Source organism: Rossellomorea sp. ABR4_012 (assembly GCF_056159545.1).
Genome location: NZ_JBSWVK010000005.1, coordinates 286,883 through 332,872 on the forward strand (window position 1 = coordinate 286,883; position 45,990 = coordinate 332,872).

Consider the following 45,990-nt stretch of genomic DNA (forward strand, 5'->3'; position numbering starts at 1 on the left):
ACCGGGTAAAGATGTTAATAATTGCACTCATCGGGTAAACACTAATCTAAGTAATAGGTATCAAGATAATGAACATTTAATCTAACTACTTAAAAGGAGTGTTTTAGATTGTCACAGCAGCAAAATGGAAAACAAACCTTCCCCCCTCAACACCAAGATCATCAGCCAGGTACAATAGATGAGATGAATCCTCAGCCGATTCATACCGATCAAAATTACAAAGGAAGCGGTAAACTGGATGGAAAAGTTGCCCTCATTACAGGTGGTGACAGCGGAATCGGCCGTTCTGTAGCATGGTATTTCGCTCGCGAGGGTGCTCATGTGGCAATTTCTTATCTGGATGAGCATGAGGATGCAAACAAAACAAAAGAACTTGTGGAAGCAGAAGGAGTTCAGTGCATGCTGCTCTCAGGGGATATTGGCAGCGCAACCTTCTGTGAAGACATCATGAAGAAAGTGATTTCACAGTTTGGGAAATTGGACATTCTCGTCAATAATGCAGCCGAACAGCACCCGCAGGAAGGCCTTGAAGACATCAGCAACGAACAGCTGGAACGCACATTCAGAACCAATGTATTTTCAATGTTCTATCTGACCAAAGCAGCGCTTCCTCACCTGAAAAAAGGAGCTTCAATAATTAATACCGCTTCGATTACAGCTTACAAAGGTAATAAAGATCTTATCGATTACTCATCCACTAAAGGAGCAATCGTCAGCTTTACACGGTCGCTGGCAGAAAACATCGCCTCAAAAGGGATGCGCGTCAACGGCGTAGCGCCGGGTCCAATATGGACACCGCTCATTCCATCGACCTTCAGTGCAGAAAAAGTATCCCAATTTGGCGCCAATACACCGATGGGAAGAGCGGGTCAGCCCTTCGAATTAGCTCCTGCTTATGTATACCTTGCAAGCGATGATTCAACCTATGTGTCCGGTCAGATGATTCATGTGAACGGCGGTGCGGTAGTGAACGGATAAACCACCGGCTGATAATCAAATGTGGCGTGTGCGGTGGGGCTATTGAGTCATCTTACATTAGGCATATTAAAAACCGGGTTCTTCGACCCGGTTTTAATATGCCTTGATTATGTCTTTAAGATGCGGGTCCGGGGAATCGATATCAATATGGGCTGCCCAGTACACAATATAGCATATAGCAAAATTCAGCCTTTTCCGCTCGTTATTAATTAGAATCATTCTTATAAGATCATATATTTCAGAATAGGATCATAAACACTGGATTAGGATCATAAATCCGGAAAATGGAACGTATTTTTTGTCGAATGGATCATAAATCTGAAAAATGGATCATAAATGCCGTTTAGAGATGATTAACCTAGAGAATTCTCATGATTTACTGCTCCCAAACTCAATGAATGCCAACATTCTTAAGAAAATTGATTTTTTATGCATCCTATACAAACATATTCCTTATAATCGGTGACAACGGTGCGCAATATCTGTAATATCGGCCATATGCACAGTTCTACATAAAAAAAAATGACCGGGCATAAACCTCAAGCCCAGGTCACTTTTTTTATCCGTGAATCTCTCTCGCGCTGCACGAAGCCCGCTTCACGATCTCATGAGGAATGATGATCCGCTTGATCGGGTCCTTTGGATTTTCCACCTTTTGAATCAGGCTTTTAGCCGCTTCATTGCCAAGGTTGAATATATTAATATCAACCGAAGTCAATGGAGGACGGGACATTTCTGCTAGCAGTACGTTATTGAAGCTGATGATGGAAATATCGTCAGGTACAGATATATTCATTTCATCCAGAGTATTCAGTACTCCTAAAGCCATCAAATCATCCGCTACGACAAGCGCAGTCGGGGGGTGTTCAAGCTGCATCAATTCATTGATCGCTTCCCTTCCACCTTCCCGTAGAAACTCTTCGTGAATGATATATTCGTCTTTCAAGTCAAGACCTGCATCCCTGAGTGATTTCTCGTAGCCCAATAAACGCTCGACTGTAACAACAAGATTCAGGTCCCCTCCGATAAAACCGATACATTCATGCCCGAGGCCGAGCAGGTAATCCGTTACTTCCCTGGCAGCCCTGAAATTATCATTATCAACATGAGTGATTTCTTCACAGTATTTATAAGGTTTCCCTATCATGACAAAAGGGAAGTTACGATCTTTTAAATAGTTCATTACTTTATCTTCGACTTTTGAATAAAGCAGGATGATTCCATCCACTCGTCCGCCTTGAACCATTTGAACGACACCTTCATAGATTTCCTCTTCCGACTGTCCTGTCGTCATTTGAAGGGCATATTGCTTCTCATGTGCCCCCTCACTCAATCCTCTTAGGACTGTAGGGAAGAAAGGGTTTTGTGAGAAGGTGCTTGCAGAGCCTGGCAATACAAGCCCTAATACTCTTGTCGACTGATTGGCAAGGCTTCTTGCGATGAAGTTAGGATGATACCCTAATTGATCCATCGCTTCCCTGACTTTTTGTTTTGTTTTTTCACTGATTCTAGGGTTATTTGCGATTACGCGTGAAACGGTAGATGGTGCGACATTTGCGAGTTTCGCAACATCTTTTATCGTAACAGCCATCGTTCCTCCCCCCTTCTGTTTAAAAGTGATTGGATGGTTTCTTAGAGATTATTGCTTTTGGTAAGTTAAGAAAAATACTAAATAAGTGCGAACAGAGAGTAAATATAAAAGCGCTTCCAACATTACTGAGAGAATCTTATAAAAGGCTCGTAAAGGAGCCTTTTATCTTATGATTTGCGGTTTTTCCTTCCACGTTTCCACACCAGGTAAATAAATAATAAAAATAATACATAAACCGCAGCAAGTGCCGCCAGATATGGAATGTTCAGTCCACTTTTGGCTTTAAGAAGATAGATTTCCGCTTCTTCGCGATCCAACGCGACCTTATACGTGCCGTTTTCATCACTTCTTACCAGGTCATTTGAAAGTAACCCTTTGAGTTCATTGTTATCAGCAAGGACTTCTTCATCAAGTTCAACAGTTTGGGTTTCACTGGAATTATTGATGGCTACAACTACCGTCTGATCGTTGTAAGTTCGTTTATAAATACCCATTCCATCTTTTTCATACAACGGCTCTATCGTTCCCCTTGTCAAAGCCGGATAATCCTGACGAACTTTACCGAGTGTTGAAATGTAGTCAACCAGTTCTTTATCGGCCCTGAAATTCATCAACCGGCGATTATCCGGATCTTCCCCGCCGTCAATGGCAATTTCAGACCCATAATACACAATCGGTATTCCCGGAGTTGTGTACATATACGTTAAGGCAAGCTTCCAACGGGTGCCCGGGAAAACATTTTCCTGTACCAATAAACGGGTAAAACGCTCCATATCATGATTGTCAATAAACGTCCCCATTAAGTAGGGATCCTCATAGAACGTTTCATTGTACTTCCAGAAATTGAACAATCGGTCCATTGATGTATCGGTTTTTTTGAACACTGAACGTAATTCTTCAGCTTGGGGAAAATTAACGAATCCATCGATCCCAACATCATTATATTCCGCTATCTTCTGAGGATCTCGATCAAAAACTTCACCAAGTAGATAGAAATCGTCTTTCACTGATTTAACTTCTTTACTGAATTCACTCCAAAAATCTTGAGGTACATGGCGTACTGTGTCCAAACGATAACCGTCGACATCCGTCTCTTTAATCCACCATTTGGCAGCATCGAAAAGATATTCCCTTACTTCTGGATTCTCTGTGTTTAAATCAGGAAGATCATACAGCCATGCATTCTGGACACTTTCCTTGTCAGAAAAGTTCATTGGCTGTTTCTCATGGAACCAGTCCTCTTTTGCAGGGTCATCAACCCAGGGATGCTCCGGCCCCACATGATTCACGACAAAATCAAGTACGACTTTCATATCTCGTTTATGTGCTTCGTCTACCAGCTTTTTAAACGTTTCCATCGTACCGAAATGCTCGTCGGTCTTATAAAAGTCCGTGATCCAATATCCGTGATATCCTTTTGGCTGGTTGTCAAAGACAGGGGTCAGCCATATGGAAGTGAAACCCATTTCCTTGATATAATCCAAACGATTGATAACCCCCTGGAAATCACCGCCCTGGTAAGCCTTGGGATCCTTCGTGTCCACATCTTTATCGTTTGTTGGATCACCATTGTTAAAGCGATCTACCATTAGGAAATAAATTGTTTCATCCTGCCACTTTCGTTCTTCTTTTTCAACTGCACCTACCGGAAGGGCGTAAAAAAGAAGAAACGGGACTAAAATGAGAGATAGTACTCTTCTTTTCATCTCCGCTCCTCCTCAATAGTTAGTAACGCCTATAAGATTATCCTTTTGTACCCCCTGCCGTCAATCCTGAAACGAAGTATTTCTGGAAGAACAAGAATAAAAATGCGATTGGAACAGCAATCAACACAGAACCTGCTGCAAACGTTGTAAATTCGGCACCGAATTGCTTTGCAACCATATCATAGAGAGCAACCGGCAGCGTGTACATTTTTTCAGAACGCAGCAGGATACTTGCCAAGATAAAGTCTGCAAATGGTGCAATGAATGAGAACAAAGCGACAACCGCAATGATAGGCTTGGCAAGTGGCATGACGATTTGGAAAAAGATCCTGAGATGTCCTGCACCATCCATTTTTGCTGATTCATCCAGCTCTTTTGGAATTGTATCCAAATATCCTTTCATCAGCCATGTGTTCATCGGTATCTGACCTCCGACGTATACAAGGATCAACCCGATATGAGTATCCAATAGATCCGTTAACAACGCGAGAACGAAAATGGCAATCAATGCAGCGAAGTTAGGAATCATTTGCAGGATCAAGAATGTCATTAACCCATTTTTCCGTCCCGCAAAACGATAACGGGAGAAGGAATAAGCCGTCAAGCTTACCAGAAGAACCGTAAGTGCCATCGTTGACAAACTTACTTTTAATGAATTCCAGTACCAGATCAGATAGTTGCTTCGTTCAAGGTCAAATAATTCCTTATAATGAGCAAGCGTAGCGTTTTTAGGAATGATTGATGATCCTGATAAACTCTGCCCCGGATTAAAGGAAGAACCGATGATCCAGGCTACAGGGTAAAGGATGATCGCAAACATAATACCAATGGCCAAATAAGAAAATGTTAAACGTATAAGTTTCTGTCTTTTCATATTCATCTTTACATCATATCCTCTTCTTGGAATGATTTCGTGCGTTTAAACTGCCAGATCGCTACAGTGATAACGATGATCGATAGCAGCAATGTGATGGCGGCTGCTTTGGAGTATTGAGCGGACGTCATCGTCAGGCTGTAAATCCATGAAATCAGGATGTCTGTACCACCTGCGTTCTGTCCTGTTAAAGCCGGTCCCCCGCCATTGAATAAATAAATTACGTTAAAGTTGTTAAAGTTGAACGTATATTGTGTGATGATGATCGGCGCTGTTGCAAATAACACAAGCGGCAGTGTGATATTCTTGAACTTTTGGAATATCGAAGCTCCGTCAACCGTCGCAGCTTCATACAATTCATCAGGAATGGATTGAAGTACGCCTGTTGTCATGGCAAAAATGAACGGGAACCCTAACCACGTCTGAATGAAGATCAAGGCCAGTCGTGTATACATCGGCTCTGTCATCCACGGGATTTCTCCAATTCCCAGAAATGCGAGAATGTCCCGGTTGATTGTTCCGAACGATTCATTGAACATACCAGCAAAAACAAGGATGGAAACGAATGCAGGAATCGCCCATGGTAAAATGAATACTGTACGGATAATCGCTTTCCCTTTCAAATCCTTTTGATTCACAAGGATAGCAAGGAAAATACCAAGTGACACCTGAAGTGTCGTAGCTCCAAATGTCCACACAAGCGTCCATGCTAGAACGGTGATGAATGTTTCTCTCCAAATATCAATCTTGAATATATCAACAAAGTTCTGAATCCCTACCCAATCAACCAGCTTTGCAGGCGGAGAATGATAAAGATCATAGTTTGTGAATGCCAGAAGGACCACGAAGATGATTGGGAAGATGACTACGAACACCAGAAGCAGGAATCCTGGTGACATGATCAGATAAGGAAATCCGTTATCCACTAGATTTCTGTATTGCTCCCTGATCGTGCTAAGTTGTTCCCCTCTATCTCTTTTCTCTCCATTTACATATGCGTCACGAAGATTAAATAGATAAAAACCGATTCCGAATAATAAAACTATGATTGCAAGAATTCCGTACACCATCAAAAAGATGGAATGATCTCCGTAAGATACGTCCGTTCCAAGTGTTGTGATCCCCCACAGACCGTAACTGATCAAATCTCTGAATACCAGGATAAAAGCGGCTGTCATGATCAGGAAAAATCCGCCTTTTACATACTGTTTATGATACAACTGACCGAGTCCCGGGATGATGGAAAGGGCCAGCGCTGTTTTTCTATGTTTTGATTGATAGGATTGTTGCTCCATCCTGTAGTCCCCTTTCTATACTTCAACTTATTTACTAAGCTTCAAGAGCTTTAGGAGGCAGAAACGTATTTCTTCCTCTTAAAGCCCTTGAATAGGTCTTTAAAAGGATAGCAGTACCTCTCCATTCGGAGAAGGTACCGCTATGGTCTTGATTAATTTGAATGATTCGCTTCGATGTTTTGCTGGATTTGCTTCACTGCTGCGTCAAGAGCCGCTTTAGGTTCTTGCTTACCAGTTACAACCGTTTGAAGTGAATCAGCCATTGGTCCCCAAACCTCTCCCATTTCTGGAATGTTAGGCATTGGAACTGCATATTGTGACTGTTCAGCAACCGCTTTGGCACCTGGGTTTTCAGCAATCGCAGGATCGTCGATCAACCCTTGGTTTGTTGGAACTTCTTGTGTTTGTTCGAAACGTAGTTTAGCATACTCGTCTTGAGTGATGAACTCGATGAATTTTTGAGCCCATTCTTTATTTTCAGAGTATCCAGATACATGCCATCCTTTAACACCCATGAATGTTTTCATTGGCTCTCCGTTTGGAAGTTTAGGCATAGCAGCAATACCGATGTCGATTCCAGCATCTTTGTAGCCTTGGAAAGACCATGGTCCATTCATAACGGAAGCAACTTTCCCTTCACCGAATAAACCATCCATTGCAGAACCGCCATTTTCTCCAATGATACCTTTAGGGAATAAACCTTCTGAGTACCATTTTTGAATGTATTCAGTACCTTCTACAGCACCTTCATTGTTCAAGCCAAGGTCTTTTGAATCTAATGCTCCATCATTTTCAGCAAATACATATCCGCCGAATCCGCCGATTGGCGCATGAGCGAAGTAGAAGTTATCCCATAGCGCTAAGAAACCGTAGTTTCCATCTTTCGTGAAATCTTTAGCGAATGTATATACTTCATCCATTGTTTTTGGAGCTTCTTCCATCAATTCTTTGTTATAAACAAATACTGGAGTTTCAGAAGATTTTGGAAGACCATACAGTTTTCCATCATAGCTTTGAGCTGTCATTGAAGATTCAGTGAAGCGGTCTTCAATTTCTCCTTCAACCTCTAATGGTGCTATGTGACCTGCAAGAGCAAGTTCACCAATTTGATCGTGTGGTAATGTCAATACGTCAGGACCTGTTCCTGCTGGACCATCGAGACGTAATTGTTCTTTCATTTTAGTAGCCATTTCTACTTCTTTCACTTCTATTTCGATACCAGTTTCTTCTGTAAACTTGGCACCTACTTCATCCAGCCATCCAGTTTTCTCTTGATCTTCCCAGATAACCAGCTTTTCAGGCTTGTTAGCAACGTCAGCTTTTTTCTCGCTGTCTTTGTTTCCTGAAGACTGTTCTTCACGGTTAGGACCACAAGCAGCCAACGCCCCTAAAACAAGCATAACTACCATTAATAATGATAATGCTTTCTTCATCTTGACCCCTCCTAAGTATAGGTAAAATAATATTTCCCCGATTGTACAACCGTTTGCACACATAACTAGATTCCGGTGCAATAGACACCGCTTACAATTATGTGTGAAAGCGATTGCACAACCTATTTCCTATTATACAAATTAAATATGAATTAGCAATAGTTTTTTAAATATTTTTGAGTTTTATAGGAAAATACTAAAACGCTTCCACATTGAAGATTTGTTTTATTGACAACACTATGAGAGTAGACTACTCTTTAAATGAAAATGCAAAAAGGAGGATTCACGGATGTTACTAGAAGCGATTTATCATCGACCAAAAGATAATTATGCATACGCTTGCACTAATGAAGAGCTCCATATCAGAATAAAAACGAAAAAAAATGATATAAAAACCGCAGTTGTCCTCCACGGCGACCCTTATCATTGGGAAAACGGGGAGTGGATTTATGATAAAAAAGAAATGATCTTGTCAGGCAGCGATCAACTATTTGATTACTGGTTCGCTTCATTGAAACCTCCTTTCAGGCGTCTCCGTTACGGTTTTGTCCTGAATGATGGGGATAAGGAAATCTTCTATGGAGAAAAAGGTTTTTCCGGTCATCCTTCATCGGACATCGGTGATTATTTTTGTTTTCCTTTCTTAAATTCAATTGATGTTTTTCAGGCTCCTTCGTGGGTAAAAGACACGGTCTGGTATCAAATCTTCCCTGAACGATTTGCAAATGGCAACAGAAAGAACGATCCGGAGGGAACACTTGAATGGAACAGCGCAGAACCTTCAAGAATCAATTTCTTCGGTGGTGATCTGGAAGGGGTCATCGAAAACATCCCTTACCTCAAAGAATTAGGCATCTCAGGGATTTATTTCACTCCAATCTTCAAGGCTCATTCCAATCACAAATATGATACAATCGACTATTTCGAAATCGATCCGCAATTCGGCACAAAAAAAACTTTGAAGGAATTAGTCTCTACATGTCATGAAAACGGAATAAAAGTCATGCTGGATGCCGTTTTCAATCACAGCGGCTTTTATTTCTCACACTTTCAGGATGTTCTCGAAAATGGTGAAAAATCGCCTTACCGCGACTGGTTTCATGTAAAGGAATTCCCATTGAATACTGAGAGCACACCGCCGAATTATGACACGTTCGCTTTTGAAGCTTCGATGCCAAAATTAAACACCGAAAACAAAGAAGTACGCGATTATTTACTTGAAGTCGGGCGCTACTGGGTGAAGGAATTCGATATCGACGGCTGGCGCCTTGATGTCGCAAACGAGGTGGATCACGAGTTCTGGAGGGACTTCAGAAGAGAAGTGAAATCAATTAAACCTGACTTGTATATCCTGGGAGAAATCTGGCACGATTCCATGCCTTGGCTTCGGGGGGATCAATTTGATGCCGTCATGAATTATCCGTTTACGACGAACATGATTAACCTGTTCGCTAAACAATCCATCTCTCCGTCCCAATTTGTTGAAAATTTAACAAGTGTCATCCACATGTATCCAAAGAACGTAAATGAAGTCAATTTTAATTTAGTGGGGAGTCATGATACCCCGAGGATATTGACAGAGTGTGGAGAGGATATTCGCAGGCTGAAACAAATATACAGCTTCATGCTGTCATTTACCGGAACACCTTGTATCTATTATGGAGATGAAATCGGCATGACCGGCGAACAAGACCCAGGCTGTCGAAAATGCTTCCCCTGGGAACGGGAAAAACATAACGAAGAGCTCTTTCGTCATGTTCAAAAGCACATCGAGCTCCGCCGCACCCATCCTTTATTAGCTAATGAAGGGAATCTCTCTTTCTTACCGGCCGAACTCCATGAAGGCTGCATCGCTTTCACTAAATCGAATGGGGATGATACAATCTTCATCCTTCTGAATTGCAAGGATGAGGCTACAACTTACTCCCTGCCATTCGATTTAAAAGGCAAGAAGATCGTTAACCTTTGGAATGATGAAGAATTCGCTGCCGAAGCCGAAACCATTGAAGTTGAACTTGAAGAGTACGGTTTTGCCATCCTTCACATTTAACTCTTGATTCCTTGCAAATAGCGGGACTAACTTAGCATGATGAGTTAGTCCCCTTCTCTCTTTTATTTCGAACTTTTCATAACAAGGAGTAACGATATGACCAAAAATACAACGAAAAAGATGACCTTGTTTGCCCTCACATGGCCTATCTTCATCGAAATCTTTCTTCATATGCTCATGGGGAATGCCGATACACTGATGCTCAGCCAATACTCGGATGATTCCGTGGCTGCAGTAGGAGTATCCAATCAAATCCTGTCACTCATCATTGTGATGTTCGGCTTTGTCGCTACCGGTACAGCGATACTTGTGGCACAGCATATAGGAGCCAAGGAGGAAACACTTGCGGGAGAGATTTCACTCGTTTCACTTGCCGTGAACCTTCTATTCGGCCTTTTGCTCAGTTTTTCGTTGATCCTTTTCACTAAACCGATACTCTCTTCCATGGATCTGCCTGATTCCTTGATGAATGAAGCGTCATCCTATTTAAAAATCGTAGGTGGGTTCGCATTTATACAGGCGCTTATTATGACTGCAGGTTCAATTATGAGGAGTTACGGCTACACGAAAGATGCCATGTACATCACGATCGGAATGAATATCATTAACGTGATCGGCAATTACTTGTTTATTTTCGGACCTTTCGGCATTCCTGTTTTAGGGGTTGAAGGTGTGGCCATTTCAACAATCACTTCCAGGCTGCTTGGACTTATTGTCGGAATCATCGTGATCATGAAAAGAATACCTTCTGCTTTACCGATTAAGAGGCTGTTTACTCTTCCTATTTCCCATATTAAGAATTTACTGCGCATCGGGATACCATCAGCAGGGGAACACTTATCTTATAATGGTTCGCAAATGGTCATTACGTACTTCATCGCAAGCATGGGCACCCATGCGCTAACAACAAAAGTGTATGCACAGAACTTAATGATGTTCATCTTTTTGTTCAGTGTAGCCATCAGTCAGGGAACACAAATATTGATCGGCCACCTGGTAGGTGCAAAAGAATACGAAAATGCGTACGACCGGTGCTTAAAAAGTTTGAAAATCGCCATTATTATTTCACTTGCCATGGCGGGGATCTTTTCACTATTCGCAGATCCTCTTTTACGTATTTTCACCGATAACGAACAAATCATTACACTCGGAAAAATATTAATCTATTTAACCATCATCCTTGAACCCGGCAGAAGCTTCAACCTTGTCGTCATCAATTCATTAAGGGCGACAGGCGATGTCCGCTTCCCCGTCTACATGGGCATCCTCTCGATGTGGGGTGTCAGTGTCACATTGTCCTATATACTCGGTATCTGGTTCGGTCTCGGACTTATCGGCATTTGGATATCCTTCATTGCAGATGAATGGCTGAGAGGATTGATCATGCTTAAGCGCTGGCGCTCCAGAGTATGGATGAAAAAAGGTTTTGTCAGCCATAAAGAAGGCATAAAAGAATCAAGCATACAAGAATCGTAAGCGAGCTATTCACTCTGAATGGCTCGTTTTTTTATCATTTACCTGTTTCACAAAAATTAATGTAAGGTTTTTTAACATTAAAACGCTTACACTCAAAATTAGCACTTGATATTTTATTATTTTCTGAATATGATAAATAATATAACAAATTGATGTTATAAAAACTAACATCAAAAACCAAACAGTCTTTAAGGAGGAAAATCCATGAAAAAAGTGGAAGCAATCGTTCGGGCAGAGGCTTTTATTTCATTACGTGAAGCGCTAACTCATCGAGGATTTAGTGGATTAACGGTATCTGAAGCAGCCGGATGTGGAAAGCAAAAAGGAAAACAAGGGATCTTTCGCGGAAATAAGTTTGAAATCAATCTGGTTCCGCGCGTAAAAGTAGAAATGGTTGTTGACGATGATCAGGTTGAAGGAATTATTGATTTGATAGTGGAACAGTGCAGTACCGAAACCGTCGGGGACGGAAAGATTTTCATCTATCCAGTTGAAGAGGTTATCCGAATCCGCACAGGAGAACGCGGAAAACAAGCCGTTTTATAAATTACTCTCTAAATCACAACGTACAAAAAGCTACAATCGTTTTTAAACACCTATTATTTATTAATCGGAGGGATATCATTGATTAAAAAAATTTCTGTATTGCTGCTTCTGTCACTTGGTATTAGTACTTCCGCTCTGGCCGCTGCCCCATCAGCAGAAACCGTTCAAGCTTCTGTGGACTCTATGTGGGTCATGATTGCCGCCTTTCTAGTATTCTTCATGCACGCCGGATTTGCAATGGTCGAAACGGGATTCACCCGTGCAAAAAACGCGCTAAATATCTTGATGAAAAACTTCCTCACCGTTTCAATTGCATCTGTACTCTTTTTTATCATTGGTTTTGGATTGATGTTTGGCAGCAGTGCCGGTGGAGTCGTCGGAATTGACAGCTTCTTTCTGGCAGGCCGTGAAGATATCGGCTTTTTCCTATTCCAATCCGTATTTGCGGCTACCTGTGCCACGATCATCTCTGGAGCTGTTGCCGAGCGCATGAAGCTGAAGAGTTATATTTTATTGACGATTGTCATGACAGGCGCTATTTACCCTGTTGTCGGCCACTGGGTCTGGGGCGGAGGATGGATCTCGGAGATGGGGTTTGTTGACTTTGCCGGATCTACAGTCGTTCATTTAACAGGAGCTGTCGGGGCACTTATCACGGTATTGTTCTTAGGTGCCCGCATTGGAAAATATTCCAAAGGCAAAGCAAATGTCATTCCAGGTCACAATATCCCCTTAGGAGCTCTAGGTGTCTTCATCCTATGGTTTGGCTGGTTCGGATTTAACGGAGGCAGCAGCTTGGCAGCAGACCCTGAACTGGTACCTCACGTCATCACAACAACATTATTTTCAGCATCCGCAGCCATCCTCTCTTCAGCCTTATATACGTTAATCAGATTCAAAAGGGTGGATCCTTCCTTAACCTTGAATGGAGCATTGGGAGGATTAGTAGGGATCACAGCGGGGTGTGCGAACGTATCATTGGCAGGTTCTCTCATCATCGGGCTCATTGCCGGCGTCATACTGGTGGAGGCTGTTACAATACTTGATTCGAAATTCAAGATTGATGACCCTGTAGGTGCCATTGCAGTTCATGGCATATGCGGAATCTGGGGTACTGCAGCTGTCGGGTTATTCGATATCCAAAACGGATTACTTTACGGTGGCGGTGCTTCGTTACTCGCGGCACAATCGCTGGGGATTGCCGCTGTAATCACGTGGACATCAGTCACAGTGGGCGGATTCCTGTTCATCGTCACCAGATTCTCCAGCATACGGGTATCAAGAGAAGAAGAATTATCAGGACTTGATTTCACAGAACACGGGTCGAATGCATATGAACTTAAAGATACGGTGCTCGAATCAAATGCAACTCCTTCCCCGTTTGGAACTGAGCTTGTGGAACGTCTAAACTCGATCGATACCGGTAAGATGAGCAAGGTGGATCAGCGGAATACGGTTTGATCCATCACCAAACTATGACCCGTCCGTTAATGCGGATGGGTCTTTTTCGTATAAGAAGTTCGCTGTATCCTTTAGGATTGAAAAGAATCGTTTTGTCCACATCGCTATCTCCCCTATTTCTCACATCACAAAAGCCCGAAACGGTGGAATCCCGTTTCGGGCTTCGTTCAAAATAACAGAATACAAAACTCACTTTCTACTCCACTATTTGTATACCATAATCTTCAAACCACACATGAATCTGCCCAAGATGAGCCAGAAGCTGTGGACCTGTCATCAATTGTCCGTACCACGGGACCTGGAATGCCGCTCCACCCGTTTTGACGATTTCCTTTAACTTTTGTTCGTTAAACAATTCGTACAGTACACTGGATTTATTTTCTAAAATTTCATTCAACCAGTCACTCACCAATTTTGTATAGACAGGGTGATGTGTTTTCGGATATGGGCTCTTCTTTCGGTAAAGGACTTCATTAGGCAAAATCCCTTCCAATGCTTTCCTGAGGATGCCCTTTTCCCTATTTTGATGCATTTTCATTTCCCATGGGATATTCCATACGTACTCTACCAATCTGTGATCGGCGAATGGAACCCTGACTTCAAGGCTCGCCCCCATACTCATCCGGTCTTTACGGTCCAATAGCGTCGTCATGAACCAGATTAAATTCAAGTAGAATAATTGCCTTCTCTTCGTTTCCACTTCATTTTCGCCGTCCAATAATGGCGTTTCAGCCACCGTTTTATCATATTGATAAAGTACATACTCCTGAAGGTTCAACTTTTTGTTCCAGTCATCCTTTAACAGCCCCTGCCTTTCGGCAACCGACCGCATCCACGGGAAGCCTCTGCGGTTAAAGTCATCCTCACGATGGAACCACGGATAGCCCCCGAATATCTCATCTGCACACTCACCTGAAAGTCCTACGGTAAAATCTTTTTTGATTTCCTTACAGAACCATAACAGTGATGAGTCGACGTCTGCCATTCCTGGCAGGTCCCTTACATGAACCGCTTCAATCAGATAGTTTTTCAGTACCTCCTGGCTGATGACACAGCGATGGTGAATGGTATTGAATTCATTGGACATTTTTTCAATCCACGGGGCATCGGAATTTGGCTGGAAATCACTCTTGGTAAAATACTGATCATTTTCTTCGTAATCGATTGAGTAGGTATGAAGATTCCCCTTTCCTTCGTCGCGGTAAGTATTGGCGGCGATCGCAGTAATTGCGCTGGAGTCCACTCCACCTGATAGGAATGTACAGAGGGGAACGTCTGAAACAAGCTGACGTTTGATGGCATCGGATAACAGGAATCGCACATTGGCGACGGTTTCCACAAACGACTCTTTATGCTGCTCACTCTTCACATTCCAGTATCTCCATATTTTCAACCCATCTTTCGAGAAAGTCAGTGCATGGGCAGGCCGCAGTTCCTTCATATCCTTGAATACCCCTTCACCCGGTGTCCTGGAAGGTCCAAGGCCCAATACTTCCGCCAATCCCTGATGTGTCACTTGAGCTTTACTATCAGGATGAGCAAGCAAAGCCTTGATTTCAGATCCAAACACGAGGCCCCCATCTTTTTCAAAATAAAATAAAGGTTTGACACCCATACGGTCCCTTCCGATGAACACTTGCTCCTTTTGACTATCCCAAACGGCAAAGGCAAAAATTCCATTTAAATGATTAACACATTCTTCACGCCATTCAATATAGGATGTCAATAGAACTTCCGTATCTGAATGCCCTTTGAATGTGTACCCTTTCCCTTTTAACACGGCACGTAAATCTTCAGTATTATATAACTCGCCATTATAACAGATCGTATACGTCTGCTCCTGATGAGTGATGCTCATCGGCTGTCTTCCACCTTCTGGATCCACTACAATCAGACGTTTATGACCAAATACCGCATGTTGATCAACCCATGTATTCGTTTCATCCGGACCCCTTTTAGACAGAGTCCCTGCCATTTTCTCCACTAATTTTTCCTGGTTTGAAAGATTTCGTTTATAATGTATCCAACCTGTAATTCCGCACATTGTGATCATCCTCACTTTCTGGTCAATCAAACTGGGCTCTCTGACACATAGATTATCTTATGCTATTCAAGATAAATGGTTAATTGCCTCACTCATTCTTTACATGAATGAAATATGATAATTATGATAAGAAATGTAGTTAAGGAGGGATATTCATTTGAGTAACATTTACCGATCAAACATCCTAAAATCCCAAAAGAGAGCATTTTCAGAAGGAACCGTCCTTTTTGATGAAGACTTATGGCTTTTTTTTGAAATAGATGCAGAAGAAGAATCAGAACTGGAATTTTATATCAATCACGAAATCAGGCTTTTCAGGGAAGATACGTGGATCACAGGTGTACTTCTGGAAAACGGGGTTATCGCCACTCCATATGAACGAATAAGAATGCATGATGGAGACAGGATCCAAATAAAGAAGAACATTCTCTTTTCATTGGAAAACCTGATCGATGACATTTCCGATGATGCATTCCTTCAATTCATATCTACCTTAAACAATTTAAACTATTCGATATATGATTGTATATTCTGTCACAATCATCTTGTTTTCCTGGGCGGCCAGAAAATGAAGCAGGGCGTAAATTTTATCAATTTTGATAATGGCGAGGAAGTATGTGCAGTCCAGCATCACTTTACTTATTACAAAAAGAAGCGGGACCGCTTTGAGTTTACACTCAGTACGGGAAAACGGATTGTAATTGAAAATTTCAACCTTTGACCTGAGGAAAACAGAGGTTAAATAAAAAAACGTGCTTCACCGTCCGTCATCGGCAAAGCACGTTATTTTATTTATCTATATAACTCTGTCATTGACCTTGTGCAACTAAATTATACTTCACTAAAAAATCATCCATTCTGCATGAATCCATCGGTTTTTCAATGAGGAAACCTTGTGCATAATCACACCCTAATTGTTTGAGCAGATTCAGCTGCTCCGATGTTTCGACTCCCTCAGCCACCACTTTCAAGTTCAAACCCTGCCCCATCATTGATACGGATTGGACAATTGCGATATCTGGGGAATGATCGTTCATATTGCGCACAAATGACCTGTCTATTTTCAAGATATCGATCGGTAAAAGTTTTAGGTAGCTTAGCGATGAATAACCGGTTCCAAAGTCATCAATCGCTAGTCTTACTCCTAAATCCGAGAGCGCCTTCATGACCTGAACCGAATAGGATGCATCGTGAAGCATGATGGTTTCTGTCAGTTCCAGACAGAGATACTCCGGAGGCAGCCCCGAAATCCTCAACGCTTCTTTCACATCACTCAGAAATGAGGGGTGCTGGAATTGAATGGCTGATACATTTACGGAAACATAGAAATCACCAAGCTGTTTATCCATCCAGGTTTTCAGCTGTTCACATGCCCCTATCAACACCCATTTCCCCACTTCCTGAATCAATCCGGTTTCTTCCGCCAACGGGATGAACTCCGCAGGAGAAATAAGTCCCATTTCATCATGCTGCCATCTGAGGAGTGCTTCACACCCGACCAGCGTCTCCTTTGGAACATCAATGATCGGCTGATAAGCGATGTATAATTCATTCTTTGCAATGGCTTTACGCAATTGAGCTTCCATTTCCACTTTTCGAAGAGTTTCCTTATTCATATCCCTTGAGAAATAGACCGTATTGTTCCCCCCTCTGGATTTTGCGTAATTTAATGCGGCATCCGCATTACGCAGCACTTCGGAGGATTTTTCACCATCCCTCGGATAAATTCCGACCCCGATACTTACCGTCATGTAGAATTCCTTCCCCTCATATGAAAACGGTTCTCTGATCACTTTTAAAATAGCGTCAGTCAATGAGGAGATGCTTTCTTCATTCACATTTTTTGATAAAAGAACAGTGAATTTATCCCCGCTAAACCTCCCAAGGTATGCGCCCTTGGGAAGAGTTTCGCCAAGACGCTGGGCAAGTTCCTTAATGATGAGATCGCCTGCTCTGTGCCCCAACGTATCATTGATGATTTTAAAGCGGTCGATATCCATGAAAAGCACGGCTAACTCACGTTTTTTCTTTTTTGCCCGATGAATATGTTCATCGATAATATCTCTGAACTTTTGTTTGTTCGGTAAATCGGTGTCTCCATCATAATACGCCAGTTGAGTGATTTTCTTTTCTGACTGCCTTTGCTGGGTGACATCTTTACCTATTCCGAATATGCCGACACACTGACTATTTACCGTAATCGGAATATTTTTTATTTGGAAATAGTTGATTTTTCCGTCCTTAGTGGCAATGGGAAGATCATAATACTGTACCCTGCCGTCCATTGCACGATAGAAGTGTCTCCTTACTCTTTGCTGATCCTGCTGCATGATATAATTCAATGCGTTTTTACCGATGAGCTCTTCTTCATTGTAACCGAATGTTTTCATAAAAGAAGGGTTCAGTGATGTGAAACGGCCCTTCAAGTCGGTGCTATAAACAAAATCGGTATTGTTGTCAAAAAGCGACCGGTAATACTCTTCAGAGATCTCAATATTTTGGGTGAGTTCTTTGATATCAGTGGAAGCGGTATTGATCAAGTTTGTTAATGACATCATCGCATTCGCTTCAGGAGCCAGCTGAAAATCCGTCTTAAAATCTCTTAAAGGCTCCCTGACCCCTTCTGATATCCCTAAGTAGGTCAAGGAATGAGCCAGGAGTTTGGGTTTCTTGTTCGAATCATAACCAAATTCACCATAGGAGAAAAAGCCGTTGACCCTTGCAATGGCATTCAATTTGGAAAGCTCCTGATTGGTAAAATCACGTATATACCGTTTTCTTGCGACACAATTATAGACAAAATGAGACTCCACCGGCCGGCGCTTGAGCTTGCTCAATTGCTTGGTAGTGGATTGCAGCAAATCCTGGACATTCACAAACCCAAAGCTCACCATGTCCCCCTCGTTCAGCTCCCTGCTTACTTCAATCGCACCGTGCGCCAAAATGTTAATGACATAGACGGCTGTTTTTTCCTTTCCATTTTGAATTAGAAATGGAAATTCAATGGAAGAGTCAGGAAGTTCTTTGACGAAAGCTTTTCCTAAATACCTTTCTAGCAGTTGAAGAGGCTTTTTATGATTGATTTCATAAATAATGTTCCCGTCCGCTTTCGTGATTTCAAATGAAGGGCCGACCTCCTGCCAATGTTCAAGTGCATAGGTATGAACGTGTAAATCAAAATTATTCAAAGATACGGCTGCCAATCCGTCTCGGGTGATTCTGTCGTTGATGAATACAAATGAAGGCCTCGCTTCCGGATCATCTGCACATACTCCCCCAACGATTTTGAATTCATCATTGCGCTGGGTCACCCCATCAAGGATATCCGATATATTCAATTTAAGGTGACTGACAAAAAGCATCACAGCTTTTGTATCAAACCGGATCAGTTCATTATGTAATTGTTCGCCATCACTGCGATTGAGATCTGTTCCATCAAGTAGAAAAGCATTTACTTCTGTCTTTTCAAAAGCTGTAAATGAAAGAACGATGTCAGAAGTAAGCCGCCCCTCAAATATTTGACTATTCGAACTGCAGCCGATAAGTGTTGCCTGGGGTAATAATTCACTTACTTCATTTTGAAGCGAAGTTATAGACTTAATGGATGAATGACCGACGAAGGCTTGAATGAGGAGAGAAGGAAATAAATCTAAATCATTCTCTTTTATAAATTGCTTAAAGGAATTTTCGTCTTTGTATATGCACTGAAAGGACGTAATCATATTCCACACCTACTCTAAAAAGACATGATACTACAAAAATACCACAATTCGACAGTTTTGGATATTTATTTTTTATACTTTGATATTGCCGCTATTGATTTCCGTGGAAGACTTCGCTTTCCGCGGGTAGCCCGCAAAACTTTATGACAGCAAAAAAGAGCCTGCTATAAGCAGACCCTTTTTTAAGCAGTATTAAAATCCAAGCGGCAGTTGAAATCCTAGGATGAGTACGATGATAAGGGCAATGATCAATTGAATCCAGAATATTTTCGTGCTTTTGCCTTTGTTCATGCGTACGAGGATCATTTCAAACATACCGATCACCCAGATCCCGACCAATGCCTTTATTCCATACAGGGCAGGATTGATGCCTTGGTGTTTCCAGAATATTAATGCCCCTGTCAGGATAATAAGCAGATAAAACAGGCGAAGAATCATCTGGACTACTTTCATACCTTTCGCTTTGCCGGCATTATGTAATCTTACGGCTACAAAGAAAAGGATAAGCGCTATTACCCATGTAGTAATATGGGCATGTGTGTTATCAAACATAGTGAACCTCCCACAGCAAGAATGTTTACGCTCATAATATATTACCACATACGAATCAGCAACAGAAATGTAACCTCTCACTGTAACTGATTTGTCAAAATTCCGATACCCTCGACTTCAATATCGATTTTGTCCCCTGCCTTCAAGAAGCGGGGCGGATTAAATCCCTTTCCAACGCCGGCCGGAGTACCCGTCGCAATGATATCCCCCGGTTCAAGGGTCATCCCTTTCGATAGAATGGAGATGATCTCAGGAATCCTGAATATCATCAGCCCCGTGCTCGAAGACTGGCGGACCTCCCCATTGACACTTGTTCTGATCGTAAGTTGATGAGGTTCCTCGATATCGTCTTTTGTCACGATATATGGACCGATCGGGCAAGTGGAATCCAAGCTTTTACCAATAAAGAATTGACCATGTTTTTTCTGCAGATCCCTTGCAGTAAGATCATTTACAATCGTGTAACCAAAGACATGATTCATCGCATCATCAGGTTCGATGGCTTTACCTTTTTTGCCGATAACCACCGCAAGTTCCCCTTCGTAATCCAGCTCATCCGTTACATCATCATGCACAGAAACCATTTGTTTATGTCCAATTACGGTGTTGGTCGCTTTGGTGAAAATCATGATATTTTCTGGGATATCTTTTTCACTCCCCATCTCAATGGCATGATCACGGTAGTTCTTACCAACACACATGACATTCCTTTTTATAGCCGGAATAGGCGGAAGCCAGTCTATTTCGTCCAAAGTGTACATATGATCTCCGAAAGCACCATCACGCCGGGCGAGCCTTAGAAGCTCTTTTGCTTTCTGAAGAAACTCTTCTCCGCTTTCAATGCCTTCCTGCACACTCTGCGGAAATGCTGCACCACAGACCTTCGATAAACTTAAAAGGTCATAAACGTTTTCTCCATCCACTACACCGTATGTTTCTTTTCCATCCACTTTAAAGCTAGTCAGTTTCATCCGCCTTCCATCCCCTTTACTCCAGCAATTAGCTTAATGCATTATGATTCTCCCTTTTTCATCATAGAATTTCTCCCATAACTAAGGAGACGCCACAGCTTCTCCACAGGACCATACTTGTATTTAGATAGCCAGATTTCAGAAAGAAGCATCTGGATGACGAAGATGCCAATGGCTAGATATGTTCCTGTGGTCAATGTCACTTCCCCATAAAGGCCTGCTCCGTATGAATAAAATATCAATGTCCCTATTATGGATTGCAAAAGATAATTGGTTAACGACATCCTTCCTGCAGACGCAAGGGGCTTGGTCCACTTTTTCATTTTTTTATTCTCTAATAATAAAGCCAGGATTACTGCATAAGATACTGATAAGAAAGGACCTCCCAAATAATCCTGTATGTAAGAATAAGCCGCATTCGTTTCTATCAATATAGGAAGCAGCTTGATACCTATACTAGTGATCAGCAGCCCTGTGCCAAGCAGCAGCCAGCTTCTTTTAAATGCACCGGCTTTTTCAAGCAGTTTCAATTTCCCGGCTCCTGCACCGATCATCATGACAGGCAGAATGGAAAGGATCAGGAATAGAAGATTGCCTGGTGAATTCACCGTATACCAATCACTGAAACGCTGCTGCATAATGTCAGTGAAGCTGCCGGAAGCGTACGCTGCAACAGAATCCTGGACTGCAGCGATATTCGTATAATGAGCAATACCTGCAGGATCTGAATATGTCATTAACACTAATAAAATACTATAAAACAATTGCGGCAGAAGAAGCAGCAAGCTCCCCAGCATCAATAAACTCTTCCCTGACATTCTTATAAATAATAACAGAAGTAGACCGAATACTGCATAATTCATCAGTATATCTCCTGACCAAATCAAGAAAGCATGTACAGAGCCGATACAAAGCAATATCAACAATCTTCTTATTCCAAAGGTATAAAAAGGAATTCCCTTCTTGTCAGCCCGCTCTTGTTGAATCGAGAGCCCATAACCGAACATCATCGCAAACAGCGGATAAAAGCTTGCTTGTACCAAAACATCGATCCATGGATAAAGCGCTGTATCACTCGGTGTTTTCCACCAGGAATATGGATCCATATAAAGAAATGGCGAATGAAAAGAAATCATATTTATGATGAATATTCCTAAGAGTGATATTCCCCTTATAACATCCAAGCTTTCGATCCGTTCTGATTGTTCAATCGGTAATAATGTATTCATTCACTTTTCCTCCAGCATTTAATACTCTTTCATTGTACATGACAACTGCGATTTAGGCGATTATCACTCATTTCATCCTTTCACATAGAATAACAATAATTAACTTAGTCTTAAAGGTGTGAGTTATAATGCCCGCAATCGTAGGAATAGCTCAAGTTGTCAGCGTCGGTTCCAGCGGCGTCTTTCATATTGGAGATGTGTTCACAATCAATCCGATCTCAACAGCAAAAACCTTTGCTGGTGCAGGCTCTTTCATAACAGGTAAAGGGATTTCCGTCTATAACGAAAGTTCACTTACCTACACAGTGGATGATGATGTCATGGACCAAGGTATAAACTTTAATTTATGAGGGTGATGCCAAATGAATTATTACCTTCAACAAACCATTCAAATCCGATCAATTAAAATCGGGGGAATGACGAATTCTTCCGTTCTTCAGATTGGTACATGCGGACAAATCAACAGCAACAGCTACCTTTATAATACCGGGGGCTTTACAGAGCCCGCCCCGGAAGCTAAGAAAAATGGCTTGGAAGAAATTCCTGCTCCATCGACAGTGCCTTTAGTCCCTTTACAGACACCCTGATAAAACACGCGGCGAAAGAAAGAGGTGTAAAATATGAATCAGTACTATTTAACCCCGCAGCAACTCTACCAGTATATCGAATCTCTGAATTCGAAAATTGTCGCGCTGGAACAAAAAGTGAATAACCTTTCCCAGGAGCTGGCCGCAGTAAAAGATACACCGAAAATAAATGTAGAAAAAATTGAATATAAATTCGATCAATTAAAGGTCGAATCGCTGGACGGCACCTTGAATATCGGTTTGAATCCCGGCGGTCTCAATGAAGAGATTGAGGACTTCGCCGCTGGTCCGGGCGGTAAGAAAAAGGCGGTAAAGGATATAACTCCTTACCGCAAAAAGATTACAGAAGAAGTGACCGCATACATCAAAAATGAACTGCCTGTATTGATATCGGATAACGAGGTTCAGCTTCAGCGGTCGATTGACGCCTCTTATCACGAAATGATCCAGCAGGATCTGCTTAATCAAATGCCACAGCGAATTGATTTTTACGTAAATAACATTCCGTTTGTGGAAGGAAAGCACTCGGATGAAGAGTGGACCGGAAAAATCATTTCTAAAATAAAACAGGATATACAAACGGCACTCTTTTCATTCATGTCACAAATGCCCGATAATATGGAAGGAATGAAAAAGGATGAACCTACAAGTGATTAATCGTGAGTTATCCGTGGGCAATATCGAAATTGCAGGGGTCGCCAGTTCCTCTCTGGTGCTTGTCGGTGATGCTGACGTCATACAGCTTGCCTCGGCTTTCGACACCCCTCCCGAAGCACTGTTAATCGGTCCATTTGTTCCACTGACGCCAAAGGGTTAAACATGTTTAAGAGATATTCAATCGTAAATGAACTTACAGGAATCACGCTCTCCTTTTCATCCGTCTACCAGCTTGGTGATTCACAAAATATTTTCTCAACATCCAAAGCCTATGCGGTGCAGCGCGAGAAAGAATTTTTCCTGACCAGTGAAGGGAGCTTTGACTCAAGAGTTTTCCAGGCTCCCATTGAACTTCCCCCGGTAAACCCTGGTGTGCATGTTAATCGAATGAACCTTGCTCCAATCAAAGTGAATTGCATGGAGGTCCGGGCTACTTCCTTCTCGTCGATCATCCATATCGGTAACACTTGTAACGTGTATATGGATGCAAGGGTGAAAAATATTCGCCAACTGGAAAGTGACGCTGAATATAGCGAAGAGCAGCTGGAAAAATTGGAAGAGGCAGAATTGACAGAGCCACAGGAGTTGAATGATGAAGAATTAATCGAATTTGTGGAGTACCGTAAGCCTCCAGACAATGACTCGAAAAATAAATCAATTTAAGTGAACGATATCTTCTATCTCACATAGGTTAAAAGTGTAGACTACAAAAGAAGGATGTTTTATATGCCTGCGATTATTGGTCCGGTTTCCATTCTTAGTGTCGGCGGCGGAAATGTTCAATTTGGAGATACTGCCATCATCTCCCCGAAGTCCGCCTCAAAAACGTTTGGCGGTTCAGGTGGGTTCAATACAGGTCCATTCCAATTGAGTTACAATGTCTTCAGTATCACAAACACATTTGACTGTAATGTTGTAGATCAGCCGATAACGGGAAATAATTAAAAAGCAAAAAGTCAAACTTAGGGGCTTTTTGCTTTTTGTTTTGTCTGTTTTTAATGTCTTTGCTGCTGTTTAACGCTTTAGATGAAGCACTTCTTTTATAGGTCAGTGCCTCCTTTTTTTTCGTTCGTTGCTCTTTTTTGTTTTGACTAATTTTGAGGACGGTTGTTTGCGGATCCATTTAATGAATTTGCTTATCTTTTCATCTTTCCTTAAGTCTTCAATGGTATTGAGACTCGCACCCAGTTCTTCATTTCTGTATAGAGAATGAATCTGTTTATGACATGGAATACACAGTTCAGCAGTCGGCATGAAGGAACCGCCGACTTCTTTTGGAGTCAGATGATGGACCGTTGTGACAACCTGCTGCCGAGCACAAAGTTCACACGTTCCCATTGCATTATTCTTCATTTTTTATCAGTTCCCTGTTTTATTTTTTATTCTATCATTCCCTCTTATACCTCAATTAAAAAGCCGCTTCTAAGATAATTACATCCTGAAGCGGCTCGTTTGTTTCTTATAATTCCAGCAAATTGCCTCCGTCAAAGAAATAGAGGTATTTTTCAGATACTGTTTCCTTCCATATTGATTCCAGGGCTCTTGCATAAAGTTCAATTTGGACTTTATAGCGATTTTCGAGGATTTCTTTCGCCTCATCAAACCCATTTTTATACCGGTCATGTATGCCATCTGTTTTATAATCTAAAAGCACCAGGCCTTTATCATCCCTGAATACACAATCGATGACCCCTTGAACAAGAATCGTTTCTTCAACCGACTCGTCACCTGTATCAGATATTTCTCTTAAAGGAACACTCATGCTGAATGGAATTTCCCTTTGTATGTTGGTTGTATTTACCATTCGTTCACCTAGTTCACTTTCAAAGAAACGAAGGATATTCAGCACTGAAATGGACTTTTTTTGTTCCTCTGTCAAAATCTCTTTTCTGACCAGGTCTTCCAAGAGGGCAGAGACTGTCTGTTCATCAGGCTTGCCTTCTGCAAAAGAAATATGCTGCATGACGGTATGCATCGCTGTCCCCTTCTCAGCCGGGGACAGTTCTTTCGTCTGCATAAATGCAGGCCGGTTATATACAGGCTTCTGCTGGCGTCTTAGCAATTCTACACTTGAAGATTCATCCCTTATTTCATACATTCTCTTCAATTCTGACACCGATTGCTTTGAACGCAGGCTGGCAGCCTTCATATTTGGATACTTCCATAAAAGACGTTCAAACACTTCTTTTTTATAGGGTGACTCAGAGTTGACCTCTTCTCCGTCTTTCACATAGTTTCTCCAATCATCCGCATTATCATCGGCAGTATCTTCTTCCTCGATCAATTCGGACTTATGGATCTTCGTTACATTCCAGCAGGAAGGATGACGATAAATTTCATCGTTTCGTCCGATTCCTCCAAGTTCACCTTCATGCAGCTCTTCACAGTGGGGATGACGGATGAGGGAAGGACCGATCCAATCAAGGTAGGAAACAGCTCCTGCACGGTCAAAATCAGGCAGCAGCCATTCATTCTCATTCATCGTCCCTTTCCATTTTTTCACTGATTTCTCGAAGCTCTTCACAGTACCGACTAGAAAAAGCTTCTCTTTAGCACGTGTAAGCGCAACGTATAATACTCTCATTTCTTCCGAGATGGCTTCCATCCGCTTCTTTCGTTTGAACGCAAGCTGCGGAAGGGAAGGGTAGCTTATCCTCTTGTCCGGATCCGTGTACTTGCTTGCAAGCCCCAAGTCTTTATCCAATAAATATGAAGCGTTCAAGTCCATCAAATTGAACTGTTTTGACGTGCCGGCTACAAACACAACCGGAAATTCCAAACCTTTACTTGAATGGATCGTCATTAAACGGACAACATCCTCCTGTTCACTCAGCGCCCTTGCTACACCTAAGTCATCTCCCCGTTCTCTCATGCGGTCAATGAACCTGAGGAAACGGAATAATCCCCTGAAGGTAGTCGATTCATATTGGCGGGCCCTGTCATAAAGTGCGCGGAGATTTGCCTGCCGCTGCTTGCCCCCTGCCATTCCGCCTACGTAGTCATAGAACCGTGTATCACGGTATAGCTGCCAGATAAGTTCTGTGACTGACCCTTGCCGCGCACTCGTTCTCCAGCGATCAAGCTGATACAGAAAGAGTTTTACCTTTTCAAAGGCTTCTTCCTCGTTTGGACTTGAAGGCTTCTGTTCAGCAAACTTCTTCAACGCTTCATAATAGTTGCCTGCCTTAGAATGAATACGGATACTTGCTAACCCCTCTTCATCCAGACCTGCAATAGGGGACCTCAGGACCGAGGCTAGCGGGATATCCTGATACGGGTTGTCGATTACTTTAAGCAGAGACAACATAATGGAGATTTCCGTTGCATCGAAATAGCCTGTAGATAAGTTCGCATATATCGGGATACCATGGCGTTTGAACTCTTCCATGATTTCTGCTGCCCATGGCATGGAGCGAAGAAGAATGACAATGTCCTTGTATTGAATCGGCCGCTCTGTTTTTGTTTTCGGATCAAAAACAGTGGTCCTTTCTTCAATCATCGCTTTTACTTTCTGTGCCATATATCTTGCTTCGAGAACAGACTTCTCAATATCTTCTTCATCAAAAACGGAAAGTGATTCATCTTCCGACCGGGAGGGATCTTTTTCAACTGCTTCCTGATCTATAAGGCCTACCTCGATCGGATATTCCTTATCTTCAGGATAAGGTGCACCCTTCACCAATTCCGCTTCTTTGTTATACTCCATTTCTCCGACTGATGTGCCCATGATTTGTTTGAATAGAAAATTTGTACCCTCCAGCACCTCTTTACGGCTTCGGAAGTTTTGGGACAAGTCAATCTTCAAACCCGCTTCCCCTGGTTCAGGAAGAAAGCGGTTATACTTTGTTAAGAATAAATTAGGTTCCGCCAAACGGAAACGGTAGATGGACTGTTTTACATCCCCAACCATAAACCGATTGCCTGTCCCCTCCTCTTCACCTGTAATAAGGAGTAGAATCGATTCCTGCACCATATTCGTATCCTGGTACTCGTCCACCAGCACCTCTTTGAATTTATGTTTGTATTGCAGAGCGGCTTCGGAAGGAATAAGCTCATCATCTTCAGCAGGTTCCCTGAGAATATCAAGACAGAAGTGCTCCAGGTCGGCAAAATCAACCAGACCCTTTTCTTCCTTGACAGATTTGAAACGGCGCCCAAATTCAATGACGAGCTCTGAGAGAGTATGAATGGCATCTCTCATATTTGTCATATCCGCCAAGAATGATTCCGGCTTTCTCAAAAAGAATTCTTCCTTTAGCTTCTCAAGCATCTTCTTTCCCTGGTCCCTGAATTTTTTGGCCTCATCTGCAAGTTCTTTATCGAACTCGTCGCCCCGGCACGGCTTCAATTTGGTGAAATGAAGGCTCTGCATTTTTTCGTACAAGTCATTCCATGATAACTTTTCAGCCTGAAGCAGCCCATCGGCAACCGAAAGATCGTCCATGAAGTTTTCCGCTCTTGGTGAAGGCCCCCCGGGAATCTTCGTCAAATCAAGCGCCTTCTGGAACAGGGTTCTCGCACCTTGCAGCTGCAGTTTAATATCGACCTTTAGAGGTTCCATAAACGGAAGGGCATCAATCTCTGATTCCTCACTTACGTCATACATCCCCGCTAACTCCCTTAGCCATTTTTCAGGGTTCGGGTGTGAACGGGAGAAATCATACAGTTTGCGTATCATCTCTTGAAGGGCACCGTCACTGCGGTCGTTTGTATAGGTGTCGACAAGCCTGAAGAACGCAGTGTTATCTTCTTTTCCGTACTCGTCTTCAAATAATTCATCAAGCACTTCGTCTCGGATCAGATCCCCCTCTGTTTCATCTGCGATTCTGAATCCGGGGTCGATATCGATAAGATAGTAATATTTCCGAATCACTTCGAGACAGAAAGAGTGCAATGTCGATATCGAGGCACGGTTCAGTAAGCTCAGCTGTTTCCTAAGATGTGTTGAATGAGGATCTTCATCGATCGCTTTTTCAATCGCCTGGCCAATACGGTGCCTCATTTCAGCAGCAGATGCATTTGTGAAAGTAACAACCAGGAGTTCATCGACATCCAGCCTGTCTGCCTCTGAAAGGATACGCTGAATGATTCGCTCGACAAGCACTGCCGTTTTCCCGGATCCGGCAGCTGCTGCAACAAGGATATCCCGGCCTTTTGCCCAGATTGCTTTCCACTGATCATCCGTCCATGTGACATCTTCAGGTTTTGCGGGAACGGTATTATTACTCATTTTCATTAACCTCCTCTCTTACTTTTGCGAGCAGATCATCTGCTTTCGCCGCCCGCAGGACTCTGTAATCATTTTCTTCGAGCGACTGATCGAATTGACATACAGGACGGTAGGAACAGAATTGGCAGGGAGTCCTGTCTTTCAGTTTATAAGGTGTGATATCAACGGCACCCGAAACAATTTGATTACCGGCATTTTCATAAAGCCTTCTGACATGTTTACGCATAAAATAGAAATCTTCCTGCGAAGCTGCCTTGGACCTTGATGAAAGTGTACCGTCTTTTTTAATCCCCGCAGAAATGATATCCGAACTCCCGGTATCAAGTGTCCGGTCCATCAAGCGGATGATGTCAGCGTCCCCGAGGACGAGTCCCTTCATCTTGAAGCTCTTGAATATTTCATTTTCAATTTGATCCAGCGTCAATATCTTTTTACTGTTGATCATCGGGTTATGTACATGGAAATACAATACCCCTGCAGGCTGTGCCTCTTTTCCTACGAATTGCTTCGAGTGGGATAAGACGATATCCAAATAGGTCAGCATTTGAAGGGCAAGTCCATAATAAACCTCTGTCACATCAAGGTCCCTTGCGCTGGATTTATAATCGACAATGCGCAGATATACCCCATTTTCATCTTCAGCCTTGTCTACCCTGTCTATCCGTCCTTGAAGTTCCATCTTTGCGCCGTTACGCAATTGAAATTGGAAAGGCGGCAGTTCTGCATTTGGTCCGAAACCGAGCTCCACCCCTACTGGTACAAATCCACTTGCTTTCGCATGCTCACTCAGAATGAGACTTGCACGGCCAATGATATGTTCAAGCTTCTTTGCTAAATAATGAAGACGGTTAGAGCTGAGGAGGATCTGATGCTGCAGCTTCGGAGCCAGCATCGCCACCGCATCCTTGGCCAATTGCAGGCATTGGGCCTTTGTCAGCGCGGCCCATGTCAGACCATGCTTCTCCACTTCATCCGATATCCATTTCAGTGCAGAGTGGAACATCTCCCCTATATCAGGGGCCTCAAGCTTGAAGAACTCTCTTTCCCTAAGCTTCAAGCCGTGACTGGCGAAGTGAGAGAACGGACAGCTATTGAACAATTCCATCCTGGAAACACTCGCAAGTATATTCTCACCATAAAGATCCCTGCTTGTCTCTTCTGTCAGCCTTCCCGCTTTATTTTCATAGAAAAGACTTGATAAGATATGCTGAGCCTGCCATTTCCATTGGGGTGACGATGCATAGAAGTTATAAACATCCCACCAGAAGTCATAAATCGGATACTCCCGTTTCTTCAGCTGCAGCTGGGATGTCAAGTGAGAGATCGTGACATTCGGATGGCATACATAATGCAGCTGCTCTTCTTCTGGCAGTTCAGAAGGTTCATTGATCAACAGTTTTGTATCCGCCTCCGGGTACATCTCCTTCAGCCTTTTTATATAAGATGATGGAAGCAGTGCTTTTCCTTCTTCATTTGCAATCGGATAGCTGATATACAATTTTTCACTTGGCGTTGTAAATGCTTTATAAGCTACGAATTCTTCATCCAGAAGCTTTGTCCGGTTTGTCGGTGCAATCTTAAAGCCTTTTTGAAGCATTGCCTCCCTGTCTTCGTCTGAGAGAACGCCCTCTTCACTCATTTTTGCCGGAAGGACTCCGTCATTGACTCCGATCATAAAGGCTGCCTTGATATCTGCCAATCTTGACTTCTCAAGATCAGCAATGATCACTTGATCGATTGCAGGCGGGACGAGCGAAAACTTCATCGATTCCATACCTGCATCCAGAATCGACGTGAATTTCTTGATGGTCGTTTCCTCATCCCCGAGCATTTCCACATACTGATCCAATAATTCAATGACCGCACTCCATGCTTGATCATGCTCCCTGGCAGCCACCAGGTCGCCACGCTCTTCAGCTTGTATTCTTAATCGTTCAAGCTTAGCCGGAATATCCAATTCCTCTAGATAAAGATAAAGCGTTTCACAAAACTCTCTACCTGTACTCTGCTTCTTCAGTCGTTTACCGAGACGGACGATCGGCGCGGAAATGAAAAGGCGAAGCTCATTGATTTCATGCTCAAGCTCCCTTTCCCTGTCGGTTTGGGGAGAATCCACGTGTTCAAGCCCTCTGAAACGGCGGTACTTCCAGCGCTCTTTGCCCGTCCAGCGTTCTCCCTGGATACCGTATGCCAGCACATAATTCTCCAAACGATCCATCTGCTCCCGCAGTTCGGCAGGATCCTTTTGGTAGGGAAATAGCAGATCCGTCTTTACAGCCCTGAAGACAGGTTCATATCTCCAATTGGAATTCATGATTTCAAGTGTAGAACGAATTAGTTCAATCAGTGGATGATTCAACATCGTTCTCTTCTGGTCAAGGAAAAAAGGAATCTCGAAATCTTGGAATATCGTTTCTATTTTATCCCTGTAATCCTGACTATTGCGTACCAGTACAGCGATATCTTTATACCTGTAACCTTCAATGCGGGCAAGTTTTCTGATCTCTCTCGCAATCCCCTCTATTTCGGCCCGGCGATTGGACGCTTCCAAAAATTGAATGGAATCCCGTGCATCCACTCCGGTATAAGTAACAGCAGGACGGTCCTCGAAATATTTCTCGATGTGCTGCATAGTTCCGCTTCTAAACCGGATCGGTTTGACATACACTTCCTCTTCAACCGGCTGATGCGCTCTTTGGCATATATCTTGAAGCGTATCATACGTTTCATTTGTCATCCTGAACAAACTCAGCTCATTAAATGATCCAAACTGCTGATCGGAATCAGCTGTCAGAGCAATCGTGACGTTTCTGGTATGCTGAATCAGCTGTTCAATAATGAGGTATTCCTGAGGTGTGAAGCTGTGAAAACCATCAATATAAATGTCGGCATCTTTAAGAAGCTCAGAGTTTTTCACATTGTCAGCCAGAAGCTGAAAATAATCCTCGGAGTCAATATATTTTCCCAGCAGTTTCTCTTCGAATTTCTCATAAATAAGTTCAAGATCATGAAGTTTATCTTTTAATGCCTTTGACTGTGCCTCTTCCTGCTTGAATTCTTCCAGCTCCTGAGGCTTTATACAATACCGCTTGAATTCTGTCAGCATGGCTTCTACATGATCAATGAAGCCCGGCTTTTCTGAAGCCTTTGAAAAGATATGCAAGTCATCTTTATTTTCTTCAATGATTTTTCTAATCATCATATTCAAACCAACGCTGGATAGATGATAACGGCTCATTCCCCCTGTTTCCTGGAGGATTTTCCAAGCCAGTCTCGTAAAACTGAAAACTTGGGCCCGTATCATCCCATTCAATCCGGGAGTATTCACCAATTCGTACTCCGATATAAAAGACATCTGGTCAGGTACCAGATAAATGATCGGGTCTCCATTCGGCTGATCAAGCAGCTTCTCTTTTATTTCAGACAGCATTCCGTAGCTCTTTCCCGTACCGGCCCGTCCCAGCAAAAATCTGACAGCCATACTCTCACTCCTTTGTTATCCAGCTCTTTTTAGCTTTATGTACTTTTATGTTAACCAATAGGCTTTATGTTTTTTTGTATAGGTCCATTATAAACTATAATCTCTCTGAACAAATCCATCCTGCTTCATTCTTGCTTGAAAATATTTGGGAACTCCCGCATACAGTAAAGAAGGCAGGTGATTTTAGACAATGCAAATATCCTATAAAGTGATTTCGGTTTTACTGGTCAGCATGGGGATAATGGTCGCATGCAACATCTATACATTCATACCGATTTATGGGGATATTGCCGCTTCAATAGGTATTCCTTCAGAATCAGTCGTGATTGCCGGCAGTTCATTTACGTTTTTCTATGCATGGGGATTATTGACATTCGCCAATATTGCAGACCGGTTCGGAAAGAAAGAGATATTGATTCTGGGCATGCTTGCTTCTTCCATCTCAACCGCTCTGGTCATGATTTCTTTCAATCCTTGGAGTTTATTCATCACTAGAGGACTGCAGGGGTTTTGTTTGGGGAGCTTTGCACCTGTGGCTTTCTCCTATACGTATGACCTGTTTGAAGGTAAAAAAAGGACACTTCTCCTGGCCATGATCAATTCCGGGTTTCTGTTTGCGGGAATCCTGGGGCAGTTACTCAGCGCAGGGATCACACGCATCAGTCATTGGACTGCCGTCTTTTTATTTTTTTCCATCACTTATTTCATCCTTTTCCTCGCAGGAAAGAAAAAGCTGCCAGGGACCGCAGTTTCTGCAGACAGAGTTGATATGCGGGCAGCCTCCATCCTTTTCAGGTTATTGCTCAATAAACAACTGCTGATGCTTTACATCATCGTATTTACACTTCTTTCTTCATTTGTCGTCTACTATGACAGTATGACGAGATTCCTCTCCGGAGAAGACTCACTCCTCTTACAAACAAGACTTGTAGGCTTGCTTGGCGTTTGTCTTTCTCTCTTTACCGGCAGACTGCTCGAAAAACTCGGTGTCTATAAGACATTATTTATCGGATTTGCCCTTGCCGTGTTGTCCTTCGGCATTGCATTTGTTTACCTTACTGTATCTGCCCCGATTTTTTTAATGATGTCTTCGATTCTATTTGTCTCTTCCATTTCCCTTTTAATCCCTACCGTCATCACTATGATAGGGGATATCAGCAGCGGGGACAGAAGTCAGGCCCTTAGTCTCTACTCGTTCATTTTACTGGGAGGGACCAGCCTGGCCCCTCTCATCGCAATGAAGGTGAGCTATGCTCAGGCACTGTTTTTGCTAGTCGGTTGCTTTATGGTGAATATAGTAATCGGGATCATGTTGACTTTCAAAAGAAAACTCGAATTGAAGAATTGACTAAATACTGACAGATGCAGAACCATATAAAAAAAGAAGGAATTCACCCTTCTTTTCTGCTTTTATTCCATTCCTCCGCGAGCATTCCATACAAATGCATATCATGACGTTCTCCGTCTCTCTGCAGGAATTCCCGGAAGCTCCCCTCTTTTGTAAAACCAAGAGTTTCATATAAACGGATGGCACGTGCATTATAAGAAAACACCGTTAATTGGAGGCGATGTAAATTTAACTCCTCGAACGCAAAAGCCAAAACGCATTCCATCGCTTCCCTGCCATATCCCTTGCCCTGGCATTCTTCTTCCCCGATGATGATTGAGAGCCCACCTACCCGGTGCGCCCAGAGAATTCCGTCAAGCTCGGCATAGCCGATCAAGCGGCCGCTGTCTATTAAGCGGATGGCCAATCGGTATGAATTATGCTCGTTTCCATCTATCCATTTTTTCACTTCATGTTCAGATTTCGGTTTATACGGAAGAGCGTCCAGCAATCGCTGAAGCTTCTCATTCTGACTCCATTTTACAAGGAGCTTGACATCGTCTTCATGTAAGCCTGACAAATAAAGATTCCTGCCTGTAAGTAACTGTTTCATATGTTTTCACCTCGAGTTAGTAGAATTCGAGGTACAGGTGGATTTCCCCTTTTTTTTCAGAATATAGTTTTCTACTAACTCTTTTTTATTTACTTTCCCGACATCTGTTTTTGGAATTTCTTCGATAAAGTGATATTGTTTTGGAATCTTAAATGCACCGAATTTTTCAAGACAGTAAGCCTTTGTTTCAGTTCCTGATATTCGCTTACCTTCACGTAACGCAATAAATGCAGTGACCACCTCTCCCCACTTTTCATGCGGCATCCCTACGACGGCGCATTCAGAGATGGATGGATGCTCGCAAAGCCAATGTTCGATTTCCTGAGGATAAATATTTTCCCCGCCTGATATGATCATATCTTTTTTGCGGCCGACGATATAATAATCACCTTCATGATCAACTCTCGCCAAATCCCCCGTATGAAGCCATCCTTCTTTGAGTGCAGCTGCTGTCTCTTCAGGCATTTTCCAATATCCTTTAAAAAGATGTTCTCCGCCGAGAAGCAGTTCACCTACATCCCCATGTTTCACACATTCCCCGTTGTGATCGACGACCTTCACTTCATTAAGCATCATCGATTTTCCAACCGATCCTTTCTTCACTTTTCCTGGATCGATATAGAAGTTATTCGGCCCCGCTTCTGTCAAGCCGTACCCTTCCTTAAACTGTAGTCCTTTGGATTTAAAGACATCATACACTTTCCCGGGACACGGCGCTCCCCCCGACAGAAACACCTTCATTTTCGGAAAAGAAGCATGCTTGAACTCCTTCTCCTCCATCAGTACGTGGTACATCGTCGGTACCAATAACACAATCGTGCATCCATGATGATTCAGCATATCAATTGCTTGGCGAGGTTCAAATCGTTCGGCCGTCACCACTTTCCCCCCAATCATCAGAATCGGTAGTGAAAGTGCATTCAGCCCGCCCGTGTGGAATGTCGGTAAATACGTAATTGTATTGTCCTCTTCTGTTAAATTCCAGCTTATTACCGTATTCAGTGCATTTGCATTGATTGATCTATACGATAGGATGACTCCTTTTGACTTACCAGTTGTCCCGCCGGTATAAATCATGATCCAGGGATCATCTTTTGAAAGTGATGTTTGTGATGCCAGTTCAGTTCCACCGTACACCGCATTTACAGCCTCTTCTATCTTTTCAGCTTTGTATCCTTTTTGCCGGTCATTGACCAAATGCTCAAATTCAGATTGGATGAAGACCAGTTCAGGGGTGCAGTCACCTATCAAGGATTCGATTTCCGCAGATGACAAACGCCAGTTCAAAGGCACAAAAACAGCCCCAATCTTACTGCAGGCAAACAACAATTCAAAACAAACAGGATGATTTTTTGCGATAAAAACAATCCGGTCGCCTTTCTGTATCCCTTTTTCTTTCATATAAAAAGCCCACTTTGCCGCTCTCGCATCAAGTGAGCGGTAAGTAATCATCTCATCGGTGGATCCATTTACAAGCGCCACCCGTTCAGGAGAGATGATTGATCGCTTCTGCAACCAATCTGTCACTCTTTCCATCTCATCTCCTCCTTGGATTGGATTAGTTTTATTTTAGGGAGGAGAAGTTACAAATGAGTTACAGGACTAGGCAGGTGCAGCTGGATTTTTATCGGGATTTTGAGGGCCTGCAGCGATTCGGAGTTTTCGACAAGTAGCGCAATTACTGTGAAAGTGGTGCAATTATTCAAAATGTTGCGCAATAATCCTGAAGGTGGCTCGATTATCGAAAAACTGGCGCAATAAATCAAGATCTGGCGTAATTATTTTCTCGAGCAAGTCAAACCCGCATCGACTACCTGTCTAGAACTAATCCCCTCCTAGTTATTCGTCCACAATTTTATAAATTTCTCTTAATTCCATTCAAAATTCTCATTTTGCACACGATTTCTAGTAATTATCCATAAAAAAGCTCGGGACATTAAAATGCCCCAAGCGCAAGCCTTGATCTTATCACCAAATCATCTCAGCCCATTCCGGATGGTCGATGAAAGGGTTCCGGTTTCCTTGATAGTCTTCAAAAATAATATTATTTCGGCGAATTTCTCTTGAATCTACAGGATCTTCTGCATGCCATACCAACAGAACGGACATTTTCCCGTGATAAGGAGAACTTCCGTTATTCACATAATCATTTAATTCAAGGTCTACTTCACCGCTGTCGCCTTCATATCGGACCGCCATATAGAAAATCATCCGGGCTACGTCCCCTTTAACTTCGTCCCGGGGTTCCCAGGAATCGCTGTCATAGTAATTTCCTGGAGCTTCACTGTGTCCGCTGCCGCCATTGTCAAAATCGAGATTCCCTCTGGAGGAATTAACCGTTACGTCAGTCGGGCGCAAATGATGAAGATCTGTCCCTGGTCCCTGTGCCGTTCCAAAGTCGCCATGTGATTTCGCCCAGACGTGTTCGCGGTTCCAGTCGTCCACTCCGCCGCCGTTGGTGAATTTTGATTGTGACCGGCCTGAATATAATAAAAGAACGTTATTTGAGTTTGCAGGATCCTCGTCTGTATTTCGAAGCGCTTCCCATACTTCACTATAGGAAAGTGTGGTGTGATCATCAATGATGTTGTGGAGTGCAGACTTAAGGTTTGAGCCTGTTTTTCCTTCAGCGGCAGTATAATATTCTTCATATGATGGAGGATCAGTTGGGTCTGTCGGGTCTGTATCTCCCTGCACCTCTTCAAAAGCTGATGTCGACTTCACTCCGGGATGAGAGAAATAATCAGTCAGACTTCCTGTAACTTTAAGTTTTTGCCCCATCAAATCAGGATTACTTTGAAGACCATAACTTGAACGAAATGAAGAAGGAATTTGAACGAATATCATATCTGATGTATTTGTTTCCGAGGGTGAGTCAGCTAATGCAAGAGCATAATCATTCGGAAAGTTGCTCGTCACGACGGATGTTTGTGAGACAGGCTGCCCTACTACATATCCCTCAACTGAATAGGCTGCACCGGTTTGGTTCGAGAGTGCCTGACTTACTGAAAATGGAGAACTCCATGTACCGCTGCCGGCAGCATTGATTTTGTCCAATTGCATTCCACTAAAGATAAATAAAACCATTACGAACACGGTGATGATACTGACCATTTTTCCTGAAATCTCTTTCAAACGTAACGCCTCCTTAGTATTAGTACGTATTTAGCGTATAACAGAAAATTTTGTAACAGGGTTAAAAAAATGTAAATTTTCTAAAATAAGTAAAATGTATTATTAGATACATTTGTTTGTTTGGTAGAATAGACCACTATCATGGATAAACATGGATATTAATGAGCATTCAGTCGCTATGATTTGAAGAAGTCGAGGTGTGGCTGAAAGAATTATTTCAGGGGGAATAATGTCCTCTACCTTCGCGCGAACATAAAAAAACACCAGCCCTTGTTTTACCAGGACTGGTACTTCTCCTTTCCTCTAAAACTTACAAGCTTTCTATCAAAATAGAAGCCCCCATGCCTCCACCTACACATAAAGAAGCAATTCCTTTTTTCAGATTCTGCCTCTTCAGTTCATGTACAAGACTGACGGCGATCCTTGCACCCGTGCACCCGACGGGATGTCCGATGCTGATACCGCTTCCGTTTACATTCACCTTGTTACGATCAAGACCAAGCTCTTTTTCTACTGCCAGGTACTGTGCCGCAAACGCCTCATTGATTTCGAATAAATCGATTTCATCCAATGTCCAGTTACCTTTATGTATCCCTTTTTGGATGGCCGGCACCGGTCCGATTCCCATTAGCTTTGGATCGACCCCTGCAACTGAGTAGCCGGAAATTCGGGCTAGTGGCTGCAGTCCTCTTTTCTCTGCTTCTTCTTCGCTCATTAGGATAAGGGCGGCTCCCCCGTCATTCAAGCTGGAAGAGTTCCCAGCTGTTACAGTCCCGCCCTCTCGGAAAGCAGGCTTTAATTTAGCCAGCTTGTCTGCAGTCAAGCCAAGACGCGGACTTTCATCGGTGTCGATGACTTTTTCTCCTTTGCGTTCTTTAATTGTAACAGGAACGATTTGAGTATCAAAATAACCTTTTTCGATTGCATTTACCGCTCTTTGATGACTGAGCATAGCAAATTGGTCCTGTTCTTCACGAGAGATATCATGGGTTTCCGCCAGGTTTTCGGCCGTTTCTCCCATCATGATGCCATGAATCGGATCCTCTAGTACTTCCCATACCGAATCGCGGATTTCACCGTGCTGCAGCCTTTGCCCAAACCGGTGCTGCTTTAAGATATAGGGGCTAGAGCTCATCGCTTCCACTCCACCTGCCAGAACAATATCAGATAGTCCCGTTTGAATTTGCATGGCAGCGGATATGATCGCCTGCATCCCGCTGGCACACTGTCTCTGTATCGTGAAACCTGTTGTCGTATCGTCAAAGCCGGAAAGAAGTGCTGCCGTGCGGGCAGTATTTGGCTGGTCCGTACGCTGTATGCAATGTCCTAAGATGACTTCGTCAATATCACTTGAATTCAGATTGCTTTGTTTGGCTGCTTCCTTCATTACAGGCACAATCAAGTCTGTAGGGAGCAGATCTTTGAATGCTCCTCCAAATGCTCCTACAGGTGTGCGAAGGGCTGATGTGATTACTACATTTCTCATATTGCTCTTCCCCTTTCATTCGTCTCGATTTTTAGAATGCTGATTTACATCATAATGCCTCCGTCTACATGGAGAACGGTGCCATTCACATAATCACTGTCATCAGATGCTAAATACAAATACGCTTTTGCAATATCTTCTGGCTTCCCCAGCCTGCCCAGCGGAACCATCGATTTCATGCCTTCGATCACTTTTTCAGGGACGCTTGCCACCATGCCGGTTTCAGTGAAGCCGGGTGCCACCGCATTGACGTTGATTCCTTTACGTCCCAGCTCTTTCGCCCATGTCTTTGTCATCCCGACGACAGCTGCTTTAGCTGCAGCATAGTTTGTCTGCCCGACATTTCCATAGATCCCGCTTACGGAAGAGGTATTGATGATTTTCCCCTTTCCGTTTTCAATCAGGTGAGGAAGGACAGCCTGTGTACAATTGAATACACCTGTCAAATTGACATCAAGTACCTTTTGAAAGTTCTCTGCTGAAAGCTTATGAAGCATCCCATCCCTTGTAATTCCAGCATTATTGATGAGGATATCAATTTTCCCAAAATGTTCTTTGGCTCTTTTTACAAAACTGTCCACAGAAGAACGGTCAGCTACATCCCCTTGAAAGAATTCCGCTTTTCCAACACCAAGTTCATTCAAGGACTCTACTTTTTCTTTTCCTTTTTCCTCATCAAAATCAATAAGTGCGACATGGCACCCTTCTGTTACAAACACTTCTGCTGCCGCATATCCAATTCCATTCGCAGCTCCCGTGATCAGGGCCACTTTACCTTCTAATCTCATGTTATTTCCTCCTTTTGCTGCAGAAACGACGTCATTCTCTCAATCAGCTGTTCCAAGTCATCCACCAGAGGGGAATGACCGCTATTCTTTAACTCTGTAAACCTCGCATTTTCACCAATATCCTGCACAATCTCCTCAGTCATCTCTTTTGTTATGACATAATCCCTATCTCCTCTTAACACGAGAACGGGAATGGAAATGGAGCTTGCCTGCCCAGTACCTTCCACAAGTCCATTATGACGGTCACTAATGTTAAAGGTATTTAACGCATAATAGATTTCTGCCAGGTTCCGCTGTGTTCTCATATCATCGATGTATTCTTCATACTTCTCGGAATCAGGCTGGGCATCCGTATAAATCAGCGCATTCCATAATGTACGCAGAAACTCCCTGTCGTTTGTGTCATACGCCGTTTGTACAGGAATCGTCTTACTTCTGTCCTTCCTCACTTCTTCCAAGGTTTTCAATCGATTGGCATAATCCGGAGATCCATCTTCTTTTGTATCAAAAAAAGGATATCCCCTCGTTGATGCTGAAGCTAAAAGAATCATTTTATCGCAATAACCTGGATGATCAGCAGCGAATTGCATGGCTACAGCCCCTCCTGTAGACCACCCGATCATGCAAAAATCACTGAGCCCCACTCCATCTGCCCAGTCTTTTAAATCCAGTGATAAATCTTTAATGCTCGTTATGGGTTGATGATTACTGGATTCTCCAAATCCCCTCATATCAATCGCATAGAGTTTGTAACGCTCATCCATTCGGTCCAACAGCAAATCCCAATGTTTAGAGGAAGTCATATTTCCATGGACCAGCACTACTGGCAGATGCCCCCCGCTTCTTTCACGGTAAGCCATTGTTTCGCCATTCGAAAGCAGGATTTCTTTCAATTCAATCACTGTCATTTTCAGTCCCCCTTAAGGATTCCCCCCAAATGATTGTCGACGCACCCCAGGCATAGCCGATTCCCGCGCTCACAAGTACAACGACATCCCCTTCTTTCAACCGGCCTCTCTGTTCAGCAAGCTCAAGGGAAAGGATTTGATCGAATTGTCCAATATGACCATAGTCTTCAAGGTAAATCGATTGCTCTTCGCTTAATCCCAATTCTTTCAGCACATAAAGATGAGCGGATTTCTTCATGTGAAGAATCCCCGCATAGGCAATATCTTTCTCCTCATAACCGCTTTTATAGAGGGATTCACGGATCACTTTCAAGAAATTATCCATTGATTTTTGTTCCAGCCTTTTCTTCATTCCATCAGGGTCCGGAACCTCCAGATAATAACGGCCTTGCTCAAGAGCTTTTGAGGTCAGCGGTTCAACAGTTCCTCCGACAGGGACAATGACATCCTCTGAAAAAGAACCATCTGTCACTAAAGACGTTTCAAGCAGAAGGTTCTTCTTCAATCCTTTCTGCAAAATCAGGGCACCTCCGCCGGCAGCCAGATTAAACATGAATCGCGTGCTCTCGTTACTGTAATTAATGAAGTCACTGTTCCGATAGCCTCCCGCCAGAAGCACCGTGTTGATGTCAGGATCTGTTTCCATGAGACTTTTTGCAAGTTTCATAGCCATGATCGTCGTCCCGCACCTGAGGGATGTGTCAAATGCCCATGCACGGTAGGCGCCAATCTCTTCCTGCAGCTTGATGGCTGCTGTCCAGAGAGGGTATTCCTTATGTTCTTCTCCGACATAAATAACGACATCTATCTCTTTCGGATCGATTCCCGCTTTTTCAATGGCGGTTTTTGCAGCTTTGATGCCCATGGCACAGGTATGGTCCCCTGGCCCTGGAACCGTTTTCTTTCTTATTCCCATTTTATTTTCGACAACTTCTGCCGGAAGTCCTGCTTTCTCAGCGATTTCCATTCCCGTCATGATCTTTTCAGACAAATAGATTCCTGTACTCAGAATCCCTACTGTCATGGTGCTTCCCTCCTCATCCTGCTATTTTCTTTTCCTCTGCCCGGTGTTTTTTCACTGTTTTCTTTTGTCTGCCTATTTTCCGGAGTGATCCGACAATACCCGCAGGGAAGAACATGACAGCAAGGATATAGAGGATCCCGAAAAAGATGATCCACCTTTCAAATATAGGATAAGTGCCTGCGAGCTCTGTCAGCCAGTGATGGGCAAATTCAATCAACCCTGCCCCAATAATCGCACCGATCAGTGTGCCGACTCCTCCGATGATGGTCATAAGCAAAGCATCTAGCGTGATATCCATCGTAAAGACACTAGTGTTCACAAAACGTAAAGAAATGGCATATAGCGATCCTGCCAAACTGGCTAGTACCCCTGCTATGACACTCGCGATAATTTTATAATTAAGTACATGAAACCCGAGGGATTCAGCCCTTTGCTCATTTTCCCGAATCGCCTGAAGAACTGAACCTGCAGGGGATTGAGTGAATCTTCTCAGTACTAAAAACACCACTGCCATCACTGCCAGACATGTAAAATAAAAAGTCATCCTGTCTTTCATGAAGTCAGGCGTACGAAATGTAAATCCATCATTCCCGAATGTCAGCGTTCTCCACTTTTCAGCACCCACAAGGAATAATCCGGCAAAAGCCAATGTCAACATTGCGTAAAAATGGCTCTTAAGACGAAGAGTCAAGAGACCGACTAAATAACTTACAATTCCTGCAATCGCAAAACCTGCTAAAAGAGATACAAAAAACCAGAACATGTTCGGTTCCATCCGGTCTAAAAATATTCCCGTCGAATAGGCTCCTATCCCGAAAAACATGGCATGACCGAACGATACGATTCCTGTATAACCAAGCAGCAGGTCATAGCTCATCGCAAAGATCCCGAATATGAATACTTGCGTCAATAAAATCATCATGCTTCTTGAATCATTAAACAAAGGAAATAGCACCAATAAAAGCAGTGCGGTTCCCATAAACAAATTTGAACGGTTCTGAAGGATTTTCATTGTCTCACCCCTTTACTGTAAATAATCCCTGCGGCCTGAAAATGAGTACGAGCGCCATCAGGATCATATTGACAGCCAGTGACAGCTCTGGTACATAATACGTCATAAAAGAACCAGTCAATCCTACCAAAATGGCTGCAAACAGGGATCCAGGGAAGCTTCCCATCCCGCCTATCACAACTACGATGAAGGCCAGGATCGCAAACTCCATCCCCATTTCGGCGTATATAACACCTGAATAAGGAGCCAGCAAAATCCCCCCGAGCGCCGCCAGCGCTGAGCCGACCATAAATACATACATGAATACTTTCTTGATATTTATTCCAAATGCTTCTACCATTTCTTTGTTCATGACTCCTGCACGGACCACTAACCCGACTTTCGTCTTTTTCAAAATGAGCTGAACAAGTCCAAATATCAGAAAGCCTACAGCGATAATAAACAGTCTGTATTTAATGATAATGACATCTCCGATCACCCAGCTGCCTGCAAGATAATCCGGAGCGGTCATCGATAATTGATTAGGCCCCCAAACGACCTTCAACAGTTCTGATAGAACAAGCATAAATCCCAGGGTGATTAGAATCTGCTGAACATGATTTCCATACACCGGCTGAATGATGAATTTTTCGGTTATCATCCCCAGAATCAGCCCTGTGACAATGGCTCCGATAATCCCCAATACAAAGCTGTCTGTCACAGCGTAAACCCAAACACCACTGTAGGCTCCCCAAGCAAATAAACCACCGTGGGCAAAATTCAACACATCCATCAATCCAAAAATCAAGGTCAAACCCGCCGCTAATAGAAAAATCAGCATGCCTGTAGCCAGGCCGTTTAACGCTAAATTGATGATGAGGTCCATTTGATCCCCTCCCTTATGCAATCCCCAGATATTTCTTTTTCATGTTTTCATCTTTCACAAGCATCTCCATATGCCCGTTGTGAACCGTTGTTCCATCATCGATGATATAGTAGCGGTCCCCTATTTTGCTTGCCATGATGAAATTTTGTTCAACAAGCAGGATCGTTGTACTTTCTTTCATTTCAACGATTGATTCCATCACTTTTTCAACGACTATCGGAGCAAGCCCCTTACTCGGTTCATCAATCAGGATCAATTCATTGTTATTTAGATAAGCTCTCGCTATTGAAAGCATTTGTTTTTGTCCCCCACTGAGATTGCCCCCTGCTTTCTTCCAGAACTTCTTTAAATCAGGAAATAAATCGGTTATCCATTCCATACGGTCTTTCGTTTCGCCATCCTGTTTTTTCATGGCTACCTTCATATTTTCCTCAACGGTCAGATCGCCGAATATCCCTTGATCTTCCGGAACATAACCGATTCCTTTGTTTGCTGTTTTATAAGTAGGCAGCCTTTGGATTTCTTCCCCTTTATAAATGATTTTCCCAGAGGAAGGGGGGGTAAGTCCCATGACGCTCCTGAGACTGGTGGTTTTCCCTGCACCATTCCTGCCGAGAAGGACGGTGACCTCCCCCTTTTTCACTTCAAAGGAGACCCCTTGGAGGATATGATATTGCCCGATAAAGGTTTCGATGTTCTCTACCTTAAGCAGTGTGCTCATCATAAAGCCCTCCCAGGTAAGCCGATTGCACTTGTTCATTCTTCATGATTTCTTTCGGGTGGTCATCGGCCAGTAATCTTCCATTGAATAACACCATGATCGAATCGGAAAGATCCATGATCATATCCATTTTGTGTTCAATCAAAACGATAGTTTTGTTTCCTTGTTCTTTGATATTTCGAATCACGTCAAGAATTGCCGGCACTTCTTCTAAAGACATTCCCGCAGTCGGTTCATCAAGCAGGAGGATTTCTGTATCCAGTGCCAGAAGCATGGCGATCTCAAGCTTCCTCTTTTCTCCGTGCGCCAGATTAACGGCTAGAAAATCAGCTTTTTTTGTCAGCAACACCAGTTCCAATAATCGATGGGCTTCACTCATGATATCGTCAAAACCATTCTTATGACGATGCATGATATAGCGGATTCCCCGCTTGGATTGCACTGCCAGTCTTACATTCTCCAAAACTGTCAGATTAGGAAACACATTGGTGATTTGAAAAGAACGCCCTATTCCGAGACGTGCCCTCCTCGTAGGTGAAAGATTCGTCACTTTCTTTCCTTTAAGGAAAACATCACCGCTTGTCGGTTTTAATTGTCCGCTCAATAAATTAAAAAGAGTCGTTTTCCCCGCCCCATTCGGACCGATGATTGATTTAAATTCCTTTTCCGGAACAGTAAATGTTACGTTATCAACCGCTGTATGGCCGCCGAACTTAATCGTTAAATCTTTTGTTTCTAATATGTTCATAAGATTCACCTCTTTTTTTCTGTCTATTGTTATGAAAAAGGCTGACCGCACCCGAGCCCTCTGTTAATGGAATGAGAGCAAAGGGCAAGCCGGTCAACCCTGTCTGCCTTAATTCAAGATTGGAGGAGCTGTTTCTTCTGGTGAAAGCTCCCTTATTAAAACAGGTACTGGATATGGTACCCCTTCTTTCTTTTCGAGCCTGATAGCATAAAGGGTCTGCAGTGCCTGGTGATCTTCTTCACGGAATGTCATTTTCCCTTTAGGAGTCTCAAAGCTCATCCCTTCCATCGCTTGGATCAGGGTATCCGGATCCAAATCTCCTTCAGTCTTCTTAAGGGCTTCCACAATTGAAATCGCGGCACTCATCCCTCCTGGAGTAAATAAGTCCGGAACCTCTCCGTCATATTTCTTTTTATGCTCTTCGACTAACCAATCATTAATTTCGTTATCCGGAAGTTCATGATAGTAAACAGAAAATCCTTCCATTCCCACAAGCGGTTCCATTGCAGACAATGCCGCGATATCCGGTGCTCCGGTAGAAATTTTTATCCCTTTCTCCTGCAGCTTCATGTCAGCAATTTGATTCCAAGGTGAATTGGCACCTGCCCAAATGACAAATAGATAGTCCGGCTTGCTTTCTATCACTTTTTGTATATTGGAAGTGAAGTCCGTCGCTGCAGGATCTGCATACTCTTCATGGACAATTTCTGCACCTAATTCTTCTGCTGCTGTTTTAAAAGCAGCTACCCCATCGCGTCCAAACGAGTAATCAGGTGCCAGTGTAGCGATTTTCACTCCATCCTTTGCAATGGCAGCAGCTCCGGCTACCGCATCTTGTGAAGAGTTACGGGCTGTTCTGAAAATATATGGGTTAAACTCTGAACCTGTAATGCTATCAGCAACTGCAGGTTCGACAACCATGATCTTTTCATATTCTTCGGCAAGTGGAAGCACCGCCAGTGTATCCCCGGAGCTTGACGACCCCACAAGGAAATCCACTTCTTCTTCTTCCAATAATTTAGTGGCCTTTTGCACTGCCACTTCAGGTTTTGTTTCAGTATCTTCAAAGACAACTTCTATTTTCTTTCCGGCCACTTCCATCGTCCCGTCTGTCGCGTATTCCAGCCCGAGCTCAAACCCTCTTTGCGTTTGTTTGCCATACGACTCCAAAGCACCCGTCAACGAAGCTAGAACCCCGATCTTCACGGTTTCTTTTTCCGACGATCCATCACCCGACCCTCCATTACTTGATTCAGAATTACAGGCCGTTGACACAACCAGCATGCATGACAGCAGAATCATCAAAGCAGACCACTTCATTGATTTCTTCATCTTTTATCCCCCTTGTTTATGAACTAAAGCGAAAATAGCTTTGACCATATAGTAGGGAATAGGAGTTACAAATGAGTTACAAGTAGAAAAGCGGAGGCGGCTTGTTCAGAGGCGACAAGCATAAGACAGGGCAGCCATAAAGGCGCTT

The 45,990-nt window shown here is 43.1% G+C and carries 38 protein-coding genes; 13 read left to right on the top strand and 25 right to left on the bottom strand.

Annotated elements, in window-relative coordinates; translation table 11 throughout:
- Nucleotides 1–108: 108 nt before the first annotated feature.
- A complete protein-coding gene (locus tag ACXAFV_RS19600) occupies nucleotides 109–978 on the top strand; it encodes an SDR family oxidoreductase (protein ID WP_475128927.1) in 870 nt (289 codons plus the stop codon).
- Between the two features lie 559 nt (nucleotides 979–1,537).
- Here ACXAFV_RS19600 and ACXAFV_RS19605 read toward each other — a convergent pair.
- The 5 genes from ACXAFV_RS19605 to ACXAFV_RS19625 all read right to left on the bottom strand — a co-directional run bounded on the left by ACXAFV_RS19605 (nucleotide 1,538) and on the right by ACXAFV_RS19625 (nucleotide 7,877).
- Nucleotides 1,538–2,569, bottom strand: coding sequence for a LacI family DNA-binding transcriptional regulator (locus ACXAFV_RS19605; RefSeq protein ID WP_475128929.1), 1,032 nt, complete (start codon nucleotides 2,567–2,569; stop codon nucleotides 1,538–1,540).
- A gap of 167 nt (nucleotides 2,570–2,736) precedes the next feature.
- Entirely contained in the window at nucleotides 2,737–4,275 is a 1,539-nt protein-coding gene (locus ACXAFV_RS19610) for an alpha-amylase family glycosyl hydrolase (protein ID WP_475128931.1), read from the bottom strand.
- A 37-nt stretch (nucleotides 4,276–4,312) separates the two neighbouring features.
- A complete protein-coding gene (locus ACXAFV_RS19615; protein ID WP_446246010.1) occupies nucleotides 4,313–5,155 on the bottom strand; it encodes a sugar ABC transporter permease in 843 nt (280 codons plus the stop codon).
- Between the two features lie 2 nt (nucleotides 5,156–5,157).
- Nucleotides 5,158–6,444, bottom strand: coding sequence for a carbohydrate ABC transporter permease (locus ACXAFV_RS19620; RefSeq protein ID WP_475128932.1), 1,287 nt, complete (start codon nucleotides 6,442–6,444; stop codon nucleotides 5,158–5,160).
- A 152-nt stretch (nucleotides 6,445–6,596) separates the two neighbouring features.
- On the bottom strand, nucleotides 6,597–7,877 hold the full coding sequence (locus ACXAFV_RS19625; protein ID WP_475128934.1) for an extracellular solute-binding protein: 1,281 nt from the start codon (nucleotides 7,875–7,877) through the stop codon (nucleotides 6,597–6,599).
- Nucleotides 7,878–8,166: 289 nt separating this feature from the next.
- On the opposite strand from ACXAFV_RS19625, the gene ACXAFV_RS19630 reads away from it, so the two are divergent.
- From ACXAFV_RS19630 to ACXAFV_RS19645, 4 genes are all read left to right on the top strand, one after another.
- Entirely contained in the window at nucleotides 8,167–9,927 is a 1,761-nt protein-coding gene (locus ACXAFV_RS19630; protein ID WP_475128935.1) for an alpha-glycosidase, read from the top strand.
- A 96-nt stretch (nucleotides 9,928–10,023) separates the two neighbouring features.
- The gene (locus tag ACXAFV_RS19635; protein WP_475128938.1) at nucleotides 10,024–11,403 is read left to right on the top strand and encodes an MATE family efflux transporter; all 1,380 of its coding nucleotides are present in this window, start codon (nucleotides 10,024–10,026) and stop codon (nucleotides 11,401–11,403) included.
- A gap of 204 nt (nucleotides 11,404–11,607) precedes the next feature.
- Nucleotides 11,608–11,949 carry a P-II family nitrogen regulator gene (locus ACXAFV_RS19640; protein WP_475128940.1) on the top strand — a complete coding sequence of 114 codons (342 nt, stop codon included), beginning with the start codon at nucleotides 11,608–11,610 and terminating at the stop codon, nucleotides 11,947–11,949.
- 78 nt (nucleotides 11,950–12,027) lie between these two features.
- The gene (locus ACXAFV_RS19645) at nucleotides 12,028–13,410 is read left to right on the top strand and encodes an ammonium transporter (protein WP_475128942.1); all 1,383 of its coding nucleotides are present in this window, start codon (nucleotides 12,028–12,030) and stop codon (nucleotides 13,408–13,410) included.
- A gap of 196 nt (nucleotides 13,411–13,606) precedes the next feature.
- Here ACXAFV_RS19645 and asnB read toward each other — a convergent pair whose 3' ends face one another.
- A complete protein-coding gene (asnB, locus tag ACXAFV_RS19650; protein ID WP_475128996.1) occupies nucleotides 13,607–15,463 on the bottom strand; it encodes an asparagine synthase (glutamine-hydrolyzing) in 1,857 nt (618 codons plus the stop codon).
- A gap of 148 nt (nucleotides 15,464–15,611) precedes the next feature.
- On the opposite strand from asnB, the gene ACXAFV_RS19655 reads away from it, so the two are divergent.
- Nucleotides 15,612–16,175 carry a DUF2777 family protein gene (locus tag ACXAFV_RS19655; protein WP_475128943.1) on the top strand — a complete coding sequence of 188 codons (564 nt, stop codon included), beginning with the start codon at nucleotides 15,612–15,614 and terminating at the stop codon, nucleotides 16,173–16,175.
- Nucleotides 16,176–16,263: 88 nt separating this feature from the next.
- Here ACXAFV_RS19655 and ACXAFV_RS19660 read toward each other — a convergent pair whose 3' ends face one another.
- The 4 genes from ACXAFV_RS19660 to ACXAFV_RS19675 form a co-directional block, all read right to left on the bottom strand.
- Entirely contained in the window at nucleotides 16,264–19,176 is a 2,913-nt protein-coding gene (locus ACXAFV_RS19660; RefSeq protein WP_475128944.1) for a bifunctional diguanylate cyclase/phosphodiesterase, read from the bottom strand.
- A 192-nt stretch (nucleotides 19,177–19,368) separates the two neighbouring features.
- Nucleotides 19,369–19,728, bottom strand: coding sequence for a YisL family protein (locus ACXAFV_RS19665; RefSeq protein WP_475128946.1), 360 nt, complete (start codon nucleotides 19,726–19,728; stop codon nucleotides 19,369–19,371).
- Nucleotides 19,729–19,805: 77 nt separating this feature from the next.
- Nucleotides 19,806–20,699: a fumarylacetoacetate hydrolase family protein gene (locus ACXAFV_RS19670; protein ID WP_475128948.1), complete on the bottom strand. Its 894-nt coding sequence runs from the start codon at nucleotides 20,697–20,699 to the stop codon at nucleotides 19,806–19,808.
- 41 nt (nucleotides 20,700–20,740) lie between these two features.
- Entirely contained in the window at nucleotides 20,741–21,928 is a 1,188-nt protein-coding gene (locus ACXAFV_RS19675; RefSeq protein ID WP_475128950.1) for a DUF418 domain-containing protein, read from the bottom strand.
- A gap of 128 nt (nucleotides 21,929–22,056) precedes the next feature.
- Here ACXAFV_RS19675 and ACXAFV_RS19680 point away from each other — a divergent pair, with 128 nt between their 5' ends.
- The 6 genes from ACXAFV_RS19680 to ACXAFV_RS19705 all read left to right on the top strand — a co-directional run bounded on the left by ACXAFV_RS19680 (nucleotide 22,057) and on the right by ACXAFV_RS19705 (nucleotide 24,117).
- A complete protein-coding gene (locus ACXAFV_RS19680; RefSeq protein WP_475128951.1) occupies nucleotides 22,057–22,278 on the top strand; it encodes a spore germination protein in 222 nt (73 codons plus the stop codon).
- A 12-nt stretch (nucleotides 22,279–22,290) separates the two neighbouring features.
- Nucleotides 22,291–22,515, top strand: a complete 225-nt coding sequence (locus ACXAFV_RS19685) for a spore germination protein GerPB (protein WP_475128953.1) — start codon at nucleotides 22,291–22,293, stop codon at nucleotides 22,513–22,515.
- 33 nt (nucleotides 22,516–22,548) lie between these two features.
- A complete protein-coding gene (gene gerPC, locus ACXAFV_RS19690) occupies nucleotides 22,549–23,172 on the top strand; it encodes a spore germination protein GerPC (RefSeq protein ID WP_475128955.1) in 624 nt (207 codons plus the stop codon).
- Nucleotides 23,153–23,332, top strand: coding sequence for a spore gernimation protein GerPD (locus tag ACXAFV_RS19695; RefSeq protein WP_475128956.1), 180 nt, complete (start codon nucleotides 23,153–23,155; stop codon nucleotides 23,330–23,332). The genes gerPC and ACXAFV_RS19695 overlap by 20 nt, the downstream gene beginning before the upstream one ends.
- A gap of 2 nt (nucleotides 23,333–23,334) precedes the next feature.
- Nucleotides 23,335–23,835, top strand: coding sequence for a spore germination protein GerPE (locus ACXAFV_RS19700; protein ID WP_475128957.1), 501 nt, complete (start codon nucleotides 23,335–23,337; stop codon nucleotides 23,833–23,835).
- 63 nt (nucleotides 23,836–23,898) lie between these two features.
- Entirely contained in the window at nucleotides 23,899–24,117 is a 219-nt protein-coding gene (locus ACXAFV_RS19705; RefSeq protein ID WP_032089211.1) for a spore germination protein, read from the top strand.
- Nucleotides 24,118–24,219: 102 nt separating this feature from the next.
- On the opposite strand, the gene ACXAFV_RS19710 is transcribed toward ACXAFV_RS19705, so the two are convergent.
- The 3 genes from ACXAFV_RS19710 to addB all read right to left on the bottom strand — a co-directional run bounded on the left by ACXAFV_RS19710 (nucleotide 24,220) and on the right by addB (nucleotide 31,883).
- On the bottom strand, nucleotides 24,220–24,525 hold the full coding sequence (locus tag ACXAFV_RS19710; RefSeq protein ID WP_475128958.1) for an HNH endonuclease: 306 nt from the start codon (nucleotides 24,523–24,525) through the stop codon (nucleotides 24,220–24,222).
- A 106-nt stretch (nucleotides 24,526–24,631) separates the two neighbouring features.
- Entirely contained in the window at nucleotides 24,632–28,402 is a 3,771-nt protein-coding gene (gene addA, locus ACXAFV_RS19715; RefSeq protein WP_475128960.1) for a helicase-exonuclease AddAB subunit AddA, read from the bottom strand.
- Nucleotides 28,395–31,883 (bottom strand): helicase-exonuclease AddAB subunit AddB, encoded by a 3,489-nt coding sequence (addB, locus tag ACXAFV_RS19720; RefSeq protein WP_475128963.1) that lies wholly within the window; start codon nucleotides 31,881–31,883, stop codon nucleotides 28,395–28,397. The genes addA and addB overlap by 8 nt, the downstream gene beginning before the upstream one ends.
- A 190-nt stretch (nucleotides 31,884–32,073) precedes the next feature.
- Here addB and ACXAFV_RS19725 point away from each other — a divergent pair, with 190 nt between their 5' ends.
- The gene (locus tag ACXAFV_RS19725) at nucleotides 32,074–33,231 is read left to right on the top strand and encodes an MFS transporter (protein ID WP_475128965.1); all 1,158 of its coding nucleotides are present in this window, start codon (nucleotides 32,074–32,076) and stop codon (nucleotides 33,229–33,231) included.
- A 43-nt stretch (nucleotides 33,232–33,274) separates the two neighbouring features.
- Here ACXAFV_RS19725 and ACXAFV_RS19730 read toward each other — a convergent pair whose 3' ends face one another.
- From ACXAFV_RS19730 to ACXAFV_RS19785, 12 genes are all read right to left on the bottom strand, one after another.
- On the bottom strand, nucleotides 33,275–33,823 hold the full coding sequence (locus ACXAFV_RS19730) for a GNAT family N-acetyltransferase (protein WP_475128967.1): 549 nt from the start codon (nucleotides 33,821–33,823) through the stop codon (nucleotides 33,275–33,277).
- Between the two features lie 6 nt (nucleotides 33,824–33,829).
- Entirely contained in the window at nucleotides 33,830–35,359 is a 1,530-nt protein-coding gene (locus tag ACXAFV_RS19735; RefSeq protein WP_475128969.1) for a class I adenylate-forming enzyme family protein, read from the bottom strand.
- A gap of 432 nt (nucleotides 35,360–35,791) precedes the next feature.
- Nucleotides 35,792–36,886, bottom strand: a complete 1,095-nt coding sequence (locus tag ACXAFV_RS19740) for an endonuclease (RefSeq protein ID WP_475128997.1) — start codon at nucleotides 36,884–36,886, stop codon at nucleotides 35,792–35,794.
- Between the two features lie 382 nt (nucleotides 36,887–37,268).
- Entirely contained in the window at nucleotides 37,269–38,444 is a 1,176-nt protein-coding gene (locus ACXAFV_RS19745) for a thiolase family protein (RefSeq protein ID WP_475128971.1), read from the bottom strand.
- A 44-nt stretch (nucleotides 38,445–38,488) separates the two neighbouring features.
- Entirely contained in the window at nucleotides 38,489–39,232 is a 744-nt protein-coding gene (fabG, locus tag ACXAFV_RS19750) for a 3-oxoacyl-ACP reductase FabG (RefSeq protein ID WP_475128973.1), read from the bottom strand.
- Nucleotides 39,229–40,140 (bottom strand): intracellular short-chain-length polyhydroxyalkanoate depolymerase, encoded by a 912-nt coding sequence (gene phaZ, locus ACXAFV_RS19755; protein ID WP_475128974.1) that lies wholly within the window; start codon nucleotides 40,138–40,140, stop codon nucleotides 39,229–39,231. Before phaZ ends, fabG begins: the two co-directional genes overlap by 4 nt.
- Nucleotides 40,127–41,164 (bottom strand): 3-oxoacyl-ACP synthase, encoded by a 1,038-nt coding sequence (locus ACXAFV_RS19760; RefSeq protein ID WP_475128975.1) that lies wholly within the window; start codon nucleotides 41,162–41,164, stop codon nucleotides 40,127–40,129. The genes phaZ and ACXAFV_RS19760 overlap by 14 nt, the downstream gene beginning before the upstream one ends.
- A 13-nt stretch (nucleotides 41,165–41,177) precedes the next feature.
- Complete coding sequence (locus ACXAFV_RS19765; RefSeq protein ID WP_475128976.1) at nucleotides 41,178–42,176, bottom strand: branched-chain amino acid ABC transporter permease; 999 nt, start codon at nucleotides 42,174–42,176, stop codon at nucleotides 41,178–41,180.
- Between the two features lie 4 nt (nucleotides 42,177–42,180).
- On the bottom strand, nucleotides 42,181–43,041 hold the full coding sequence (locus ACXAFV_RS19770; protein WP_475128978.1) for a branched-chain amino acid ABC transporter permease: 861 nt from the start codon (nucleotides 43,039–43,041) through the stop codon (nucleotides 42,181–42,183).
- 13 nt (nucleotides 43,042–43,054) lie between these two features.
- Nucleotides 43,055–43,762 carry an ABC transporter ATP-binding protein gene (locus ACXAFV_RS19775; RefSeq protein ID WP_475128980.1) on the bottom strand — a complete coding sequence of 236 codons (708 nt, stop codon included), beginning with the start codon at nucleotides 43,760–43,762 and terminating at the stop codon, nucleotides 43,055–43,057.
- On the bottom strand, nucleotides 43,746–44,510 hold the full coding sequence (locus tag ACXAFV_RS19780; protein ID WP_475128981.1) for an ABC transporter ATP-binding protein: 765 nt from the start codon (nucleotides 44,508–44,510) through the stop codon (nucleotides 43,746–43,748). The genes ACXAFV_RS19775 and ACXAFV_RS19780 overlap by 17 nt, the downstream gene beginning before the upstream one ends.
- A 108-nt stretch (nucleotides 44,511–44,618) precedes the next feature.
- Entirely contained in the window at nucleotides 44,619–45,842 is a 1,224-nt protein-coding gene (locus ACXAFV_RS19785; RefSeq protein ID WP_475128983.1) for a substrate-binding domain-containing protein, read from the bottom strand.
- Between the last annotated feature and the right edge of the window lie 148 nt (nucleotides 45,843–45,990).

Excerpts from the sequence above, each read along its gene's own strand:
- ACXAFV_RS19770 (WP_475128978.1), bottom strand. The coding sequence starts at position 43,041 with ATGGACCTCATCATCAATTTAGCGTTAAACGGCCTGGCTACAGGCATG.
- addB (WP_475128963.1), bottom strand. The coding sequence starts at position 31,883 with ATGGCTGTCAGATTTTTGCTGGGACGGGCCGGTACGGGAAAGAGCTAC.
- ACXAFV_RS19680 (WP_475128951.1), top strand. The coding sequence starts at position 22,057 with ATGCCCGCAATCGTAGGAATAGCTCAAGTTGTCAGCGTCGGTTCCAGC.
- ACXAFV_RS19660 (WP_475128944.1), bottom strand. The coding sequence starts at position 19,176 with ATGATTACGTCCTTTCAGTGCATATACAAAGACGAAAATTCCTTTAAG.
- ACXAFV_RS19635 (WP_475128938.1), top strand. The coding sequence starts at position 10,024 with ATGACCAAAAATACAACGAAAAAGATGACCTTGTTTGCCCTCACATGG.
- ACXAFV_RS19665 (WP_475128946.1), bottom strand. The coding sequence starts at position 19,728 with ATGTTTGATAACACACATGCCCATATTACTACATGGGTAATAGCGCTT.
- ACXAFV_RS19610 (WP_475128931.1), bottom strand. The coding sequence starts at position 4,275 with ATGAAAAGAAGAGTACTATCTCTCATTTTAGTCCCGTTTCTTCTTTTT.
- ACXAFV_RS19625 (WP_475128934.1), bottom strand. The coding sequence starts at position 7,877 with ATGAAGAAAGCATTATCATTATTAATGGTAGTTATGCTTGTTTTAGGG.
- asnB (WP_475128996.1), bottom strand. The coding sequence starts at position 15,463 with ATGATCACAATGTGCGGAATTACAGGTTGGATACATTATAAACGAAAT.
- ACXAFV_RS19630 (WP_475128935.1), top strand. The coding sequence starts at position 8,167 with ATGTTACTAGAAGCGATTTATCATCGACCAAAAGATAATTATGCATAC.
- ACXAFV_RS19780 (WP_475128981.1), bottom strand. The coding sequence starts at position 44,510 with ATGAACATATTAGAAACAAAAGATTTAACGATTAAGTTCGGCGGCCAT.
- ACXAFV_RS19615 (WP_446246010.1), bottom strand. The coding sequence starts at position 5,155 with ATGAATATGAAAAGACAGAAACTTATACGTTTAACATTTTCTTATTTG.
- ACXAFV_RS19740 (WP_475128997.1), bottom strand. The coding sequence starts at position 36,886 with ATGCAATTGGACAAAATCAATGCTGCCGGCAGCGGTACATGGAGTTCT.
- ACXAFV_RS19605 (WP_475128929.1), bottom strand. The coding sequence starts at position 2,569 with ATGGCTGTTACGATAAAAGATGTTGCGAAACTCGCAAATGTCGCACCA.
- ACXAFV_RS19640 (WP_475128940.1), top strand. The coding sequence starts at position 11,608 with ATGAAAAAAGTGGAAGCAATCGTTCGGGCAGAGGCTTTTATTTCATTA.
- ACXAFV_RS19685 (WP_475128953.1), top strand. The coding sequence starts at position 22,291 with ATGAATTATTACCTTCAACAAACCATTCAAATCCGATCAATTAAAATC.
- ACXAFV_RS19620 (WP_475128932.1), bottom strand. The coding sequence starts at position 6,444 with ATGGAGCAACAATCCTATCAATCAAAACATAGAAAAACAGCGCTGGCC.
- ACXAFV_RS19725 (WP_475128965.1), top strand. The coding sequence starts at position 32,074 with ATGCAAATATCCTATAAAGTGATTTCGGTTTTACTGGTCAGCATGGGG.
- ACXAFV_RS19735 (WP_475128969.1), bottom strand. The coding sequence starts at position 35,359 with ATGGAAAGAGTGACAGATTGGTTGCAGAAGCGATCAATCATCTCTCCT.
- ACXAFV_RS19745 (WP_475128971.1), bottom strand. The coding sequence starts at position 38,444 with ATGAGAAATGTAGTAATCACATCAGCCCTTCGCACACCTGTAGGAGCA.
- addA (WP_475128960.1), bottom strand. The coding sequence starts at position 28,402 with ATGAGTAATAATACCGTTCCCGCAAAACCTGAAGATGTCACATGGACG.
- ACXAFV_RS19785 (WP_475128983.1), bottom strand. The coding sequence starts at position 45,842 with ATGAAGAAATCAATGAAGTGGTCTGCTTTGATGATTCTGCTGTCATGC.
- ACXAFV_RS19760 (WP_475128975.1), bottom strand. The coding sequence starts at position 41,164 with ATGACAGTAGGGATTCTGAGTACAGGAATCTATTTGTCTGAAAAGATC.
- ACXAFV_RS19710 (WP_475128958.1), bottom strand. The coding sequence starts at position 24,525 with ATGAAGAATAATGCAATGGGAACGTGTGAACTTTGTGCTCGGCAGCAG.
- ACXAFV_RS19775 (WP_475128980.1), bottom strand. The coding sequence starts at position 43,762 with ATGAGCACACTGCTTAAGGTAGAGAACATCGAAACCTTTATCGGGCAA.
- ACXAFV_RS19705 (WP_032089211.1), top strand. The coding sequence starts at position 23,899 with ATGCCTGCGATTATTGGTCCGGTTTCCATTCTTAGTGTCGGCGGCGGA.
- ACXAFV_RS19695 (WP_475128956.1), top strand. The coding sequence starts at position 23,153 with ATGAACCTACAAGTGATTAATCGTGAGTTATCCGTGGGCAATATCGAA.
- fabG (WP_475128973.1), bottom strand. The coding sequence starts at position 39,232 with ATGAGATTAGAAGGTAAAGTGGCCCTGATCACGGGAGCTGCGAATGGA.
- ACXAFV_RS19675 (WP_475128950.1), bottom strand. The coding sequence starts at position 21,928 with ATGAATACATTATTACCGATTGAACAATCAGAACGGATCGAAAGCTTG.
- ACXAFV_RS19670 (WP_475128948.1), bottom strand. The coding sequence starts at position 20,699 with ATGAAACTGACTAGCTTTAAAGTGGATGGAAAAGAAACATACGGTGTA.
- gerPC (WP_475128955.1), top strand. The coding sequence starts at position 22,549 with ATGAATCAGTACTATTTAACCCCGCAGCAACTCTACCAGTATATCGAA.
- ACXAFV_RS19700 (WP_475128957.1), top strand. The coding sequence starts at position 23,335 with ATGTTTAAGAGATATTCAATCGTAAATGAACTTACAGGAATCACGCTC.
- ACXAFV_RS19730 (WP_475128967.1), bottom strand. The coding sequence starts at position 33,823 with ATGAAACAGTTACTTACAGGCAGGAATCTTTATTTGTCAGGCTTACAT.
- phaZ (WP_475128974.1), bottom strand. The coding sequence starts at position 40,140 with ATGACAGTGATTGAATTGAAAGAAATCCTGCTTTCGAATGGCGAAACA.
- ACXAFV_RS19765 (WP_475128976.1), bottom strand. The coding sequence starts at position 42,176 with ATGAAAATCCTTCAGAACCGTTCAAATTTGTTTATGGGAACCGCACTG.